Source organism: Clostridium sp. UBA7339, from assembly GCF_002470865.1.
Taxonomy (GTDB): Bacteria; Bacillota; Clostridia; order Clostridiales; family Clostridiaceae; genus Clostridium_J; species Clostridium_J sulfidigenes.
In genome coordinates, this window is the sequence record NZ_DKPI01000006.1 from 783,021 (window position 1) to 840,691 (window position 57,671).

Sequence of the window (57,671 nt, forward strand, 5' to 3'; positions counted from 1 at the left end):
TAAATTCCTCCTTAAATTTAACCAATATACTTTGAAATTTTATTTTATTATCTTAATTCACTTATTATTTTCTTAACAAGTAAATTAACAAGCTCTTCTGTGTCTGCAGATGAAAGTGAACTATTATTTCCATTAACTGAGTTGCTACTTCCACCTCTAAAATGTTCAATTTCTCTAACTCCATAAGCTACTTTTTTGATATTTACAAGGTGAAGTGGTCCTACATTATCAGATGTTGCACTTCCACCAATAGCTCCACAACCTAAAGTTAAAGCAGGTACTATATTTAGAGAAGCACCTATTCCTCCTAAAGTACTTGGAGTGTTTACTGGTATTCTTGATACCGGCATACTAAGAGCAAATCTTTTTACTAGTTCCTTGTCTTCACAGTGCATTGAGAATGTGTGACCAGCGCCTTCATTAATAAGTATTTCTCTACACTTAGCTTCTATATCATCTACACTCTTTTCAACATAGAATCCTAGAATTGGAGCTAGTTTTTCTCTTGAATATGGAACATTGTGTCCTACTTCTGTTTCTTCAGCAATAAGTACTCTTGCTGAAGAAGGTACGTTAGTTAAATTAGCAAGTTTTGCAATAGTTTCTACACTCTTACCAACTATTTGTGGATTCATACTTCCATTAGCTCTCATTATAAATTTACCAAGTTGTTTTGCTTCTTCTGGGCTTAAGAAATATGCTCCTTGATTTTTGAATTCAGTCACCACTCTATCTTTAATAGCTTCTTCTATAATCACTGATTGCTCAGAAGCACAGATTGTTCCATTATCAAAAGTTTTAGAATCCATTATTCTCTTAACTGCAACTTTAATATCAGCACTCTTATCAATAAATGCTGGACCATTTCCTGGACCAACTCCAAGGGCCGGTGTACCTGAAGAGTACGCTGCTCTAACCATTGCTGAACCACCAGTTGCAAGTATCATAGCTGTATCTTTATTTTTCATTAATTCATCTGTAGCTTGAAGGGTTGGAATTGTAATGCATCCAATAACTCCTTCTGGGCATCCAGCCTTTACAGCTGCTTCATTAATAATTCTAACTGTTTCTAATATACTTTTTTTAGCATTTGGATGTGGTGAAAATACTATTGCGTTTCCACATTTTAATGATATAAGAGCTTTATACATAGTTGTTGATGTTGGATTAGTTGAAGGAATTAATCCTGCAATTACTCCCATAGGTACTGCAACATCCATAACTCTTTTCTCTTCATCTTCTGCAACTATACCAATAGTTTTTAGATCCTTGATATAATCATAGATATATGTAGACCCAAAAATATTTTTAATTACTTTGTCCTGCCATATTCCAAATCCAGTTTCTTCAACTGCCATTTTAGCTAGCTTCTCTGCATTTGCTGCAGCAGCCTCAGCCATAGCCTTAACTATTCTATCAATCTCATCCTGAGATTTTTTAGCCAATTTTGCTTGAGCAGCTTTAGCTGTTTTAATTAGATTTCTAACCTCTTGTATAGACGCTAAATCTTTATCTGTAAGTTCCATTATTTTTCACCTGCTTTGTTATATTCTAGTATAGTTTTAATAAGCACATCCTTTTTGGCAAATTTAATTTGTTTATTTGTCATATTCGGAATTTTTAAAGTTCTAACTAATCTTCTTAACTCTTCTACTTTCATAGAGTTATAATCTATATGATCTTTGAAATCATTTTTTATAATTTCTTCTATTTTGTTTATTTGAGGCTCTATTTCCTTACTTTTTTCTTTGGTTTCTTTTTTAGCTTCTAATTTTTCTTCTGTAACTTTTTCTACAATTTCCGCTTCAGAAGTTTCCACTTTTTCCTTGACTAAAGCCTCTTCTTTTTTATTAACTGGAGTTTCTGTTTTTTCCTTATCTTTTGTATCACTTTTTTCACTGGATGATTCTATAGGTACCTCTTGTGGTTTTTTATGTCCTTCAAAGAATAAACCTTCAACTTGTGAATCTACTCTTGGTATCACATGAGCAGTTCTAAAAGTACCTAAACTTTCTACAGAAGCCTTGGCTGCATCAACTGCAGCCTTTACCGCTCCTACATCTCCAATAATTTTAATAGTAGTTATTCCACCTTTTATTTTCTCTAGTCCAATCAAAGTAACATTTGCAGCCTTTAGAGCAGAATCTGCAGCTTCTACTGCTGCAACGTATCCTCTTACTTCTACTAGACCTAATGCTTTACTCACTTACTAAACCTTCGCCTAAAAGTTTACTGGTTGTTGAGCAACTGATTTGACAGCTTCTGCAAAAGCGTCACATGCTGCCTTACATGCTGATTGACTACCTGTAAGTAATCCACCACCATAGTTTGTTTCAGTTGGAGGTCCAAAGAATTCTTTCATTTCAACATCTGCTGCCTTAAGAGCTGCATCTAATCCATAGATAGCTTCAAGTGGTGGAGCTACTAGATAAGCTATTGCTTCTCCTTCTTTAACTCCTGCTACTTTTGAAAGATAAGTTCCAGTTCTTGAAACACAGTGTGCATAGTAAGCTATAGAGTTATCATCATTAGCACTTACAAAATGTGATCCATTTTCCATGAAGTCTATAGTAGCATTTAAACCACTTCTTACTTCTGCTGGACTTGGTCCAGCTATTATTCCAATAACTTCACCAGCAAGTTTTGTAGATGCATTAGCAGCACCTGCATACATTGATCTTGCATATACTACATCAACTTCAGCAGCTTTTGTAGCTTCATCAAGGGCAGTGTAAGTTACGTCATCACTATCAGCAGTAATGATACCTAAACTTTTATGATGAGGTTGTAATTCTAATTTTTTAACTAGTTCTGGGCTTACATTTGAAATTATTTTAACGCTTAATACGGTTGGACGTAATGCTTCATTAATCACAATAAATTCCCCCTAAATTATATTTTTAAATTTATTCCTGATGCTTTTTTATCAAGCATTGTCTTTATAAGTTCAGCTATATGTGCTCCAGCTTCAACTGCTGTAGTACCACCTTTATGGATGTTTGATATAACTGTTCTGTTAGCCTCTGGCATATTAGCTGTTGGTCTATAAGCTATATAAGCACTCATTGATTCAGCAGTAACAAGACCTGGTCTTTCACCTACTAGCATACAAACAACCTCTGCTCCTGTTGCATCACCAATGGCATCCATAGCTCCAACTCTACAATGTTTAATGAATAATATATCTCCAATTTCAATTCCATACATTTTTAAACCTTGCTTAATTGAAGGAACTGAATCTTTTAGGTTAGCTTCAATAGCTGCAGAAGAAAGTCCATCTCCAACTACTACTAACACTTTTTGACCTGAGAACTTATCTTTTATAAACTTAGTAGTTTCTTCGTCAAATCTTCTTCCTAGGTCAGGACGAGTTATATATTGATCTTTATCAACACACATTGTATTTACTGGTATTAAATTATTCTCTTTTATAAAGTCTTCAGATACATAAGAGAATACAGAGTCTTGTGCAGCAGCATGGTCAGCTCTAACTCTTAATTGAGTTATAGTTTTGTATCTTGGACCTGATCTTCCAATACCTATTCTTGCTGGAGTTCTTTCCTTCATTTTTAGGTATCCTTCTCTATCATGAGGGTTTTCAACTAAAAGTTGTTTTTTAAGGTCAATTTCTGTGATATCTGGAATACATCCATTTTCATCTACTGAACCTATTACAGCACTCATTTTATTTGCTACTTGATTTACTATGTCAGTACTACCTGATTTTTCTACCATTTCTCCTAATAACTTTTCAACCATTAATTTTAATTCTTGTTCGTTCATCAGTAGTCCCCCCTTATCCTAAAAATATTGAAGCGTCGCCAGCTCTTCTGGTTAACTTGCCATTTTCTATAATTCCCATTTTTTCCATCCACTCTTCAAAAGGTTTAATAGGTTTTACTCCTAATAACTCTCTTAATGTAGCTGTCTCTTGATATCCAGTTGTTTGATAGTTAAGCATTACGTCATCACCATGAGGAATTCCCATGAAGTATGTACATCCTGCTGTAGCAAGTAATACCGCTAAGTTTTCTATATCATTTTGATCAGCTTTCATATGGTTTGTGTAACAAGCGTCACATCCCATTGGGAGTCCTGAAAGTTTACCCATAAAGTGGTCTTCAAGACCAGCTCTTATAACTTGTTTTGCATCATATAGGTACTCAGGTCCTATGAATCCAACAACTGTATTTACTAAGAATGGTTGGAATCTCTTAGCAAATCCATAGCATCTAGCTTCCATTGTTACTTGGTCAGCACCATGGTGTGCATCTGAAGAAAGTTCTGAACCTTGACCAGTTTCAAAATACATTACGTTTGGACCTGTAGCAGTTCCTTCTTTAAGTGCAAGTTGTCTTGCTTCTTCTATTGTTGCAGCAGTAAATCCAAATGCTTCATTTCCTTTTTCAGAACCAGCAATTGATTGGAATATAAGATCCGCTGGCGCACCTTTTCTAATTGCTTCCATTTGTGTAGTTACGTGCGCAAGTACACAAGTTTGAGTTGGTATTTGCCATTTTTCTTTAAATTCATTAAATCTCTTTAAGACTTTTGTTACGCTCTCTACAGAGTCATCAACTGGGTTTAATCCAAGCACTGCGTCTCCAATACCATAGCTTAATCCTTCCATTAAAGATGCAAGTATTCCATCTGGATCATCTGTTGGATGATTTGGTTGTAATCTAACAGATAATGTACCGGGTTCTCCTATAGTTGTATTACAATGTGCTGTAACTTTTATTTTCTTAGCTGCGTATACTAAATCCATATTAGACATTATTTTTGCAACAGCAGCCACTATTTCTGATGTTATTCCTCTTGAAACTCTTCTTATATCTGCTCCTGTAGTATTATCATCTAGTAGCCACTCTCTAAATTCTGCTACAGTCCAATTTTTAACTTCTGCATATATTTTTTCATTTACGTCATCTTGTATTATTCTAGTAACCTCATCTAATTCATAAGGTACTGCAGGATTATTTCTTAAATCAGACAATGTAAGGTTAGAAAGTACAACTTTTGCTGCAACCCTTTCCTCTGCTGACTGTGCAGCTATTCCTGCTAAGTTATCTCCTGATTTTTCTTCGTTTGCTTTTGCCATAACTTCCATTACTGAATTAAACTGGTATACCTTTCCGAATAATTTAGTTTTTAAAATCATGATAATCCTCCTCTCGGTTAATTAAATACTAATGTTTTTATAACTACAGGTAATACTTTACCTTCCGCTACGGGTTTTCCTATATCTATATAATCTCCATTTTCCACCTTGATACCATCTATACAAACTATGTCCTTATCAAGATGTAAAAGGGAGTAAATAGCCTGACCTAATACCTTTGCCATATCATTTTCAACAATTATAATAAGTGGAAGCTTTCTATCAATCAGTTCTTTCATCCCACCTACTAGTCCCTTTGCCATATCTTGTATTTCTGCAAAAGAAGGATTCTTCTTTCCATGTAGGGCTATGGCAATACTCTGAAGTTCATTTTCATATTTAAACCAGTTAATTTTTTCTGATATAGCTTTTTCTAAAACTTCAGAACCTCTATTCTCATCTTCTAAACTGAGCTTTAAAATTGGTAAATTTTTTATAGGGAAGTTGTCATGGGTATATGTAATTGTACTTCCACTAATATCCATAGTGTGAGAGCCAGCTCCCACTACTGTTGCTCTTATAGTTTCTATTGCTCTCGCCAATTTTAATTTTTTACATAAGTCTGAGTTTTTAATAGCTTCTCCAAGAAGTATTCCTATATCTCCATACTTAAAATAATCTTCTATAGGAGATTCATTATATACATAGTCAGCTACTCCGCCTGAAAAAGATATACACTTAATCTCCTCATTTAAGGCAATAGACTTATTAGTAACTATCATTTCAAAGATAGATGTTTGAGTCCTAATTCCTACGCTTTCCTCTAAAAGCTTTACCATTTCATCAATAACTGGAATCAACATTTCTTTAGTTGCTTTATAGCCAACTTTTATATCAAAATTATTTTGATTTATAATATTTTGTATTTTAGGTGCTATATATACTATATTATTTGTGTCTTTATCAAGTTTTATAAGTCTTCCACCTATATCTAGACATCCAGTTTCCTTCAAATCTCCTCTAGTAAACACAGCTAAATTTGTAGTTCCTCCACCAATATCTAGATTAACTACACTTGTAGAATGTTCACTGGAGTAAATGTGAGCTCCTGCACCTTTAGCTGCTATAATACTTTCAAGATCTGGACCTGCTGTAGCAACTACAAAGTCTCCTGCAAATCCACTTAAAGTATGCAGTACTTCGTTGGCATTTTCTTTTCTAGCAGTTTCACCTGTTATAATTACAGCTCCTGTTTGTATTTCATCCTTATTGATACCGGATTTTTTATATTCTAAAGATACTATATCCTTAACTTTCTCGGCATCAATTTCTGTCATAGATTTAAGTGGCGTAAAATAAACATCACTTCTATAAACTACTTCTTTATCAACTATTGATATTCTAGGTACTGAAAAACTTGAAGCAGTGTTTTCTATGATTAGTTTCGAAAATACAAGTTGAGTTGTACTAGTTCCAATATCAATTCCAACACTTAAAAGTTCTTCTCTCATTAAATCACCTCCAAATACAAATATAAAAAGGCTTAAAGCTATCAAATTAATCTTTCAAATAACTATGAAAATTAATTTTTTTAACTTTAAGCCTCTTTGCTTAAATCAAACTACTTCAATGTAGTTCTATTTTATTCAAGTTTTATAGGAAATCTAAATTTAATTCTAGTTCCCTCATCATTAGAAAATATATCTATATCACCTTTTAATTTATCAGATACGTAGTTTTTTACTATAGACATTCCTAAGCTAGAAGATTTATCTATGGAAGTATCAAAACCAACTCCATCGTCAGCTACTGATATTTCTCTAAACTCTTCCTGCTCAGTAACAATAATTTTTATAGTGCCACATTCCCTATGATTAAAAGCATGATCATAACAATTTTGTATTAATTCATTAATTATAAGAGATATTGCAGTAATTCTATCTGTATCAATATAAAAATCATCACCTGATACTTCTATGTTAATTTCCTTTTGAATGTTTAAAAAACATCTTTTAGCATTATCTACTATAGCATTTATAACCTTCATAATCTTTACCTCATCACTTATATCCTTAGATAGAAGTTCATGAGTTGCTGCAATAGCTAGAATCCTATTCACACTTTCTTGAAGACTTACCTTTGCTTCCTCACTATCACATCTTCTCCCTTGAATACGTAAAAGTGAAGCTACAGTTTGTAAGTTATTCTTTACTCTATGATGAATTTCTCTTATAGCAACAGATTTAGAGATTATTTCAGCTTCCTTATTCTTTATATCTGTTATATCTTGAACTATTTCAATAACTCTCAAGTCTTCTTCCTTAATCAGTATTCTTTTTATTCCATAATAAAAATTACCAACTTTTATTTCCTTTGTTATTACTTTATTATCTTCTGTAATCTCTAAGATTTTATTAATATTAGTAAATAGGGTATTATCTAAGGACAAGTCATCATAATGCATTCCTTCAAGCTCATTATATCCCCTACCTATGTAAATCATATCAGCTTTTCTATTTTTAATTCTTAATATTCCATTTTCATCATAAACTAAAATGGCAGATTCTAAGTTATCATTTATCAATCTATTGGAATTTATCAAGTTCATAAGCTGATGTGTCTTTTGTCTTTTGCTTTTGGAGCCATCATTAGGAATAGTAAAATCTTCTTTTATTTCATTACTTATATCATCCTCAACAATAATTACTCCTATTATTTTTTCCTTATTATAAATCGGGTATACCTTTTGCCTTACAAATCTATTTTCTTGTGTTAAAGCTCTTACTCCTTTAAAAACCTCACCGGTTTTTAGAGTTCTTATTACACCAGGCTCATTAATTCTTAAAGCTTTTTTCCCTACTACAGAATTAGTATAAATAGATTCTTTTTTTCTTCCTTCTGAAACCACTATAGCTTCTTCTGGATTTTTTGATGGCACATCTATAAAAGCATCACATTCCTCTAAATTAGCTATTAACTCAATAGAGCTAGAAACCTCTATGATTTTATTAACATCTTCATCAGTAAGATTAGTATAAATATTACATAATTCTTTTATCTTATTCATAAGCCACTATTAAAGTTTTTGCAATATCTATCATAGAGCATCTTCTATCCATACTTAATTTTCTAATGTATCTGTAAGCTTCTTCTTCATCGGAATTTAATTCTTTCATAAGTATACCTTTTGCTTTTTCTATTAATTTTCTTTCGTTTAACTTTGATGTAACTTTCTCCAGGTTATTTTCTAACTCTTCAAACTCTTCTACTTTAGCTAAGCACATTTCCACTGTTGGAATAAATGATTTTTCATCTAAAGGTTTCACCAGATATCCATATGCTCCTACACTTTTAGCCTTTTCTATAAATTCAGTATCATTAAAGGCTGTCAATAAAAGTATTCCACCTGCAAGATGCTCAAGTCTAATTCTTTTACTGGCTCCTATGCCATCAAGTATAGGCATCTGTATATCCATAATTACTAAATCAGGTTTATGCTCTTTACAAAGTTCTACAGCACTAAACCCATCTGAAGCCTCTGCTACTACATTGTAACCCTCCGCTTCTAAGATATCTCTGATATCCATTCTAATAATAGGCTCATCGTCGACTATTATGATTTTTTTACTCATATTTAATTATTCTCCTCTATATTATGAACTTAAATATTTAATTAATTCCTCTATGCCAGTTCCATCTAAAGTATTTACTTCAAATATTCTAGATACTCCAGCCTCATTTAAGATTTCCTTAGCATATTTTATTCTATCTTTGTTTTGAGCAATGTCTATCTTTGTCACTATCCCAATACATTCTTTAGCAAACATACTACAAAAACCTGGTGCTATGTACGATTCTTCTGAAGTACAATCATATACTAGTGCAATTACATCTGCATCTGCTGATGTTACTATCAAAGCTTTGTAGTAAGATCTATTTTCTAGATATTCTCCTGGAGTATCTATAGACTCATCATAAATTTCTACCGATTGAGTCTTCTTATATTCTAAATCTAAATCGTGAATCTTTTGACACAAAGTAGTCTTTCCACTTCCAGTCTTTCCTATAAATATTACTTTTTTCATGTTACCTCCTAGGTTCTAGTAATTTTTGTAGAGGTAAATTGTAATAATCCTTCAAGTACAGAAGTAACTTCCTTTAATGCTGATTCTACAGAACTAATATCTCCTGTTATAACAAGTGAACCACTAAATCTGTCTACAAACCCAAGATTAACTCCAGCAGCTTTTGTAGCTACATCAGCAGCAATTATAGAACCTTCACTTGGAGTTATAGTTAAAATACCAATAGCATCTCTAGTGCTTGCTACAAGACCTAGCTTTTTATAAAGCTCTTCTGTAGGATTTGCTATTATATGTGCAAGGGTTACTTGTTTTCCTGGAACAAACTCCTGTATGATCCTTTGCTTATCGTCACTCATATACTCACCTTACCTTTGCATTTAGAGACAACACTAAAATAATATTTTCATATAAATTATTAGTCTTAGTATTACCTGTGTTTTAACAACTATTCTTAAATAAATCTATAATTTTATAAAAATAATAAAGGCTCCTCGAAAACATAATATTTTCAAGAAGCCCCTTTGCTTAAAACCATTACACTACTTTGTGTATATTTCGATTATATATTCAAAATTTTATACTGTCAACCCATTTTTTGATGTTATTCTTTAATTTTTCCGATAATTTCAATAACATTAAGAGGAGTAGGTATTTTAGGGTTAGTTGCAGTACATGCATCTAATAATGCACTGTTTGCAATTTCTTCTTTAAGCTTTTCTAATTCTTCCATAGATACACCACAAGCTTTTAAAGTGGTAGGCATATTCATTTCCTTTTGTAATTTTTTAATTTCATTTACAATACTTCTAACTCCTGCTCTAGCATTACTACAAGGTAATCCTAATAATTTTGCTATGTTAGCATATTTAATAGCAGCTCTAGAAAACTCATTATTCTCATATCCTACTATGTCAGCATTAAAATCAACTATATAAGGTAATAATAAAGCATTAGTTCTTCCATGAGGTACATGGAATTTGCCGCCTAGAACATGGGCTATCCCATGATTTAATCCAAGAGAAGCTGAATTAAATGCAATTCCAGCAAGACATGATGCATTATGCATTTTTTCTCTAGCTTCTATATCTTCACCATTACTATATGCTCTTAAAAGATATTTAAATGATAGTATAAGTGCTTTTTCAGCTAAAGCATCTGAAAAATCAGAAGCATTTGTAGATACATAAGCTTCAAGAGCATGGGTTATTACATCCATACCTGTATCTGCAGTAATTGATCCAGGTACACTTTTCACTAGTTCTGGATCTAATATAGCCACATCTGGTAATAGATCATCTGAAACTAATGGATACTTTGTTCCCTTAGTTTTATCTGTTATTACTGAGAAAGATGTAACCTCTGAACCTGTACCGCTTGTAGTTGGGATAGCTATAAATTCCATATCTGTGACAGATGTAATTTTCTTCGCAAAATCCATTATTGCTTTAGCTGCATCTATTGAAGAACCTCCTCCTAGAGCAATCAACACTTCTGGCTTAACTTTCTGAAGCTCTTCTATACCTTGAACTATAAGCTCTATAGGTGGATCTGGAACTATATCACTAAATATAGTTATGTTAGCACTTTTTAATTTTTCTGTTATGTTATTAATCATTCCTGATTTCACCATGAAAGGATCTGTAACTACAAAAACTTTTTTATTTCCTACTTCCTCTAACCGTTCTAAAGCTCCTTGACCAAAATAAATCTGAGTTTTAATTTTAAAATTGTTCATCTTAAACTCCTTTCAAGACTATCTTATTTACAATATAGTCTTTAAAATTAATTAACTATTTATGCAGTAAGTTTATTAAAAGAAAATTCATTATTAAATTTACCCTAAAAACAACCACAAAAAGCTCCATAGGAATAATCCTATGGAGCTTCACTGCTCTTTAAGTACTTCATTGTACATATTTTCAATATACTATTTTAAAAAATAAAAGTCAATAAATATTCAATTAATTAAAATGTAAACTTATTAATTAATTGAATATTATATTTATACTATAATATTTATCTCTTAAACTACTATTTTCTACAGTATTTTTATTTATATTAATAAATATTAAAAAATTTTTCTGTTTTAAATATTTTTTATGATAAAATCCTCTAAATTTGCCGTTAAATATTACATTTTCTCGAGTCTATTATACGTTTACATATGACTATTTTTAAAATATAATATTTGTATAACATTATAACCCTTAATACTAGGAGGACGGAATGAAAAACTTTTTTTATAAAACTAATGTAAAAAATAATATTATTACTTTATATCCTAAAGAATCTAAATGTAATGTTTGGTATATTATTTCTATAAGTTTTCTCATTGTTTTTATGATATTTAATATATTCTTTTCAAATCTATTAGTCCTAGATGGTAAATTTCCTTTGCCATGGATTGTATTATTATGTATAACTGTAATTATAACCATCACTAATTTTAATGAATTTCACTCTTCTAATTTTATTATTATCAGTTATATTATAACCATTCCAATGATTTTAAATTATTTATTGTTTAAATTATACATATACATACCTAGTCATATAATTCTTATATTATCTTTAGGTATATCTATAATCTACAGAGTTACAAAAGAATTCCATAGTAAAAAATATCTAAAAATTATTATGGTGATTTTATCTATATGTACTTTCTTTTCAATTAATTATTACATATATTCTAAGAGAATTATAAAAGATTCTAACCTTAATACTACTGTAAAAAAAGCCATAGGTATGAATTCATATTCTTTAAATTCTTTGAATAAAACTGAACTTTCAAATGTAAATATACTTAAAATAAAAAATGTATCTAATCTAAAAGGCTTAGAATACATTGAAAATTTAAACACCTTGGATATTAATGATGATGGATTAATTTTAGATTATTTACCTATTACTAAGTTGTATAATTTAAAGACTTTAAGTATACACAGATGCAACTTAAATGTCTTAAGTGAAGTAGCCTTATTTGATAAAATAGATACTTTTAAACTTATATATCCTAAAACTGATTCTATAAATAGTCTGCCATTATTCCCAAAGGTAAAAAACTTAACCATTAGCTTTAGCAGTGATTTTCAGCTTTCAACTTTGAAAAATTTTCCTAATGTAGAGGAATTCTCTCTATGTTTAGAAGGTCCTTTAAATGTAGATGGAATAGAAGTTATAAATAATCTAAAAACCTTGAATCTATCCTACGCTTACATATCAGATTATTCTAAACTTTTTGATATACCTACACTGAAAACTATTAGTTTAAAAAATTGTTATATTGTAAATTTAGAGGATTTCATAAAACAGGCTGAATCTAAAGGTATTAAAGTCATTATGTAGTTTTACATAATGACTTTAATCAAACTGATCATCTCTTTAAAATACATACATATATTATCTATATAACTATTTTTACACTTTCTCCTTCATTGGTTTTTATATCTACAAGAACTAAGCCTTTATATTTTTTATTAAGATACTTAATTGCTTTTTTTAAGTTCTTCATTTCTTTATTGTTAATTGCTACCTTGGTTTTACTATTATTTTTTTTCCTATACATAGATTTTAATGCTAAAGGTAGTACAAATATTCCTAGCGAAATACAAACCCTTGGTATACATATATTTTTACTCTTATTTTCCCCTGGTTCTTTTATATTGATAATCATTTACTCAAATCCCCTTAATATATTATTTTAAGCTATTTCTATCAATATTTTATCTCCCTCATCTGTATCTACTTGTACAATTGGTCCTACAACACCTTTATCAATAGCTTCTAATATCATATCAATTTTGATATCATATTTGTCCATACTTTCAATTACATTACTACCAGCAGAAGCCATTATTTTTATAACCTCTAGTGGTATTGTAACTTTAACATTTTCTCCATCGTGAGATTTAATCCTTATATAAAGCATTCTAGTCCCGTTAGTTGATTTTGGTATTTTAAAGAATTCATCATCATCTTCGCCTTTTACTTTATCTCCATCGTTCTTTTCTAAGGTTTCTAGAAGTTTACTTGCTTGCTCCCCTGTAAGCTTTCCTTCCTCTACCATTTTTAAAATTCTTAACTTATCTTCCATGATTACTCCCCCTAATTTATATTTTATTTAAAAGTTCGATAGCTTCATCTGAAGTTATCTCACCATTTTCTAACTTTGTAATTACATGTTTTCTATCAATTTCATGCTGTTTTTTACTAGATAGCCCTAATACTTCATTTATTTCATCTAACTTACCCCTTACTGTTGGATAAGAAATTCCTAATGCCTTCTCTACATCTTTTATATTTCCTCTATATTGTAAAAAGGTTTCTACAAACCTTAATTGATCATGATTTAACTTCTCAAACTTTGAAAAAGTAAAATTATTTTCAATTACAGTATTACATTCATCACACTGTAGCCTTTTTATATTCAATTTTCCTGAACAAACAGGACATCTTGTTAATGCCTTATACATTCTTGCCACCTCCTAAATAAAATTATACGGCATATTCTTTTAATTGTAAATATATACATTGAAAATAATTAATATTATTATTCAAAAAATTAATTTTGAATAAGTATTATATTAATATAATTAATTTTAATATTAATATAATTAATTTTACTCGTTTATTGATAATATATAAAAATCTTATTATAAAATATTCATTACAAACCTTAGAATAAATATACAAAGATCTAATAACATAAATCTTTTTAAATTGGTAATCATAATTATTGATAAATTTAATATATTTATTAATGTATAATCAATAAATATTGTATACAAACTATAAATAATTTAAATATTCAGTAAATTGATTGAATAATCTTCAAAATAATGGTACAATAATAATTAAAATATATGAGAGTTAAAATTGAGAGGGAGTGAATTTTTATGATGGTAAAACTTACTGTAAGAAGTATTATGAATTTAGGACTATGGGGTAGACTTTGTGAATATAAAGGGTGGGATAAACTTATAGTTAGAGAAGGTTTAATCTCTCTTGATAGTGAAGTTGAATTTGATGATGAATTTTTAAAGAAAGATGTTGTACCAATAGAGAAATTAAATGTATTCTTATTTAATGTGGATACTGAAGATGCTAGATACTGTGGAACATTATTAGCAAGAGACTTAGAAGATGCAAAAATTAGAGTTGGTATGATCCACAATGTAACTAAGATTACAACTATTCAAGAAATCACTAAGGAACAGTTATATAATATGAAAAATAAACATATGGTTCTTGCAAGAATACCACTTTAGTCTATAAATGATACTAAAATAAGAAAAATCCCCAGTTAAATTGAGAATTATCAATTTAACTGGGGATTTTTCAAACTATAATTTAAATTTCTTTAAACTGCACATTATGTGCATAATGAAGTAGTAGATCTCTTTGTACTTCTATTATGGATGTATTAATATTTTCTCCATGAACCCTTAAAGTTACATCACTATGGTCTCCATATCTTTTTAGAAATTTATCCATATCTGAACGTTTAATACTAATTGGCAAAGTATCTCCATTACTTCTAAGTATCATTCCCACAGTTCTTCCTTCATTTCTAAATTTTCTTCCCTTAATTTTTAAATCTCTTAAACTAGCATCTATTATCATAGTAACCCCTCCATATTTACTTAAGTATAATTTTATATATTATATTTAAGTTTATGGAATAATATTACTTTAAATGTTAAATATTAATTTCAACTTCTACTGGACAATGGTCTGAACCTAATATCTCTGTATGTATCTTAGCTGAAATTAAATTTTCCTTTAATCTTTCTGAGGTACAGAAATAATCAATTCTCCATCCTGCATTTTTCTCTCTAGCTTTAAATCTATAAGACCACCAAGAATATGTTCCTTCTAAATCAGGATAGAAATTTCTAAAGGTATCTATAAATCCAGAATCTAATAATTCAGTGAATTTATTTCTTTCTTCATCAGTAAATCCTGCATTTCTTCTATTATTTTTAGGATTTTTAAGATCTATCTCCTTATGAGCTACATTTAAATCTCCACAGACTATCACTGGTTTATTTTCATCTAAATTTTTAAGATGTTTTCTAAATTCATCTTCCCAAACCATTCTATAATCAAGTCTTTCTAACTCCGACTTAGAGTTTGGAGTATATACTGTTACAAGATAAAACTTTTCAAACTCTAAAGTAATTACTCTACCTTCTTTATCATGTTCTTCTATTCCAATACCATAGGATACATTCATAGGTTCTATCTTTGTAAATATAGCAGTTCCTGAATATCCTTTTTTTTCAGCATAATTCCAGTATTGATGATATCCTTCTAAAGCAAGTTCTATCTGCCCACCTTGAACTTTACTTTCTTGAATACAAAACATATCTGCATCTACTTCTTTAAAGAAATCTAAAAATCCTTTTTGAACGCAAGCTCTAATGCCATTAACATTCCACGAAATCAACTTCATATATACTACCTCATTTCCAAAATAAATTTTAAGTTATAATAACTTATAACTTAAAACTTATTTTATTATTAGCTATAGCTTATCACTATAAGTTTAATGTGATTCTATTACCTTACTAATTATTGTAACATATAGTATATATTTATTTACACTACTATGGAGTAAATTGTCTACTAATTGATGCAACTATACTATTTTTCATATCCACTTTACATAGTAAAGCTCTTTCTGCAGAGATGTCCTTCTTATACTTATCTATATGCTTTTTAAAAGTATCATAATTAACTGTTTGAAAATCAATCTTATTATTATCTGGGTTTACTTCATAGGCTAATAAGTTCATAGCTACATCCTTAGATACTTCATAAACCGTTGTTTCAACTACAGAATTTCTAATATAATAGTCATCATAAACTATATAAGTTCCATCCTCTTCTTTTATAGCTTTATTATCCTTTTTAGCTTCTACTAAGGCATCTTCTCCAGTATAAAATTCTACTTCATCGAAGGATATATAAATAACATTATTATCTGTGTAAATATCTTTTACATATCCAATTCTACTATCATACATATTCTCTTTTATATTTAAGGTAGCATGAACATTTCTTCCATATTCCTTTGTCACCCCATTGTATGAATATTGTCCAGGTTGATTTAATATATCTATCTTTGATTTTTCCCAAAGAACATAATCCTTTATCTTATTGTTATCTACAATTACTTCTACCTCTTCTGGTAAAACAAATGAAAGGTCATCTTCATATATATCATAAGATAACTCAACTCCTTCCATTTTTACCCTTATACTAGTAAGAATCTTTTCCATATTTTCTGTATCAACCTTATTATCAATAGCTAATTTTATAATATAGTAAGCATCATCGTACCTCTTTTTCTTTATATACTCATCCTTTATATCTGTATATATCTGCTTATCATTCTTTCCTTTTGTTATTGCAGCTTCATAGGACTTTCTAGCCTCTGCATATTTTTTTTCTTCTAGAAACTTATTGCCCTCCTTTATATACTTTTCTATTTCATTTTCCTCAACTTGAATATCTTTGGCTACATTTTCAGATAAAACAATCTCTTTATCTTTATTTTTACATCCTCCCATTATAACTGTACCAGTGACCATAACAAAAGCTACAGAACACAATAGAAATTTATTTATTTTCATTTTCAAGCACCCCTTACTTAATAACTTTAATATAAGTATATGATGAAAATTTTAACAACTATAGTAAAGTTATTTCCAAGTTATTAACAAGGTTATTTTATACTTAATGGCATATCTACTCTTACAGTAACCTTTTCTCCATTTATAATATCTATAGAACCTCCATGATCTTTTATAATTTCACTGCATAGGTATAATCCGAGTCCTCTACTTTCAGATTCTGAATACTTATTAGATTTTATAAAAGCTTCAAAAATATGATCATATATTTCCTTAGGAATAACTCCTGACATACTCTCTACTTCTATAATATATTTCTTCCCTTCTATTTTCCCATTTATATAAAGATACTCTTGTGATTTAGAATATTTTATACCATTATCAATTAAATTTATAATAAGTTCCCTAATCCTGTTACACTGTGCTGATACTATACCACTTTCTAAATTTCTTATAATTTTCATAGAGTATTTTTTAGCTTTTATACTCATGTCATCACTTATCTCATCTATAAGTTTATCTATTCTAATATCCTTAAATTCTTCTGTAGTATAAGATAATCCCTTGGATATTTCTATTAACTCTATAATTAAGTGATGTAATCTTTCACTCTCTAGATATATTCTTTCTATAGCTCTTTTCTTAAAAGCCTCATCCTTTACCATCCCATCATTTATCATCTCTGCATATCCAGAAATAGCAGTTAACGGTGTCTTCATTTCATGAGTCACATTATCAAAAAAAGCTTTTCTACTTTTCTCTAATTTCTCTACCTTTTGTTTTTCTTCTTTTATTGTATTTATTTGTTCTTTTATTTTTTCTTTCATACTATTAAATTCTCTTGACAATATAGCTATTTCATCATTTCCATGAGCATCTATATAAAAACTATAGTCTCCTCGTCCAACTTTTTTTACGCCTTCTGTCAATGTTATTATAGGCTTAGTAACTTTAGTTATTATGAAAAAGCATAAGCTAAATATAAAGAATAATATAATACCTTCTACAACAGTTATAAATAAAAGCATCCTATTATTTTCACCATAAACCTCACTATAATCTTTTATAATACTAAGAACCCCTAGATTATCTTCATTCACAAAAATAGGATAGGACAGAATTCCATAGAGTTTTTTATCTTCATATTTAAGATTAACAATAGCAGTTCCAGATCCAGCATTTTTTTTTCCACTATTTAATATTTCCCTAAAAGATTCATCTACGTTCTCACTTAATATCTTGCCATCTGTATCACTTATTTCTACAGTGCATTGGAAATTAGATGATATATATCTATTTAAGTAATTGCTTTCTTTAACTAAGCTATCTTTTTCATACTCTAACTCTGTAGCTAGCAGTCTATATTTTATAGCTTCTCTAGTACTATACATAATTTCATTTAGTGAATTACCTATGGATGTCTCCATTCTAATAATTAATATATTCCTTATGGATAAATTCAATATTACTCCAAAAGTTATAATTATAGATAGTATAGAAAATATAAATTTTACTCTTATTTTCATATTATTACCTCATCACATATCCTACCCCAAATACTGTATCTATAAGATATCTCTCATTTTCATTATCTAATTTACTTCGAATTCTTCTTACATGAACATCTACAGTTCTAATATCTCCATCATAATCATATCCCCAAACTTTATTAAGAAGTTCTTCTCTTGAAAATACTCTATTCCTATTCTTCACTAAGAATTCAAACAAATCATATTCCTGTGGTTTCAATCTGACTTCTTCTTCATCCTTTAATACAATTCTACTATCTATATTTATTTTTATATGATTTGAAACTTCTAAAAATTCACTTTGGCTCTTCACTTTGTACTTTTCTACACATCTAAGAGCAGTTTTAACCCTTGCAAGGACTTCCTTTATATGAAATGGCTTAGTTATATAATCATCAGCTCCTAGCTCTAATCCTAAAATTTTATCTACTATATCATTTCTTGCAGTTAATATTACAATTGGAATTAAATACTTACTATTAATTTCTTTACATAACTCGAAGCCACTTTCATCTGGTAAATTTAAATCTAACAAAGCTAAATCAGGTTTATAATTTTTTACTAATTCTCTGCCTTCTTTAGCCGTAAATCCACATCTTACATTATATCCTTCACTTTTTAATGCAGTATATAATATATCACTTATAGATATTTCATCTTCTACTATTAAAATCTTTATACCCATATCTCTCTCCCAAATTAAAAATTATCCACTAATTATAATATACAGCTTCATATTATATATGGCAAATATATGAAGTAACTGTCTCAAATAAAAAATCCCCATCTATATTAGATAGGGATTAAAACTATATTCTTTCTACACTTTCTCTTATAACTAATTCAGATGTATACCTATACTCTGATTGTTCTCTTGGTTGTCGTAAAATTATAGATATTAACTCTTCAGTAGCTTTTCTAGCCATTTCTTTTATAGGTTGTTTAAACGTTGTAAGTGCTGGCGTTATAATTTCAGAAAAAACCAAATCATCAATACCTATAACAGATAAATCATATGGTATAGATATCTTAACCTTATTAGCAACTTTATAAACTCCATAAGCAATAACATCAGAACAAGCTACTATAGCTGTAACCTTACTTTTACAATTTAAAAGTTTTTCCGCTCCCTTAATACCAGTTTCTACATCATGCATAGAAGAGTGTGTCCATTCATCATCTATTTCTAAGCTATGATCTTTCATAGCTTGTCTATACCCTTCCATGCCATCTCCACAATTTGCTAACCAAGGTGTTCCATTAATACACCCTATATTTTTATGTCCTAATTCAATAAGATATTTAGTTGCTTCATAACCATCCCTATAACTATCTAGATATACATTGCAAACGTCTTCACTACTACTAATGCTACGATGAATAGCCACCATAGGATACTTAATTCTTAATAAATCTTCAAATTGCCAACTCTCCTTTATTAAACTAGGCGCAATTATAATGCCATCTACACAGTGCTCTCTCATTAGGTTAATATACTTATGTTCATTTTCTGCATCATTATATGTACTGCAAACTAATATGCTGTATCCATGCTCCTCTGCCGTTTCCTCAATACCCTTAATTATTCGTGAAAAATAAAAACTAGAAATATCCGGCAAAATAACCCCAATAAGCTTAGTTTCTCCATTAACCAAACTCCTAGCCATGGCATTCGGTTTATAGTCAAGCTCCTTAATTAAATTTAGTATTCTCTGTTTTGTCTCCTCTGTAGTTTTTGCTGTCTTTCCATTAATAACATTAGAAACCGTAGTTGCCGACACTTGGGCAATCTTCGCAATGTCCTTTATTGTAACCCCCATACAGATTCCTCCTACTTTATGTCATTTATTAAGCTATAAATATATTATATATGATACTCTATTAAACTACAATAGACCATATGCTCCCCCACATTTATCAAGTAAGCACATGGTCTATGTTAATTATTTTATCAACTTCTACTATTTCTTATATTCAATATGTCTAGCCTTAAAATTACAGGAACAAGATCTATTTATTGTAGTACTTGTCATATATCTTCTAACCTTAAGATAGAAAAATATAGTAGCACAAATAAGTATAATAAAACCGTATAAATAATTATATCTATATCCCAAGTTATTCAAAATAGTTCCACCAAGAAAATTCCCTATAGCTAATGAGAATCCATTAGCTAGCATCTTTAATGATGCAAATATATCTCGATGCTCTATGGCTATATTACTCATCATCAGACTATCTAAAGAGTAAATTATAAGACCAACAGATATACCTCTAATAACTAAGAAAAGTATAAACAATTCACTGCTAGAAACCACTGCTAACATAAAACAACTGATAATTGCAATTATAAATACAGTCAGGTTAAATTTCTTTACCCCCATCCGTTCTATAATCCCTGGCATTAAAATAAGCCCAAACATACTTAAAATAGTTAATGAAAAAGTTATATAAGATATTATATTATTTCCTAAACCAAAATAATTCTTTAATATTAAGTTATTATAAGGTGCTACACCACTAAATCCTATGGCGTTAATAAATAAAAGCATAGAAAAAAGTCTAATTTGCTTATCAGACTTTAAGCATTCTATTGTTTTCCTCATACTTTTCTTTACTTCTTCATTCTCTGCTACATTAGTTATATCCTTAGGTAGCAATAAGCATCTAATAGTTGAAGTCACTATTAGAATTATAGCTGCTAGTAGAAATAACTTTTTATACCCTATTCTCGCAAAATATTCTATTCCTGTTATATTTCCAGCTATTAGTGCTCCTACAGCTCCGGCTATTAAATTTACGGAATACTTATAGCTATAGGCACAACATTCCTTTTTACCTATAGTATATGAATACAACAATTGTAACTCTGTAACATTTATAAGACACGTACCTATATTTATAAGAATTTGACCAAACATAAGAATTATCATTGCTCTAAACCCCATATGAAACCCAACTCCTATGGCACAAATTAATAATCCTATACATAAAATTCTCTTTCTTCCAAGTATTTTAATAAATGGTCCTACAAAAAAGCCTGTCAAAGTAAATAGAGAGCCTAGAGAAAATATTGTTCCTATAGCTTCAGCTGATAAACCTATAAAATCATAATATAAAATTTGCAAAAAGAAAAACATTCCCATGCCCAGAGCACATAGAGCTTCACTCGCTACCATTATATGTATATTTCTAGGAAATGTCTTTATTATTTGTAACGTCTTTAATTTACCCATTTTATGTCCACCTTAAATAATCATTCTCTATTTAGGGTAAACAAAATTTCAATACTTATACAAAAAGAGAGCATTATTGCTCTCTTAAAATTAATTATATTCAACTTCTTTTAAGCATAATCCTTTAGCCTGAGCCATTGGTCCAGCTTGTGCTCTCTCTTTTGCCTCTAAAATTTTAGCAACATCACTTGGCTTTAACTGATTTTTCCCAACTTCTAAAAGAGTTCCAACTATTATTCTAACCATATTTAAAAGGAATCCATCTCCATTGACTTCTATTTTAATAATCTCATCATCCTTTGTTATATCAATATAATTTATAGTTCTAACAGTGGATTTATTATCTGATTTTAAGCTTGTGAAACTCTTAAAATCATGGGTACCAACCAAAATATCTGCAGCTGCCATCATAGCATTTAAATTTATTTCTTCTTCAATGTGGTATGTAAATTTTCTATTAAATACATTTCTATATTTTCCATTGTTTATAGTATACTCATAGGTTTTTGCCTTTGCATTATATCTAGAGTGAAATCTTTCGTGAACATCAGTTACTGATTTTACAACTATATCCTCTGGTAAAAATTCATAAAGATAGTTCAAAATATCTTCATTAGTAAGGGTAGATTTAGTATGAAAATTAGCTATATAGTTTTTAGCATGTACTCCTGTGTCTGTTCTACCACAACCTATAACTTGAATATCTTCATTAGTCATCTTACTTAATACATTTTCAATTTTATCTTGTATAGTAGCAACATTATCCTTTTGCTTTTGCCATCCTTTATATCTAGTTCCATCATATTCTATTACCATTTTTAAATTTCTCATAAAATCTCCTTTATTATCTCTACTAGTTAAATTCTCTATAGAATAAACAGAGTTCTAACTCTTAGCTCATTCCAATTAAGTATATACTCTTTACTAAAATAAAGCTATAAAATTATGTAGTTATATTATTTAACTGTCTTGCAATTTTTAATTATCCCTTGGTAGAGGTATTCTAAATGCTCTACATCCACATTTTCAGCCTTTAAACTATCAATTCTTTCTCTAGCCTTTTCTATAGCCTCTTTTGCTTCTGCATAATCCCTTTGTTTTATAGCATTACTGGTATATTGAAGCAAATAATCTACTTTTAATACAATTTTGGCTAAGTCTTCTCTATCATCATTTACTAAATCCAATAAAAGAGAATATATCTTAGGGGATGAGCTATTTCTATGAGTATTTAAAAAGTCATTATTTTTACTATTTTTCTTTGCCATAATATAATTTCTCCCTTCTTAATCCTAAAATTTTTATCTATTTTCAAACACAACTTTTCCTTTACATAGAGTCTTTACAATATTATACTTATTATCTAATATTACTATATCACAGTCCTTGCCTTTATCTAAACTACCCTTCCTATGAAGTATATTTAAATTTCTAGCTGGATTTGTACTTGCCATAGTGACAGCGTCTTCTAAGGTACATCCAGTGAATTTTATTATATTCTTTACAGCATCTATCATAGTTAAACAACTTCCAGCTAAGGTTGTATCTTTAAGTCTAGCTTCATTTCCAACTTTAATAACCTTTTGTCCACCAAGTTTGTACTCACCATCTTTTAACCCTTTAGCTTCCATAGAATCTGTTATTAATATTATTTTTTCCCTTCCCTTTATTTTATAAACAGCTTTTATAGTGTCTTTGTGAAGATGTATTCCATCACATATTATTTCTACACCTAATTCATCAAAAGTAAAACCAGCAGTAACTACTCCAGGTTCTCTATGATGATGAGAGCTTTGTCCATTGTGAAAATGTGTAACACTGGAAAGACCCTTTTCTACTGCTATTTCTATTTGAGAAAAAGTTCCATCACTATGCCCTACTGATGGAATAATGTTATTATTTGTAAGACATTTTATAAATTCGAACTTATTGTCTAATTCAGGAGCATAAGTAACCTTTTTAATGTTATTGTGAGAATGTTTTATAAGCTCCTTCATTATCTCACTATCTGGGGTTAAAATATAATTCTCAACCTGAGCTCCCTTATACTTTTTATTTATAAAGGGACCTTCCAAATGAAGTCCAATTATTTCTGCTCCATCTACTTCATTATTATCATTATGGTTTTTAACCTTTAAAGTATTATCAATAGCTTCTCTTATTTTTTTCAAACTTGCAGTCATGGTGGTTGGAAGAAAAGCTGTAACTCCTTCTCCTGGCAATTTATTAGTTAGATTTCTTAAACCTTCATAATCAGTGTCCATGACATCTATTCCGTATCCACCATGGGTATGCTCATCTATAAAGCCAGGTACTGCATAACATCCTTTTTCTATAACTAAAGACTCTCCATGGTCTGCAATTTTTCCATCTTTAATATATATTGTTGTATCTGTTAATACCTTTATCATTCCCACTGCCCCTTAAATCTTTATTTTTCATTAACAAAGCAATTATTAATATTCATATTAAATATATTTCCACTCTTACTATTTAAATGAAAAAACCTTGAAACCCGCATGAATAGAACAAATAGTTAAATAGTTTCCTATATAGCTATTTAGCTATTTGGCTATTTACCTATCTAAATAGTGAACTATGGAAATAGTACGATATTCTACATTTCATTATAAGATAATCTTACTAAAGGTTAAACATATTTTTATTACTATAGTAGAAAAACTTTTTGTATTTTTTATTAACTATAAACACATGCTATTCGTATATTAATTACTAAAGTCACTAATGATATTCTAAAAAGGAGGATTAAAATGAGTAAAAAATTTATATGTAATTTAAGTTTAGTCCTTGTAATTATAAGTTCTTTTATGTTTGTTGGATGTACTTCTAACACAGGGTCTACCTCAAACTCAACTACAGACAAGGATGAAAATAAAAGTGTATTTAATACTGTGAAAGAAATTGATGATGAAATAATTAAGGGAGCTTCTCAAAATGATCAGAGAAATCCTTCATCCTCAAAAGATGATTTAGCAGTTAAGCCGTCAGAGGTATATGAAAATATATCCAATGATAGCTCTAATAACCCATCTAATGAAGATCCTGCTCCAATAGCTTCAAAAATAGATACTACTAATCTTAGCAATGAAAAAATAGCATGGTGGTTTAAACCAAATAAACAACATGTGACACCAGAAGTAAATTTAAATTTAAAGTTTGATTTAAATAAATATGATGCTCATTACGTAGGAGATACTAGTAAAAAGGTACTTTATTTAACCTTTGATGAAGGTTATGAAAATGGATATACCCCTAAAATTTTAGATATACTAAAAGCAAATGATGTTAAGGCTATATTCTTTGTAACTTCACCTTATGTAAAAGATAATCCAGATATTATAAAAAGAATGGTAGAAGAAGGTCATATTGTTGGTAATCACACAAATCATCATCCTTCTATGCCAGATGTTACTAGATCAGAGGAGAAATTTAATAATGAATTTTCAGATGTAGAATCAAAGTTTAAAGAAATTACTGGTGAAAATATGCCACTTTATTTCAGACCACCAATGGGTGAATACTCCGAGAAATCTTTAGCTATGACAAAAAATCTAGGTTATAAAACATTATTTTGGAGTTTTGCATATCATGATTGGGATATAAACAAACAACCTGATCCAGTTAGAGCAAAAGATACTATAATGAACGGCTTACACAATGGCGCAATTCTTCTTGTTCATGCAGTTTCTAAGACCAACACAGAAATCCTTGATTCTATACTAAAAGAAGCCAAAGCACAAGGCTATGAATTTCAACTATTCCAGTAGATTATAAAATATATTACTTTAAAGATGCTCTTAAAATATTTTCAAAATGCATTCTTCCTAAAATATAATAAGCAAGAAAAGGAGTATTAATACATTTGTAAGCAGTATTAATGCTCTTTTCTTATAATTATCTTCAATCTTTTCTTTACAATGTCATTACTTAAATATATAATTATTGTATCGTTACAATAATTATATTTAGAATAATGAAAGGAGTATTAATAATGAACTCTATTTCAATAGAATTAGATAAATCATCTACAATACCTATGTACCTTCAAGTAGCTAATAAAATTGAAGCATTAATAAAATCTAACACTTTAAAAATTGGTGATAAGCTTCCCCCTATTCGTAAATTAGCTAATGAATTAGAAGTTAATAATGTAACTATAGTTAATGCATATAAACAACTTGAGATAAACGGATACGTTAACGCTATAAAGGGAAGTGGATATTATGTAGCAGAGCAAGATAATATCTATATGAGTTATGATATTTCATCCTCCCCATCCAATAGTAGAGGTATAAATTCTGAAAATCTAGATTCACATAATACCTATGTAGCTTCTCCTAACTACCAGGAAGACTTTAAGCTTATGTCTAATGGTCAAATTGCTATGTCTTCAACTACTATTAACTTTGCTAGTGCTACTCCTGATCCAGGTATCTTCCCTTTTGAAGCCTTTAAATCTGCTTTAAATGAAGTCCTAGATAGAGATAAAGGTTACGCATTTGGATACCAAGAAAGCAATGGTTATGAACCTCTTAGGTCTTCTTTATGTGATTATTTTCTTCAAGAGTATGGAATAAATGCTACTTCAGATAGCATTCAAATAGTTTCTGGTGCTCAACAGGGTATCGATATAATTGGTAAAGCTCTACTAAGTCCTGGTGATTATGTTATTACAGAAAATCCTACTTATACAGGAGCTGTTGCTGTATTTAAATCTAGAGGAGCTAATATCATCGGTGTACCCATGGAAGCTGATGGCATAAACTTAAAGTTATTAGAAGCAAATATTAAAATATATAAACCTAAATTAATATATGTAATGACTCAATTTCAAAATCCTACTACAGCCTCTTATTCTGAAGAAAAACTTAATCAGCTATTAGCTTTAGCTGATAAATACGATTTATATTTGGTGGAGGATGATTCTTTATCTGGACTTTCCTATGATAGTTCTTTTAAGAGCAAAACCCTTAAATCTATGGATAGTAAAAATAGGGTTATCTATATCAAAAGCTTCTCAAAGCTTTTAATGCCTGGACTTAGAATAGGATTTATAATTTCTCCTAAAGCTATAAAAGATGAACTTTTAGCAGCAAAACATACTACTGACATTTCTTCTTCTGGATTAATTCAAAGAGCACTGCAACTTTATTTTAAAAATGGTTACTGGGAAAAACATCTAAAATATATGATAGAGATGTATAAAATAAAATATGATGCCATGAAATCAGAACTAAAAAAGCTTAAAATATATGGCATAGATTTTATAGATCCTAAAGGTGGTCTTAACTTTTGGGTAAAACTTCCTAAGGGCGTTTCTGCTAGTGAGCTATATGTTCAATGTTCAAAAAAAGATGTATTAATTGTTCCTTGCAATGTATTCTATGTAAATAAAGATAAAAATATAGATAACACTTTAAGACTTAGTTATGCTGCCACTAATTTAGAAGAAATTCAAGTTGGCATGAGTATAATTGCTGACTGCCTATCAATGCTTATAAATAAAGGTAAAAGAACCTCTTATATAAGTCCTCTTATATAAGAAAAATAGGTTCTGTATGCAAATAGTAAACTATTTATACAGAACCTTTAATTTTATCCCAAAAGCTTTCCTTCTATATTTATATACTCATGTGCAGCCTTTAATCCTTCTTCTCTCGTATTAAACACCGCTTCTTCACCTAAGGATTTTACAAACTCCATTTTAGTAAGTGCTTTTTTAGGTTGTAGTTGTAGATTGGATATTATCAGTTTTATATTGTGCTTATTACAATGATTGTGTAACCTTTCTAGCGCTGAAATTGCACTGGCATCTAATGCTTGAGTATGCCTCATGTCTAATAATAATACTTCTGCTGCAGTCTCAATTTTACTTATCATCTTAATAAAATCTTGAACTACTCCAAAGAAGAAAGGTCCGTTTACTTCATATATTAAAATTTTATTATTATCAATCTGTATTACTTCTCCATCTTTATTTCTTTTGCTTTTTATTCCTTGAACTTTTTTAATATCTGTAGTTTCAGCTAATCTTCTTATCCATAAGAACATAGCTAGAATCATTCCTATCTCTATAGCTACTACTAAATCAAATACTATAGTAAATATAAAAGTTAAAAGTAAAATTATAATATCACTTTTTGGTGCTTTAAGAAGGGATTTAAAGGTTGACCACTCACCCATATTATAAGAAACTACAATTAATACTGCTGCCAAAGTTGTCATAGGTATCATTTTAGCTAAAGGCATAAATAATAGCATTATTAATAATAAGGTTATAGCATGTACCATTCCTGAAATTGGACTTCTACCACCATTTTTAACATTAGCTGCTGTTCTTGCAATGGCTCCTGTAGCTGGAATTCCTCCAAATAAAGCTGAACCTATATTTCCAATACCTTGAGCAATGAGCTCCATATTTGAATCATGACTATCATCTATCATTCCATCAGCTACAACTGCTGATAGTAATGATTCTATAGCTGCTAATATTGCAATAGTCATAGCTGGCTTAAATAAAACTTTTATTGTTTCTATTTCAAACATGGGAATTGAAGGCACTGGTATACTAGATGATATTTGTGCATATCTACTACCTATTGTTTCTACTGGTAAATTAAATAACTGAACTGCTAGAGTAGATACAATAAGTGCTATAACGGAACCCGGAATAGTTTTATTTACCTTTGGCCAAAACACCATTATCAGTATACATCCAATTCCAACTAAAAGTGCAGTAATATTTAAAGTGCCCATATTAGAAAAGTAGCTTTGCCACTTAGGTATAAACTCTGCTGGTACATTTTTAATATTAAGTCCTAAAAAATCTTTAACTTGTGTAGATAATAAAGTTATGGCTATCCCACTAGTAAAACCTACAGTTATAGTATGTGGAACATACTTTATAAGATCTCCTAATTTTAATACTCCCATTATAACAAGCATAATTCCAGCCATAAGGGTTGCTATTATAAGACCATTAATACCATACATTTGTACTATAGTATAAACTATAACTACAAAAGCTCCGGTGGGACCTCCTATTTGCACTCTACTTCCACCTAAAAAAGAAATTATAAATCCAGCAACTATAGCAGTGATGAGGCCTTTTTCCGGAGATACTCCAGAAGATATACCTAGTGCAATTGAAAGTGGTAATGCTATTATAGCTACTATAATTCCAGCCATAACATCCTTCATTACTTGCTCTTTAGTAATCTTTTTCTCTTTAATAAGAGTAAAAATCTTTGGTGACATCTTTTCTCCATCCTTTACTTTAGCTTTAGTCACTCAACAATATTCTATTTTAATACTTATTTCTACCACTAAGTACTAAAGTAGAGTATCGTGGCAACGAACATAGCCTCAGGGGAAGATTATCGTCCTCTGAAGCCTAATGCTTATGCTATTATTTATGGGTGCAAAATAAGCTTTACACCCATAGATATTTTATACCTTGCTATTTGAATTGTCAAATTTATATTCTATATGGAATAATTTACATTTTATAAATTGATAAGGTTCGATCTAAAATACCTGTTAAATATGCAAGTATAACTCCATAGTTAGTTATAGAAACCTTCTTATCTTTGCACTGATTTATTCTGTTAATAACAGTTTTTCTATTTATCATACATGCTCCACAATGAATTATCAAATCATATTTTTCAATGTCCTCTGGGAAATCATGACCAACTCTATATTCATAATTAAGATCAAATCCTACATGCTTATTTAAAAGCTTTGGAATCTTAACTTTTCCTATATCTTCATGAGACACATTATGAGAGCAGCTTTCTGATATAAGTATTCGTGAATTTTCATTAAGGTCTTTGATTTTATTAGCCCCCTCTACAAATACAGATAGGTCTCCTTTATGTCTTGCAAAGAGCATAGAGAAACTAGTTAATTTAATATTAGATGGAACTATTTTATCTACCTTCTTAAAAGCTTGGGAATCTGTTATTACTAAGTCTATATCCTTAATATCTACCAGAGCAGATTCCAATTCTGTATCTCTTACTACATAACTTTTTATTCCATAATCTAAACAATCTCTTATGCATTGAACCTGAGGTAATATTAACCTTCCTTTCGGTGCTTCTGAATCTATAGGTACTACAAGAACAGCCTTACTATTATAAGGTAATAAATCACCTATTATGGGAAGTTCCTCTTGATTCTCTTGTACCATAGCTATAATTTTTCCCTTTAAAGTTTCAATTCCTTCACCAGTTATGGAAGATACAAATACACCTTCAGAAAACTCATTTTTCAAATCTATTATTTTATTATTATTTAAAACATCTATCTTATTAATGACAAGGATATGTGGCACATTATACTTTTTAAAATTTAACTTTACTTCTTCGTAAGCTTTTATGTCTATATCATCAGAATCCATAACATATAGAGCTAAATCTGTCCTCTTAACTATTTCAAGAGTTTTCTCACTCCTTACAGCTCCAAGCTTGGTATCATCCCAAAGTCCTGCTGTATCAATAAATAGAACTGGACCAATTGGAATTAACTCCATTGCCTTTGAAACTGGGTCTGTAGTAGTTCCTCTTACATCTGAAACTATAGAAATTTCTTGTTTAAGAATTTTATTTAATAATGATGATTTTCCTACATTAGTTTTACCATATATAGCTATATGCGTTCTATTAGAATTAGGTGTAGTATTCATTCTCTCTCTCCTTCTAATCTATTGCTTACGTATCCAGTCTAAATTATCTCCTCTAGTAATATCTAACTGGAATCCTGCACTTTTTATTCTATTTTCAATACAATATCTACATTCTGCTGCTTCATCTCCAGTGCATATCTTTCCATCATAAAGAGAATATTTCTCTCTCACACTTCTTGGTGATAGGTTAGGCATAACAACATTTGCTCCAGCTTTAATTCCCATCTCCCTTCCCAAAGGATTAATACTACCTAGTGCTGTAGTAGCAGGTAATAAAATATTTGGGACTAAAAGTCTTACTAAAGCTAGCATAGTAATAGTTTTTTCTAAAGTTCCTGATTTACAATCCTTTAATACTGTGTCCTTATGGGGTATAAAAGGACCCAATCCACACATATGAGGAGATAGTTCTTTTATAAATCTTAAGTCATTAACTAAATCCTTATTTTCTTGTCCAGGTAACCCCACCATAAATCCTGCCCCTATTTGATATCCTATTTCCTTTAGGTTGTATAGGCATTGTCTTCTATTCTCAAAGGTAGCACCTGGATGAAATCTATCATAAAGTTCTTTTGTAGCAGTTTCGTGTCTTAATAAGTATCTATCTGCACCTGCATCATAAAGTTTCTTATAGGATTCATAACTTCTCTCTCCTAAAGAAATTGTTATAGCATTTTCAGGATATCTTTGTTTTATAGCTTTAATAACCTGTACTAATCTTTCATCTGTATAATATGGATCTTCCCCTCCTTGTAATACAAAAGTTTTATATCCTAGTTCATCTCCTAGGTCTGCACATTCTAATATCTCTTCTAGAGTAAGTCTATATCTATCAGCATTTTTATTTTCTGCTCTAATTCCACAATAAACACAATTCATGCTACAGTAATTAGTGAATTCAATGAGACCTCTTATATATACTTTATCTCCATATACTTTCATCCTAGTTTCATGAGCTTTTTCTATTAAATATTTTTTACTTTCTTCATCCAAATTATCTAATATGTACAATAACTCCTCTGAAGATAAATTATTAGTTAAAGCTAACTTATCTATTAAATCTCTTATCATAATTTTCCCCTTTACAATATAATTTTATAATATACTTAACCTAAAATAAAAGTCTAGCCATCTTAATATAGAAAGAAAGCTAGACCCATAATATATAACAATAACTATGGTTCTGGTTTTATAGTTTTCTTTCAGATTAGATTGTTTTATCTTTTCCGTTAGATTTTTAAACCTTTACATTTATTTTTATGAAAATTTAAATTTAGTATTCCATCTTTAGAATAATACTTTATTATAATAAATTCAAGCCATTTATTGCAGTGACTTGAATAAACCAATTATTTATTGATTATTATATAATCTATTATAATAAGTTTCGTCTATAGAAGGATTCTTTATAATAATTACTCCTTGAAAATAATCAGTAGTTACCCCTGGTTTTTTCCCTATAATTCCTCCAACTTCTTCCCCAGCTACATCTTCTTGTGAATATAAGATATCATCTGGAAATGGAAAATATATAGGAGTAAATTTTCTTTTATATGGACTTCTTGAGTTGTTTAAATCTATTACCATATCCTCTTTATCTAACTTTATTTCTTCGATGAGCGTATTTAAATCTTCTCTTGCTGCATTTATTTGCATATGTGTATTATCAAAATTAAATTTACCTTTTTGGTATATAACATTAATCCCTAAAACCTTATCCTTAAATTTCTTATCCTTTGCAATTTTTGCTCCTAAAAAATCTACATCTAAAATTTTATGTTGATAGCTATATATCTGGTATACATGGATATAACATCTTTTCATATTCATATCTTTATAGAAACTATTCAAATTATCATATAAATATTGAGAATACTTTTCATTTCCATTTGTATTATTTGAATCATCTTGATGATATGTTTTCATAATTTCTTGCAAATTTCTTATATTATCTAAAACAATTTTTATGTTATTTAAATCATCATTTAAAGCTTCTTTATATTCTTCTTCATTGGCATTAATATCACTATAAAAATTATCAATATGCTTTAAAATTATTTCATTTCTTTTTTCTAATTCCTCATCATTACTTATATTTGTTATAATCTCTTCACTTTTTAAGTTTTCCAAAATATTATTTATATTTTCTATCTGCTTATCTGTTAAATCAGGATTTCTACTAATTATCCTTTTAAAATATAAGTCAACAGATTGAACGGACTCATTTATTCCTATTCCCATTATATTTAATTTTTTATTATCGGGAAGTTGGCTATTTTTTAGGTATAATTTTTTTAGCATTTCCTGCTTTGAATCTCCAATAAATGCATATCCCATAGAACTATTATTATATGATTCTAATAAGGATTCATCTCCAGTCTGTAAGTATTCATTTATAATTGCAGCTTCTGCATACCCTACATCAACTAAAAAATATTTTAACTTCCATGTATCCATTAAGTAAGATATAAATTTATATTGAATTTGCGCATTCTCCTTTATTCCAATTTCTTCATTAGTCAAAACTATCTTTTTATCCTTTACACTATCATCAAAAATTTCTAATGCAGAATAATCCTCATAATTAGTGAAATCTATATTAGAAGAATTTTTGCCTATATAGCTTTTCTCATTAGCTGGCAATGATATGTACATTCCTCCTATTAAAAGGATAAATCCTATCACAAAGGCAAGGGTAATAATAATTTCTTTTTTTATTTTATAATTCAATATGTCTCCCCCTTTTTATCGTAAAATTCATATCCATAATATATCTAAATTATACTTAATATTGAATTATATGTAAACCTAATTATACTTTGCTTATATGTTGTTATAGATTTTTCAATATCTTTAATCATGGGGAAAATTTCTTGTAGAAATAAGACTCAACTTACCATATCTAATGATAAATTGAGTCTTAATAACTATCTTGTTAAGTAAGCATATAATAATTTTATTGTTCCTTCTAAAGCTGTGTAGTGAGTTCTTTCCATTCCATGGGAAGCATGAACTCCAGGTCCTATTAGTGCACCTTTAATATTATTTCCACCACTAAGTGCTGCTCCAACATCTGAACCATACATTGGATAAATGTCTACAGCATATTTTATTTCGTTGCTTTTAGCAAGATTTACTAGGTCTGTAGTCATATTAAAATCATATGGCCCATTAGAATCCTTAGCACAGATAGAAACATCATATTCTGTACAAGATAAATCTTCTCCAATACATCCCATATCTACAGCTATCATTTCTGTTATATCTGATGGTATATAAGCTGAACCATGTCCAACTTCTTCATAAACAGATATAAATACTTTAGTAGTATAGGTAGGAACTATCTTTTCGCTACTTAATATATGAAGAAGATTCATTAAACATGCAACGCTACCTTTATCATCTATAAATCTAGATTTCAAAAATCCACTTTCTGTTATAGTAGTTTTAGGATCTATAAATATAAAATCTCCAGGGCATATTCCTAGTTTTTCTACATCTTCTTTAGATTTTACAACTTCATCAAGTCTTACTTCCATATTCTTTGGATCACGAGCTTTAGATTTTGCATCTTCAAATACGTGAGCTGCTGGACTTGTACTTAGGAATGTTCCATTATATATTTTTCCTTCTCTAGTTCTAACCTTACAATATTCAGCATCTAAAGTAGGAACTATTGGTCCTCCAATTAAAGTAAACTTTAAAGTACCTTCGCTAGAAATAGATCTTACCATAGCTCCTAATGTATCTACATGTGCAGATAACCCTATTACTTTATCACTACTTTTTCCTGGAACAGTTATAACTCCACAGCCTTTAACAGTCTTTTCAAAAGCATAACCTAGTTCTTCTGTCATTGATTGGATTTTGTCCATAACGTCATAACAAAATCCACTTGGGCTATCAATAAGCAATATTTCTTTTGCTGTATTTAGAACCTTTTCTTTGTTTACTGTTATCATTTTTCGCCCTCCCGATAATATAAATTTTATATTCCTATTATTCTTTAATCTTAGATATAAAAGTAATTAATTTTTAAAATATCTAAATAATTATAATAGTCATATAATTTAGTCTCTCTAAATATTATAATATTCATCTATAAATTATTAAAGGGTTTATAATAATATTTTTTATAAAGTTTTCTATTCAATAAATCCCTTTTCTTTCATATTTTCAGCATTATTAAATAAAGCCATACCAGTTTTCATCTTTCTAAAATTAAAGCTATTATAGAATCCTTCTTTTCCCATAGCAGCATATAAAATCACATTGCATCCTGGCAATGACTCAAGTATAGTGCTTACAATTAACTTTCCTATTCCTTTACCTTGATACTGTGGCAATATGGCTACATCATAAATTGCACCTTGATAAACTCCATCTGATAATGCTCTTCCAAATCCAATAAGATTATCATTATCATATACAAATATAGCAATATAGCTGTTTTCAAAGGCTTTCTTATGGGTTGCTTCATCAAAATACCCCATACCTCCCAGCTTTAATATTTCTGGAATCAAGCTCCAATCTACATTATCACAGTTTTTTTCTATTTTTATATTCATAATATCGCTCCCAATTATGTTCTTTCATGTTAATTATTCATTCTTATATTTATCAATTTTTAAGGTTTTATATAAGCATAGCATTATTCTTGTTTCTTTACAATTTCTTCTTCTTTGCTGCTCATATTTAAGCCGTTGATGTATTTGTCTGGTCATGGTAAAATGATAAAAAATACAACCATGCAAATATTTACTAAAAGGTAGTTGATGAGATTTACGCTTATAAATTGAATTTATATGATAGGTGGTGATTATTTTGAGCAAAGAGTTTGAGATACAAGGCTGCGTAGAAGTGCCAATGAATCTATCTGAAGATGAATTTTTCAATAAATTTATTGGTTTTATTGAATCCAACAACTGGTCATTTGGTGGAGGTATCAATGAAATCATTGATGGATTTTATATTAATGCTGATGGCACAAAAGGAAAATATGTACTTGAGGATATGTCCGAAAACTTGTATGATAACCTAGCAAATGAGTTGTTTCAGTATCATTCCTTAGCTGCATTGTTATATTTGATAAATGCAGGGCGTGAGCTTGAGTTTTCATACAAGGAGATAAAATGCTTTATTTCAAAAAACGGCTCTGCCAAGACGGTTTCTTTGTGGATATCCGAGGATGAGCAGGCATTTGATAGCATAGAATCCCTAATTGAAAATGCTGTGTTCTGCAATCAACAGTTTATGCATATATTCCATGACACTACATTAGAAACTCTTTTTTAGGAGGATGGCTTATGATAATGAAAGACACACCATTTGTAATTTCTTGGTCAAATCTCTGCTGGATTGATGATTCTGAAGACGCTCCAAAAGATTTATGCCTACACGGAGATGTTACAGTCACAATCGGAGATACACGGTTAAATTACTCATGCTGTACAAGTGCTTCTGCACTACAGATGCTTAGAACCTTAACACATGATCATGCGATTACTCCTTATGAACAGATGCTTCCTTGTTGTGGTAACAGTTTATTTGCATCTGACACTTTGAGTGAAGTAACAATAATTGGATGCGATAATGGTATTGATTATTCTGTTACGCACAAGACAGATGTGGTTGTTATCCAAACGGAAGAAGGAACCACCTACACGGTTTCATTGCTAAAATATCGAAATGAGGTTTTACGATTTTCTAGGGCTGTTGAGAAGTTTTATAACCAGTGTTCACCTAAAATTTTACCAGACGAACCTTATGAAAGAGATGGATATTTTGCCTTTTGGAGCGAATGGTCACATCATACGTATGAAGCAATTGGAATGTTTAGAAACCAATTGTTAAACCAATCATTATTAACTACCCACTTCTGTAAAGAATTTCCATTAGAGTGTGATAATCCCTATGATGATGCTCTAAATGCAAGAACGGAATATATTGATACTTGCTCTCAGCTTGCCATAAAGCTCTATATACAGAAACATTTTACTAATAATTTAGCCGTTATTTATGAAGATAAATACAATCGTGCGGTAAAGAACGAAAAAGAATTTGTTGAGTCATGCCTTGCAGCGGCCGAAAACCAAACCATTCCCTTTCATTGGACTGACGAAGAAGAAACCTTTCATGGTATAAGATATATATGGAAAACCAATAAAATTGATATTGAAACACTTTTTCGTAAAATAATTACCTCTGATTTAGGGGATAACACAGAGCTTGATTGTTCTGTTTACATCATAGACCTTGAAACAGGAACTGTGTTTTTCTTATATGACGACAGAGGTATTGATATTTTTGAGGAATTAACTCAGTACACTTAAAGTCTCTATTACATTAAAAATATAATCTGTGCTCCCCAAATTATATAAGAATAATCATATTCTTCTTATTGGGTTTACACAGATTATTTTATACTTTCTTATAATGTTCCATAATTATCTTTATCTAAAATAACTAAAGCTCTAGTTAATTCTTCCACATGTTCCTTTTCATCTCTAGTTATTTCATTTATTATTTTAACTAAAGTACTGTTATCTAAGTTTCTAACAAATTGTTCATAAAGCAAAATAGCCTCTAACTCTCCCTTTATTCCCTCTCTAATAGTTACAAGTAGATTAACATCCTTATCATATTTATTAGTGTAGTCTTTATACTTTTCCTTAGATGATATATTTACATGTTCCCTAGCTTCTTCTTCTAAAGCAGCTTGCTCTGGATCAATACATCTTAGAGCATTTAAAAACATTGCATAATGTCTCTTTTCATCTTCCATAATATGATGAAATAGTTCCTTAAGTTCTTTATTTTCTGTAATTGTTATAAAATGACTATAATCATTTATTGCTACAACTTCTGCAACAAGCCCTTCTCTTAAAAATCCTTCTGCACTTTTGGCAATACCTTGTGGTTGTCTTTCAGTAGTATAACTCATAATAGCCCCCTTAATTATTTATCTATGTTATATATATTATAAATAATTTTATCTTATGAATGCTTCTTCTACATTTAGACGTATTGCTTCTATATCTAAAGGGATTTCATATACACATTTTTAGATAACTCATTAAGTCTATCCTCATCTAATATATATATTTTTTTATTATCACATTTTATAATTGATTTTGATTCAAGCTCTTTAAATGTTCTCACTAAATGCCTATAAGTTGTTCCTAAAAATTCAGCAATCTCTTTAAATGATGAGTTTAAAAGAATATAATTTCTATCATCTTCTAAATGCTCAACTAGGTAGCTAGCTAGCCTATTTACAAGAGGATATACAAAGTTATATGAACTATTATTAATGGTTTCATGAAGTTTTTCACTTAAAGAACCTACTAAATGATGTAAAAAGTTCACATTATCAATATAATTTGCTCTAAGTATAGTTGATGGTATGGCAATTAAAAAAGTATTTTCTATAGCTTCAACATTACATTGTATGGGCTTATTTTTTAAAAACTCTAAATCTCCTATAGTATTAAAGTCTTTATAAAACTTTAATAGCATTGATTTACCATTTTCAAAAAGATATGATATTTTAATTTTCCCATCTACAAGCAAATAGTAATATTCAAGTTCATCCTCCGCTTCTAATATAATTTCATCTTTTTCATAAAAATGGAGTTGAGCATAGTTTACTATATCCTCATCAAATAGATTTTCTATATTATACTTAGTAAAATACTTGTTTAAGAGTTGCTGATTCAATATTTTTTTCATAAATTCTCCTTATCATGACATATATCCTATAGATATATACATCAATATGGTAACTTATGCAATAGAGGATGTAAAGTATAGATGGAGGTTTATTATGAATTACGAAGTTATAATTTTTGATGCAGATGAAACTTTATTTGATTTTAAAAAATCTGAGAGATACGCTCTTAAAAATACTATGATTGAGTTTGGCATAGATTATGATGAAAATTATCATTTAAAAGTATATAAGGATATAAATACAATTATATGGAAAGAGTTTGAAGATGGACTTATCATTCAGAGTGATTTGAATATTGAAAGATTTAGAAGACTATTATATAAATTAAATGCTAAATTTGATGAAGTTAATTTTGCAAAATCATATGTAAAACATTTATCCAGTGCATCATTTTTATATGATGATAGTATAGCTCTTATAGAAAGTCTACATAAAAATTATAGGCTTATTATAATCACTAACGGTCTTAAGGATGTACAAGATAATAGAATAAGAAAATCTGTCATAGGAGGATACTTTGATGATATAGTAGTATCTGATGAAATTGAAGTATCTAAGCCAGATCCTAGAATATTTGAACATACTTTAAAAAATATAAATCATACTGATAAAACCAAAGTATTAATGGTAGGCGATAGCTTAACTTCAGATATACAAGGGGGAATAAATTTTGGTATAGATACCTGCTGGTTTAATTCTAATAAGATTATAAACAAAAGTGCTATAAACCCTACATATGAGATTTCCAATCTTATGGAGCTTAAGAGTATAGTTGAAAAATAGATAATATTAATTCATAACTAGCAATATAAAGTTTATATATTTATCTTAACAATGGATGTAAAAGTGGATTCACCAAGAATCCACTTTTACATATGCAAACTATTTTTTCTTTAATTTTAATCTTAGCTTCTAATACTCATTATCATGCACTCTTATGTTTATACTATCTGCTACAATATTCTGCTAATATTGATTGTACTTCATAAATGTTACAACTACTGCTAAAGGTCTTTTCTATAGGCATGCTCATCCCTGAAACAAATATTTTAAGTTCTGCATCTAAATCAAAATGTCCTGATGTTTCCACTTTGAAATTAGTAATTGCTCTATATGGTATTGAATGATACTCTACCTTTTTACCAGTAACCCCTTGCTTATCAATAATAATTAATCTTTTATTTGTAAATATAATCATATCTCTTACTAACTTGTATGCTTTTTCTATTTGTTCATTAGAACCTAATAATTTCATATAGTCTTCCTTGATTTTATTGATATCCACCTCTGACGCATTTCCTATTACACTACTAAATAATCCCATTACCATCACTCCCTTTATAAAATTAATTTAATTATACCCTAAATAACAAATATTAGTAAATATTTTTATATAGTTTATCTTACCTTAAATGTGTTTTTTGTGTCCCTATATTTCCTTTGTATATACTGTAATTAAATTCTATCGCCTAATTTAAATAATCTTATACAAAAAATAAGCTTAAAAGCTCTTGTTTACTTACATTTCCAAAATAATTCTTTATATTAATATTATCTATTACTCTATGAATTTCTTCAGTATTATGCTTTTTACCTATAAGAGCTTTTTCAATATCTTCAATATTTCCTTCTCCAAAGAAATCTCCAAAAATTCTTATGTGCTTCATTATACCCTTTTCAACATCAATACTTAATTCTATAGTACCAGCAGATAATTTTTTCTCATTATAAAAATTATATTTGGGCGACTGTCCAAAATTCCACTGCCAAGTTTCATATTTAGTTTTAACTAGATTTTTAATCTCTTCAATTTCCTCATTATCTAAAGTAGTTATAACCTTATCTTTTTCTTCTCTACCGATATACTCGAATATTTTATTTTTAAAATCTATAACACTAAAGGATTCCTGTAAATGTTCACTAATATTTGTAATTCTACTAGATACAGATTTAACTGCTTTATCTGAAAATTTTATGGGTTTAGAAATTAAAGCATCACTTAAGTTAACTATGTCAGAAGAAAATAATAAAGTCCCATGATGCATTACTCTATTTTTATATTTACATTGAGCATTTCCAGAAAACTTTTTACCATCTATTAAAAGATCATTTCTCCCTGAAAACTCTGCCTTTACTCCTAATTCATTTAATACACCTATGATTGGAATAACAAAGGTCTTAAAATCATTGAATTTTTTTCCATCATCCTCAACTATAAATGTAAAGTTTAAATTCCCAAGGTCATGAAAAACAGCTCCACCTCCACTTTGTCTCCTTACAACTTTTATATCATGCTTTTTAATGTATTCCTCATTAATCTCTGATAAAGTATTTTGATTTTTTCCAACTACTATACAAGGTTCATCTCTCCAAAGTACAAAATATTCACCATTCTTTTCTCTTAATAAATACTCCTCTAGAGCTAAATTGAAATAAGGATCTGTGCAATTATTATCAATATATCTCATTTTTTCTCCTTTTTATTTTGAATATAATATAATGCATATTTTAAAAATAGTAGTTACCTATTTATACTGTGTATGGCTTCTTTATTTAATCCTAAGACAGCTTCATGTAGTGCCTCACCTAACGTTGGATGACTATGAACCACTTCTTTCAGCTCTGACACCGTCATTTCCTTTTCAACCATGATAGTGCCTTCTAGTATTAAATCTGACCCATGGGGTCCAAGAATGTGCACACCTAAAATCACATTGTTTTCATCACTTATAACTTTTACCAAACCTTCACCTTCACCTAAAGCTAAAGCTTTTCCATTGGCACCAAACATAAATTTATTTTTTTTATAGTTTATTCCCTTTTCTTTAGCTTCTTCTTCTGTAATTCCTACTACTGCTATTTCAGGGAAAGTAAAAATACAAGAAGGAATCACTGCTTTATGACAAGGTTTATTTAATAATATATGTTCCACAGTTTCCACCCCTTGGTGAGAAGCTGCATGAGCAAGAAGTGAAATCCCATTAACATCTCCAACAGCATATACACCCTTTAAAGAAGTTTCATAATTTTCGTCAACCACTATGCCTTTTTTATATGTGTTTATTCCTAACCTATCTACATCAATACCTTCAAAATTAGGTTTTCTTCCCTTTGCAAGAAGTACTTTTTCCCCTCTTACTTCAAAGTCACCTTTCTTACCCTGACATTGTATAATTATTTCTTCAGTCTCTCTAAAACTTATAACTTTAGTTGAAGTAAGAATCTCTATTCCAGACTTTTTTGCCATAGCTGAATATCTCTTTGAAATATCTTTATCTATATCGTATAGTATAGAATTTCTCGCAACTATCACTGTAACTTTACTTCCCATAGTATTAAAAATGCTGGCAAACTCCATTCCAATTACTCCACCACCTATAACTACTAAGGATTTTGGTATATGATTAAAATCTAAAAGTTCAGTGCTTGTTATAATATTTTTACTATCATATATTCCTTCAATGGATGGGATTTCAGCTTGAGATCCAGTAGCTATAATTATATTTTTTCCTTTAATAGTTATTTCTTCTTCACTGCATACTGTTACAGTATTTTTATCAATTAATGTAGCTTTACCCCTTATAAGTTCTACATTATTTCCCTTTAAAAGAGCTTCTATTCCAGTTACTAAGGTTTTTATAATGCTTCCTTTTCTTTCTTGAATTTTATCTACATCTATTTCAAAATTATTTGCTTTAATACCAAAGTCTTCAATATGACTTAAGTTATTAAAAAGTTCTGCAGTTCTATATATGGTTTTAGTTGGAATACACCCATAATTTAAACATGTCCCACCTAAATTTTCTTTTTCTATAAGGCACACTTTTGCTCCTAATTGCGCTGCTCTAATGGCAGCCACATAACCACCAGGTCCTCCGCCTATTACAATTATATCTTTCATAACTACACTCCTCGTATTAATATGTTCTGTATGAATTACTATATTAACTTTATATGCAAGCTTATTTTAGTTAAAACTTTAACAAATATTTATAAAAAGGCATTAATATAATCTTTGACATTATTATATTAATGCCTATAAATTTTAATTCTTAAAAAGTTACTTACTCCACTTTAAGATTGGTGTTCTTGCTGCTTTAACTTGATCTAACCTTCTTACTAAAGCATTTTGAGGAGCTTCATGTAAAACTTCTGGATTCTCCTTAGCTTCTATAGCTATTATCTTCATAACTTCAACAAACTCATTGATGGACTCTAAGCTTTCACTTTCAGTTGGTTCTATCATAAGAGCATCTTCAACTATTAGAGGAAAATAAACTGTTGGTGGATGTACACCATAGTCAATCAATCTTTTAGCTACATCTAAAGTTGATATATGATTTGGGTTATCTTTTAAACCAGCAAAGATAACTTCATGCTTACATACCTCATCTATAGCTACCTTATAATAATCTTTCAAAGCTTCTTTTATATAATTTGCATTTAATACAGCATTCTCTGAAGCAGCTTTCAGTCCTTCACTTCCCATAGTTAGTATATAGGTATAGGCTCTAACTAACACTCCAAAATTCCCATAAAAACTTCTTACTTTTCCAATAGAATCAGGTCTATCATAATCAAATACAAACTTCTCTTCTTCCTTTTTTATAATTGGAACCGGAAGAAACTTAGAAAGTTTACCACATACGCCTACTGGACCTGCTCCTGGACCACCACCACCATGTGGTGTTGAAAATGTTTTATGAAGATTTAAATGACACACATCAAATCCCATATCACCAGGACGAGCTTTTCCCATAATAGCATTTAAGTTTGCTCCATCATAGTATAAAAGTCCGCCTGCTTCATGAACCAACTTACTTATATCCTCTATATTTTTCTCAAACAAACCTAAAGTATTTGGATTTGTAAGCATCAGTCCCGCTATTTCATCATTTAAAACTTTTTTTAGTTCTTCTATTGAAACCAATCCATCCTTATCAGATTTAATTTCAACTATTTCAAAACCTGCCACTTTTGCACTTGCAGGATTTGTACCATGAGCTGAGTCAGGAACTATTATTTTTTTACGTTTAAAATCATTTCTACTTTCATGATATGCTTTTATTAATAAAAGTCCTGTGAATTCACCATGAGCTCCAGCAGCGGGTTGCAATGTAAAATCATCCATACCTGTAATTTCACATAACTTTAAGGAAAGGTCGTGGATAAGTTCTAATGCACCTTGTACATTTTCTGCTGATTCTTTAGGATGAATTTTACTAAAACCAGAAAACATAGCCACATCTTCATTAATTTTAGGATTATATTTCATAGTACAAGAACCTAGAGGATAGAACCCCTTATCTACACAATAGTTTTTATTAGAAAGAGCAGTGTAATGTCTAACTACATCAACTTCACTTACTTGTGGAAGATATGCATCCTCTTCTCTTAACATATTTTTAGGTATAACAGACTCTATATTTATATCCTCCACATCTATTTGTGGAAGCGTATAACCTACTTTACCCTCACATGATAGTTCAAAGATAACTTTATTATAACTTTTCATTATATCTCCTCCATCACTTTAACTAATTTGTCTATTTCATCCTTCGATCTTTTTTCTGTTACACAAAGTAACATAGAATTCTTATATTGAGGGTAATCTTCTTCTAAAATATATCCACCTAAAATATTATTATCTAGTAATTTGTTATTTATTTCACATAAGCAAGTATCAGATTTCACTGCAAACTCTTTAAAAAATGGTTTATTGAATAGTGGCTTATATTTACCACTCTCTATTAATTGATTAAAAGCATAGTGAGACTTTTTGATGCATTGAGCTCCTATTTCTTTTATACCTTCTTTTCCTATTGTAGCCATATATACAGCAGCACCTATTGCCATCAATGTTTGATCAGAACATATATTAGAGGTAGCTTTTTCTCTTCTTATATGTTGTTCTCTTGCTTGAAGTGTTAATACATATCCTTTGTTACCATGACTGTCGTCAGTTTCTCCAACAATTCTACCTGGCATTTTTCTCATAAGCTTTTTAGTAGTATTTAGAAATCCTAGACCCGGTCCTCCAAAGTTAATATTAGCACCAAGACTTTGACCATCCCCTATAGCTATATCTGCCCCTAGTTCACCAGGGCTTTTTAAAACACCTAAAGATAATGGATCCACACTCATAATAAGTAAAGATTTATTTAAATGGATATCCTTCTCTAATTCCTCTACCTCTTCTATAATTCCAAAGAAGTTTGGACTTTGTATAATAACTCCTGCTACATCTTTATTTAATAATGATTTTACCTTCTCAATATCTGTAACTCCATTACTTTCATCAACTTCTAATAAATCGTACCCTTTATATTTTAGATAAGTTTTTAAAACTTGTCTTGTGTCCGGATGTACTGTTTTAGAAACTATTATGGTATTTCGCTTTGTATTTTCTATAGCCATTACAGAAGCTTCTACTGCTGCTGTAGCCCCATCATACATAGATGAGTTTGAAACTTCCATACCTGTTAAGTTACAAATCATAGTTTGATACTCAAAAACTGCTTGTAAAGTTCCTTGGCTAATTTCAGGTTGATATGGAGTATAAGCTGTATAAAATTCTGTTCTTCCAGTTAAATGTTTACATATAGAAGGAACATAATGATCATACATGCCTGCACCTAAAAAACAAATAAAATCTTCTATAGATTTATTTTTATTAGCTAAGTTAGTCATTATTTTCTCAACTTCTAACTCAGATAAACCTTTATCAATGTTTAATTCTCTATTTAATTTTAAATTATCCGGAATATCTTTAAATAAATCCTCTATTGATTTTACAGAAATAAAATCAAGCATTTGTTTTTTTTCTCTTTCTGTAATAGGAATATAAGGGAACATATTATTCACCTTCTTTACATAGGTCTTTACATAATTCTTCATACTCTTCAGCTTTTAATAAATCTTTTAAATCATCTTTATTTGATAATTCTACACAAATCATCCAAGCGTCATATGCATTTTCATTTACTAGAATAGGATTATCAGTTAACTCTTCATTAACTTGTAGTACATTACCACTTGCAGGCATGAAAATATCTTCAGCAGCTTTAACAGATTCAATTGTTGAAAAAGCTTCTCCCTTAGAAAACTCATCATCTTCTGATGGTAAATCTACAAAAACTATATCACCTAATAATTTTTGTGCACAATCTGTAACTCCTATATAAGCTTTATCTTCCTCTACTCTTATCCATTCATGATTCTTTGTATACAATAAATTTTCCAATACTAACATGATTAATCCCCCTTATTTTTGAGTTTTTTTACTATAAAACTTTTTATTGACAACCATTGCCTTTAATTCTTTATTTCTAACTTTTATAAAAATTTCTGTACCTAATGCTGCGTACTTAGCATCAATTAACGCAAATCCTATTGTTTTGTTTAAGGTAGGAGACATATATCCAGTGGTTACATGTCCTATTTCTTCATTATCCTTAATTACTATATAGCCATGTCTTCCTATACCTCTATCTATCAATTCATATCCTACTAATTTTCTGGTTACTCCATTTTCCTTTTGTTTTATCAAAACATTTTTACCAATAAAATTTTCTTTATTAAGTTTCACAAAAAATCCAAAACCCATTTCTAATGGAGTTATAGTTTCATCCATTTCATTCCCATACAATGGAAGGGTAGCTTCAAATCTTAGTGTATCTCTAGCGCCAAGTCCAATAGGTTCAACACCTTCATTTTCTCCAGCTTTAAGTATTTCTCTCCATAAGACTACTACATCCTCAGGTTTTGCATATATTTCAAAGCCATCTTCACCAGTGTATCCTGTTCTTGAAATTAAAACTTTTTTATTACATATGTCTATATCATCTTTAAACTGGAAAAATCCTATATCTGATAAATTAAGTTGTGTTAATTTTTGTAATACTTCTTGAGCTTTTGGCCCTTGAAGTGCCAATTGAGCAACACTATCAGAAATATCTTCAATGGTTACCTCAAAATTATCTTTGTTATCTAACATCCATTTAAAGTCTTTTTCTTTATTGCTTGCATTTACAACTAAATAATAATAATCTTCTGAAAATTTATACACTAGTAAGTCATCTACAACACCACCATTTGGATAACACATGAAACTGTATATGACATCTCCATTTTTTAGTGTTTTCACATCATTTGTTAAAAGATAGTTAACAAATTTTTCAGCATCCTTTCCCTTTACTAGCACTTCACCCATATGAGAAACATCAAACAAACCTGCTCTTTCTCTTACGGTTTCATGTTCATGTAGAATTCCCTTAAATTGAGTAGGTAATTCATACCCAGCAAACTCTACAATTTTTCCACCATTCTTCTCATATTCTCCTCTTAAAGGAGTAACTTTTAAATTGTCCAATTAACTCCCTCCTTAAATTAAAAATAATGTATATAAGTCTATTATAACGCTAATTTATTTATATGCAATATTTTACTCAAAATACAATATTTAAGAATAAAATAATTCATAACTATATTAATCCTCATATAAATTTCAAAACTAAAGTGGCTATAAGTTCTATAGCCACTTTGTACAAAATCTACGATCCAACATTTTTTTCTAATAAATATTCTATATTATTTCCACTTAAAACTAATATATCACCTTGATTAATTAGTGTAGAGCCTTTTGGAACTATTATTTCACTATCTCTTTTTATCATTACAATAAGTATCTCCTCTGGAATATCCGCTTCCATTATAGTCTTTTCTTTCCAACTACTGTTCGAGTCAACATTATACTCTATTAATGTTGTAGACCTATCTTCTTGATAGTCGGTAAATGTTTTTAATACTGTTTTTGTATCATCTACTAAATCTAACTTTCTAGCTACTTTAGGGATTAATGTGCCTTGAATAGCTACTGATAATAAAGCTATAAAAAATATTATATGAAATATATCATTTTCTAATGGTATCCCTGATGTTATTGCATATATTGCAAAAACAATTGAAGCTGCCCCTCTTAATCCTACCCAAGAAACAAACAACTGTTGTTTAAATGGTATCTTAAACCAACTTAAAACGCTAAAGGTTGCGATTGGACGTGCAATTATTATCATAAATATTGATATTAATATAGAGCTCCCTATAACACTTGGTAATTCAGAAGGAAATGCTAATAAACCTAATACAAAAAATAGCATAATTTGCATTATCCACGATACTCCATCAAAGAAATGAACTAAGCTTCTCTTGTGTGGAATTTTGCTATTTCCAATGATAATACCAGCTATATAAACACTTAAATATCCATTACCGCCTACCCATTCACTTAATGCATAAGATAAAATGGCAATTGCCGTTATGAATATTGTATAAAATCCATCTACTTCAAAATTTGCATTTCTCATTATATAGACCGTTAGCTTAGATAATATCACCCCAATTAATATACCAAAAATAATTTGTCCAATTACTGTAGGTACTATTGAGCTGATACCCCCATTATTCATTAATGTTAAAACTATTAATGTTAGCATATATGCAATAGGGTCATTACTTCCACTTTCAACCTCTAGTATAGATGCAATTTCTCCTTTTAAGTTTAATTTCTGTGAACGTAATATAGAAAATACTGATGCTGCATCTGTAGACCCAACTATGGAGCCTATTAGCAACCCTTCTAAAAGACTTGTTTTAAGGACAAAATAACAGAATAATCCTGTCAATCCTGATGTGATTATTACCCCAAATGTAGACATTAAAATGGATTCTCTTGCAACAGGTTTAGCTTCTTTCCAATTGGTACCAAACCCACCATAGAACATTATAAATACCAACCCAAAGGAACATAATTCTCTTGTAAGCTCATAATTATCAAAATATATTCCTACTACACCATCTGAGCCAAATAACATTCCTAAAATGATGAATATAAGTAACATTGGTACACCAAACTTATATAATACTTTACTGGATGTTATGCAAATTAGTAATACTAATCCACATATAATCATTAACTCAAGCATATTACCTCCTTAATTTATATTATTTATTATAATTAATTTTTTTAATTTTAGATATTCTCATATATATATTATACAATAAAATTGAATTCAATACATAAAAATTCCTCCCTAATCAAATTATATTTGTGTAAAGTCTATTAAATTTAACAAAAATTTTAATGAATTTTCATTATGATATAAAAAATAGTAGCTCACCATAAATAGGTTAGCTACTATTTTTATACTATTTTTATACTATTTTTATACTATTTAGATTTTATTTCAATCCATCTTTCATCATAAAGCTTAATGTTGTCACCAAGGTCTATGAATGATTCACATTTATCAAGAAGAGTCTTATCTGGATAAGCTACTGGATTAGATTTAACATCTTGTGAAAGCATTTCAAGAGCTGCTTTATTTGGTGTAGAATATCCTATATAATCTATGTTTTGGACAGCATTTCCCGGCTCTAACATAAAGTTTATAAATTTCTCTGCATAATCTTTATTTTCTGCATCTGTTGGTATGCATAATGCGTCTACCCACTTATTGGTACCCGTTTTAGGGATTCCATAAGCTAGATTTTCATTTTGTTCCATAAGAGTTATTGCATCTCCAGAATAAACTATTCCCATAGCAGCTTCTTCTCCTAAAAGTCTATCTTTACCTTCATCATTAACATAAGCACGAACTAAAGGTCTTTGAGCTATTAATTCAGCCTTAGCTTTATCTAGTTCTTTTTCATTTATGCTATTTTGAGAATATCCTAACTTCATTAAGGCAATAGCCATAGTATCTCTAACTGAATCAAGCATTAGGATTTCTCCAGAGTATTTCTCATTCCATAAAATGTCCCAACTATCTACAGGATCACTTACCATATTTTTGTTATAAAGAATACCAAAAGTTCCCCAGAAATAAGGTACACTATATTCATCATTTTCATCATAGCTAGGCTTTTTAAAGCTTTCATCTATATTTTTATAGTTAGGAATATTAGAATAATCTATCTTCTGGATTAATTTCTCATCCTTCATCTTTTCAATCATATAATCTGATGGAACTATTAAATCATATTTTGATCCACCACTCTTTATCTTTTGATACATGATTTCATTGGTATCGTAGGTTTCATATACTACCTTTATACCAGTTTCTTCTTCAAACTTTTCTATTAGAGATTCATCTATATAATCCCCAACGTTATAAATATTTAAAACATCACTAGAGGATTTTGTCCCACAACCTGTAAGCATAGCTGTCACCATTACCCCTGTACATACTAGAGCTATAATTTTTTTTAATTTTTTCATCTTATTACTCCTTCCCTACCATTGCTTGCTTTCTGTTAGATAATAATAATAGTATTAATACTGTTATAAACATTAATGTAGTCAGTGCATTAATCTCTGGTTTAATACCTCTCTTTGCCATAGAATAAACCTCGATTGATAAGTTAGTTACTCCATTTCCAGTGTTAAAAAAGCTTATAATAAAGTCATCTATAGACATAGTAAAAGCAATTAAAAATCCTGAAATTATACCTGGTTTTATCTGTGGAAGTATTACCTTTCTAAGGGTATACATAGGTTTTGCGCCTAAATCCATAGCAGCTTCTTCTACATTGTCTGGAAGTTGTTTTAACTTTGGCAATACAGATAAAACTACATATGGTATATTAAAAGTTATGTGTGCAAGTAACATAGTTAAAAATCCTAACTTCATATTAAAAAATATAAAAAGTATCATAAGACCTATTGCTGTTACTATATCAGGATTTAATACAGGTAGATAGTTTATATTGAGAAGCATTGCCTTTTTAGGCCCCCTCATTCTATCTATCCCTATAGCACTTATTGTTCCTATGACTGTAGCTATTGCTGATGCCAATATTGCTACTACTACAGTGGTTATTAAAGCTGAAATTATTCTATCATTATGAAACAATTGCTGATACCACTTAAAAGTAAACCCTTGCCATCTTGCCATGGATTTTGAATCATTAAAAGAAAATAGTGCTAGGGCAAAAATAGGAGCATATAAAAATATAAATATTAAAATCAAATATATATTTGAAAATATTTTTTTTGCTTTTACCATAATACTCTACCTCCTCCTTTTTCATCATCATCTGAAAACTTAGAGGTTAATCCCATAGCTAATAAAATTAATATCATCATAAGAATAGATATTGCAGAACCAAAGTTCCAATCTCCAACAGAAGTAAACTGCTGCTCAATTAAATTTCCTATGAGCATGTGCTTTCCACCACCTAAAAGTTGCGAGATTACAAAGGTAGATACCGCTGGCATAAATACCATAGTTATTCCTGAGATAACTCCTGGTATACTTAAAGGAAAAATTATCTTCATAAAAGCTGTAATTTTTCCGGCTCCCAAATCATAAGCAGCATTAACTAAATCTTGATCCATCTTTAATAGCGATGTATATATTGGTAGTACCATAAATGGAAGAAAGTTATACACCATTCCAAGAAGCACTGCACCATTTGTATATAGTATATCTACTGAGTTTAACCCAATGATATTAAGTAAGTTATTAAGCAAACCATTCTTTCCTAGAATTGCAAGCCATGCATAGGTTCTAAGCAAGAAATTCATCCACATTGGAAGAATAAATAACATTATAAGCATTCCACGTTTATTCTCTGGTTTTCTTGATATCATATACGCAATGGGATATCCCATTACTAAACATAAAATTGTTGATTGTAAGGCTAAGCTAATAGATCTAGTAAATACCTTTATATATAAAGGATCCATTAATCTTTTAAAATTATTTATAGAGAATTGGTAGCTTCCGCTCACTTTTTCTGTAAAGCTAAAAAATACTATTAGAAGAAGAGGTACTATTATAAACAAGGAACTCCACAATACATAAGGATAAGCTAAATATGATTTCTTTTTCATTCTACGCTTCTCCTGACTTTTTCATTATGTGAATGTCTTCTGGATAAATATCCATTCCGATTTCTGTACCTATAGAAAAGTTTTTAGTATTATGAAGAATAAAGTTCATACTCTCTTCCTCTACTTCTAATTCATAGTGAACTCCTTTAAATACAGAAGATTTTACTATCCCTTTTAAGTTTCCTTCTTCTTTATTTACTATTTTTATATCCTCTGGTCTTATTACCACATCTATATATTCATCTTTATCAAAGCCTTTATCAACACATTCAAATATACGTCCACAGAATTTAACCTTAAAGTCTTCTAACATTATTCCGTCTGTAATATTACTTTCTCCTATAAACCTAGCTACAAACTTATTCTCAGGTTCATTATATATATCTTCCGGAGTACCCATTTGTTGAATCACTCCCTTGTTCATTACTACCACAGTATCAGACATAGTTAGTGCTTCTTCTTGATCGTGGGTTACAAATACAAAAGTAATTCCCAATTGTTTTTGTATTCTTTTAAGCTCTATTTGCATTTCTTTTCTAAGCTTTAAGTCAAGAGCACCTAAAGGCTCATCAAGAAGTAATACCTTTGGCTCATTAACAATAGCTCTTGCTATAGCTACTCTTTGTTGCTGACCACCGCTTAGAGATTCAATTTTTCTTTTTTCAAAGCCCTTAAGATCTACTAATTTTAAAACTTCATTTACTTTTTTATCAATTTCGCTTTTAGAAAGTTTTTTTATTTTTAATCCAAAAGCTATGTTTTCATATACATTCATGTGAGGAAATAGTGCATATTTTTGAAACACTGTATTAATTTGTCTTTCATATGGAGGTAAGTCATTGATTTTCTTATCTTCAAATATAACTTCACCTTCATCGCAAGTTTCAAAACCTGCTAAAATTTTTAATGTAGTAGTTTTACCACAGCCACTTGGACCAAGTAATGTTATAAACTCATTCTTTTTTATCCCTAAAGTTATATTGTCTAAAACTTTGTTGTCTTCAAAGGTTTTAGATATACCTTTAATTTCAATTATATTATCACCCAACATAAACACCTCTTTTATAACATAATGCTAATTATACTTTTGTGTCACCTTATTAAATTTGTCTACTTAAAATGACGGTGGTGTACTTACCCATATTACTGTTGCCTCAGTTTTTCCTGTATTTGAAATATAATGATTAGACTTTGGCTTAAAATAAAAGCTTTCTCCCTTACGTATTTTATATACCTTATCTCCTAAATGCAGGTTCACAATACCATGAAGCACAAGTCCAAATTCCTCTCCCTCATGAGGAGTTTCTTCTTTGTATTTTCCATTTGGTTCTAATGTGAGCATTATAGGCTCCATCTGATTTTTTTGAGCATCTGGTACGAGCCACTTTAATCTATACTTTAGATCTTCATCCTCAGTTTCAAACATATCATCATTTGTAAACTTAACTCTTTCATTAATTTTCTCACTAAAGAATTCATTTAAATTTGTGCCTAGTATCTGAAGAATATCCATAAGTGTTGCAATAGATGGAGATGTGAGATCATTCTCAATTTGAGATATGAACCCCTTGGATAATTCACATCTGTTTGCAAGTTCTTCTTGTGTTAACTGTTTTTCGATTCTAAGACTTTTTATCTTCTCTCCAATTTGCACGATTCCACCTCAATCTTATGTATTATACTAAACCTTAAGTTTACATTTACTAAACAAACAATATTATTCTATATTTTTTTTATTAATAAATCAATAGATTTATTAAATTTTTTTTATATTTTCATGATTTTTTTTTCATAATGAACCTTTGAATATACCTTATGTTTATGAAAATATGTTTATATTAATATTCTTCATGTTTAGTAATACTAAGTATATTCCATAATAAAAACTTCCTAGTATTAATTGTACTAACCTTCTACCAAATACTAGAAAGACAATTTACTTTAACTATTTTAAAAAAATACTTTATAATCACAATAAATGCTATATATTTTTCATTGTAAAATAATGTAATTATTAACATTTTCCACAACTCTATCCACAATATAATTAACACTAAGTGGATAAATCTTAGATTATCAACCTTTTTTCTGAAAATTTACTTTATTTTATCCACAATTTATAAATTTTAAAAAAATAATAAACAACTAAGTAATTAACACCTTAGTTGTTTATTTTTCATTTGATTCTACTAGTTCTCACTTAATTCTTCCAAAAGCCTATCAAATTCTCTTATTTCAACCCAATCATAAAGATTAATGTTTTCCTTTGAATGATATACTCTGAAATCTTCTATGGATACTTTAACTTCATTTTCTCCATCAGTCGTGAACCATAGGTATTTTTCATTACAAGAATTCAATTCTTTTATTTCGCTAAAAGGGTTAATATCATCCTCATAATAAAATCTAACTCCACTTTCAGCAAGACTTGTATAGATGTCTATTATCCTATTATTAAGCTCATCCATAAGTTTCCCTTCCTCCTAGGTTACAAATGTTTAATTAGTATTATAACCTACTTTAGCTAGAAATCTTCATTTTATTTTCTAGAGCATTCATAGCCATTATATATCCATATTCTCCAAAACCACATATCTGACCTATACATGCTGGAGCAGTAACTGATTTTTGTCTAAAATCTTCTCTATCATAAATCTGTGATAAATGAACTTCCACAGTATCTATGTTTACACTTTTTATAGCATCATAGATTGCATAACTATAATGGGTAAAGGCACCTGGATTAATTATTATTCCATCATATTTTTCATAGTATGCCCTTTGGATGAAGTTAATAATTTCTCCCTCTATATTGCTTTGTAACATCTCTATGTCATGTCCTAAGGATTTAGAGCATTCCTTTATGTAATTTTCAATCTTCTCAAAGCTTTTTGAGCCATATATATGTTTTTCCCTTATGCCCAAAAAATTCAGGTTAGGTCCATTTATAACCATAATTTTCATAGCAATCACCTCTTATAATTAACTAAACTCTCTATTTAAAATTTCATATATATCTTTAATTACTTGGTCATCAATAGAATTCTTTTGCCATATTTCCTGTGCTTTTACGCCTTGTCCTATGAGCATAGATAATCCCCCTACAACTTTTTTTCCTAACTCTTTTCCCTTTAATAAAAATTTTGTTTCTGATGGATTATATACTATATCTACAACTGTTTGAAAATTATTTATGATAGTATCATTAACAGGAGTGGCATCTTCATTAGGAAACATACCTACTGGAGTTGTATTAATTATCATATCTCCTTGAATTTCTTTTAACTGCTCATAACTTATTAGTTGAACTTTTTCATGATTTATTCCCTTATTTTTTTCTGGTGTCCTACTTACTATATAAACATTTTTAGCTCCATTGTCTAATAAATAACACACAGCAGCCTTTGTAGCTCCACCATTTCCCAAAATTACAGCTATTGAGTCTTGTATCTTAACATTATATACCTTTAACATATATCCAAAGCCATAGTAATCTGTGTTATAACCATATAGTTTATTATCCTCTAGTGATATTGTATTAACAGCACCTATCCTTTGTGCTTCTGGTGATATCTCATCTAAATACTTAATAATTTCTTCCTTGTAAGGAATAGTTACACTGGCTCCTTTAATTTTTAAAAGTTTAAGTGCATCTATGAATTTTTCTAAATTTCCTTTAGGTATTTCAAATAGTTTATATGCACCTTCTACTTCCATAGCCTGAAATATTATCTTATGTATTCTTGGTGATAAGCTATGTCCTAATTTCTCACCTAGTATGCCGTAAAACTCCATAACATTACTCCTTTATATATGATTAATTTAAATAACTTTACTTATGCTTTTTTATAATGCTCTCTTGCAAACTTCTACTTAACTCCATTATGCTTAAGAAAAATCTTCTTGCTAATAAATCATAGTTCTTATTTTTTAAATTGTCTACATTTTTTTTAATAACCTTTGATTCTCTCTCCTCATCATATATCGGTAAATCATTTTCTTTTTTACAATTAGCTACTCTTATAGCAACATCCATTCTTCTCTCAAATAGATTTATAAGTTCTTTATCAATCTCATCGATTTCTTTTCTACATTGCTCTAATTCATTCACTGCAATTCACCCTTTTCTAAATTATCTATATACATTAATTAAATTTTACTAATATATAATAACACTTATTTATATATTATTTCCACTAAAAATAAATAGACTCCTATAGGAATCTATCTTTTTATCTATATATTTTTACTTTACATAATATTTATTAAAGTTTTTTTATTCCAAGTTTTCTCTTTATTCTTCTTGTATTTCTAGCTATCCAACTTTCCTTATTTTTTTCTTCAAATTCTTGTAATTCACTGTCCATAGCCTGTCTTTCTAATTCTTCGATTAATTGATATCTTGCCATTTCAAAAATAGGTTCTAAAAGATTTTTTGTATCATAGTAACCTCTTTGAATTCTCTTGTTTTTAGACTCTTCATCTAGATTTAATAATCCATCTAATATTTTTGTTTCTATATCTGAAGGAATTAGTTCTATGATTTTTGCATCTGGAAAATCTTCTCTTTTTATTTTAGCTTCTTTAGATAATAGTACAGCTATTATTATATCACACCCTTCTTCATATACTGGTTTTATAGGAGTATTATCTACTAGTCCCCCATCTAAATATGTCTTTCCACCAATTTCTTCACTTTCATATATCATAGGAAGACAAGCCGTTGCTAATAATATACTTCTAGCCTTTTCTTCTTCATAGTCATTTATTTTAAAATATTTAGCAGAGAACTCTGGCATTTCAGTACATGATACATAACATATTTTATTTGACTTTTTTAATTTATCAATATTTATATATTTCTCTATAATATCCTTAGCTCCATCCCTAGGAATATCACCCTGCTCTAATTTCTTTGTCATATATTTTTTTACTAAATTCATGTTTCTACTACCAATAGCGAGGGTTACGCCTTTCCTTATTAAGACTTTACTATTTACTGGTAACAACTTCTCTATAGTAACCTCTTGCCACATTTTCTTAGCTTCTTCAAAATCATCTTGAGCAAATAAAGCTGCATTTATAGCACCTATAGAAGTACCTGAAACTACTTTTATGTATTTATCTATATTTAACTCTTTTATAGCTTTCCATACTCCTATCTCATAAGCTCCTTTTCCGCCTCCACCAGATAATACTAATCCTACTCTCATTCCCCTTCATCCCCCATTAAAATATTATCTTGATTTTAAAATATTTATTAGCGACTTTTTATTATTATATCATTTTAAGAAAGTTTTTTACTTCATTTTCATATTTCTCTTGGTTAGTGGCATAACAAGTATTATGCTTAGCTCTTGGAATTATACATAAGCTTTTTATTCCCTTTTTAATTTCATACATTTCCATAGACATATAACATGGTATTAATTCATCTTCATCTCCATGAATGAACATAATTGGTACTTTGCTTTCCTTTACCATATCAATTGGACTTATTTCTCCTAAAGAAAAGCCACATACTTTTTTTATTTTATGATTAGCGAGATTATAGAAAGGGAAAAATGGAATTTTGTATTTATTTAACTTTCTTTTTATAACCTCTATTGCATTTGCGTAAGCTGATTCCGATATTATAAAATCTATTTTATTCTTTCCTAAAACTGAATACATAAGACCAGTAGCAGCTCCCATAGAATGTCCATGTACACCTATAAAGCATTTCTCCCCAACTTTTTGTCTTATACAGCTTACCCATAAATCTAAATCTTCACACTCATATCTTCCATAGGTAGCATAAGTTCCTTCACTATTACCATGACCTCTTTGATCTACTAAAAGAATATTAAATCCTTCTTTTATAAAAAACTTTATATATTGGCAAGACCTGTAGTGGCCAACCAAGTATCCATGCAATAATATTATTATTTTTTTTGAAGGTAAATTACAGTTTAGATAATATCCTTTTAACTTATATCCATCTTTACTTTGTACAATTAGCTCTTCCAATTTTAACTTTTCATACTCATCAAGAGAATATAATCCCATGGTGTAAAGACTATTAAAGGTTTCTATCTTATCACGCTTTTTACCAAGAGTAGCATAATAAAATAAACAATTTATAGTTTTGATAGATATTATAAAAAGTACTGTCATTACAATTAATATATTAACTATTATCATAATTTGCTCCTATTATCATCTTATAATGTTTTAAAATAAAAAAACTTGTATTTAAAATACAAGTTTTTATTTTATATATTTTAGTAATCCCCTACTTTTTATAATTAATGCACCTTTAATTTCTTTTATAATGTCACATTATTTAATACTAAAGTCATAGACCTAAATCATTTTTTCTCTAGTAAAAACTAATTTAGTATTGCTACTTAATTCTTTATTATAGCAATAACCTTCTTCTTTAAAATTCTTTAAATCTTCTATATTATCTATATTATTTTTAACAATATAAGTTACCATAAGCCCCCTAGCCCTCTTAGTATATGTTCCTATAATCTTATATTTTCCCTCTATGTTTTCTTTAAATTCAACATCATAGACATTAATAGTATCTAGCTTACTTTTATCTATGGATTTAGAGTACTCTAGAGAGGCCAAATTCAAAATTGTCTTATCTTCTTTAAGATTTAAATCATGAACTATATTTTGAGTAATCTTTTTTGTCCAAAATTTATATAAATTCTCTTCAGGTATACCTCTTAACTTTGTAGCCATTTCTAGCCGAT

The 57,671-nt window shown here is 29.4% G+C and carries 59 protein-coding genes (1 of these 59 only partly in view); 7 read left to right on the forward strand and 52 right to left on the reverse strand.

Going from position 1 to position 57,671, the window contains the following annotated elements; translation table 11 throughout:
• Positions 1-47: 47 nt before the first annotated feature.
• The 11 genes from B2S02_RS07125 to B2S02_RS07175 all read right to left on the reverse strand — a co-directional run bounded on the left by B2S02_RS07125 (position 48) and on the right by B2S02_RS07175 (position 10,921).
• Positions 48-1,526, reverse strand: a complete 1,479-nt coding sequence (locus B2S02_RS07125; RefSeq protein WP_346920478.1) for an acetaldehyde dehydrogenase (acetylating) — start codon at positions 1,524-1,526, stop codon at positions 48-50.
• Positions 1,526-2,206, reverse strand: coding sequence for a BMC domain-containing protein (locus B2S02_RS07130; protein WP_346847401.1), 681 nt, complete (start codon positions 2,204-2,206; stop codon positions 1,526-1,528). The genes B2S02_RS07125 and B2S02_RS07130 overlap by 1 nt, the downstream gene beginning before the upstream one ends.
• Before the next feature lie 15 nt (positions 2,207-2,221).
• Complete coding sequence (eutL, locus tag B2S02_RS07135; RefSeq protein ID WP_035130583.1) at positions 2,222-2,875, reverse strand: ethanolamine utilization microcompartment protein EutL; 654 nt, start codon at positions 2,873-2,875, stop codon at positions 2,222-2,224.
• A gap of 17 nt (positions 2,876-2,892) precedes the next feature.
• On the reverse strand, positions 2,893-3,783 hold the full coding sequence (gene eutC / locus B2S02_RS07140; protein ID WP_346877288.1) for an ethanolamine ammonia-lyase subunit EutC: 891 nt from the start codon (positions 3,781-3,783) through the stop codon (positions 2,893-2,895).
• Between the two features lie 13 nt (positions 3,784-3,796).
• On the reverse strand, positions 3,797-5,161 hold the full coding sequence (locus tag B2S02_RS07145) for an ethanolamine ammonia-lyase subunit EutB (protein ID WP_346847399.1): 1,365 nt from the start codon (positions 5,159-5,161) through the stop codon (positions 3,797-3,799).
• Between the two features lie 17 nt (positions 5,162-5,178).
• Positions 5,179-6,612 carry an ethanolamine ammonia-lyase reactivating factor EutA gene (eutA, locus tag B2S02_RS07150; RefSeq protein WP_346847398.1) on the reverse strand — a complete coding sequence of 478 codons (1,434 nt, stop codon included), beginning with the start codon at positions 6,610-6,612 and terminating at the stop codon, positions 5,179-5,181.
• Positions 6,613-6,743: 131 nt separating this feature from the next.
• Entirely contained in the window at positions 6,744-8,168 is a 1,425-nt protein-coding gene (locus B2S02_RS07155; protein WP_035130573.1) for a sensor histidine kinase, read from the reverse strand.
• Positions 8,161-8,733, reverse strand: coding sequence for an ANTAR domain-containing response regulator (locus B2S02_RS07160; RefSeq protein WP_035130570.1), 573 nt, complete (start codon positions 8,731-8,733; stop codon positions 8,161-8,163). The genes B2S02_RS07155 and B2S02_RS07160 overlap by 8 nt, the downstream gene beginning before the upstream one ends.
• A gap of 21 nt (positions 8,734-8,754) precedes the next feature.
• Complete coding sequence (locus B2S02_RS07165; RefSeq protein WP_035130567.1) at positions 8,755-9,186, reverse strand: EutP/PduV family microcompartment system protein; 432 nt, start codon at positions 9,184-9,186, stop codon at positions 8,755-8,757.
• Positions 9,187-9,194: 8 nt separating this feature from the next.
• Positions 9,195-9,542 carry an ethanolamine utilization microcompartment protein EutS gene (eutS, locus tag B2S02_RS07170; protein ID WP_035130564.1) on the reverse strand — a complete coding sequence of 116 codons (348 nt, stop codon included), beginning with the start codon at positions 9,540-9,542 and terminating at the stop codon, positions 9,195-9,197.
• Between the two features lie 245 nt (positions 9,543-9,787).
• Positions 9,788-10,921, reverse strand: coding sequence for a 1-propanol dehydrogenase PduQ (locus B2S02_RS07175; protein WP_346847397.1), 1,134 nt, complete (start codon positions 10,919-10,921; stop codon positions 9,788-9,790).
• Between the two features lie 491 nt (positions 10,922-11,412).
• Between B2S02_RS07175 and B2S02_RS07180 the strand changes: the two genes are divergently transcribed.
• Complete coding sequence (locus tag B2S02_RS07180; protein WP_346920479.1) at positions 11,413-12,531, forward strand: hypothetical protein; 1,119 nt, start codon at positions 11,413-11,415, stop codon at positions 12,529-12,531.
• Positions 12,532-12,589: 58 nt separating this feature from the next.
• Here B2S02_RS07180 and B2S02_RS07185 read toward each other — a convergent pair whose 3' ends face one another.
• Genes B2S02_RS07185 through B2S02_RS07195 form a run of 3 tightly spaced genes read right to left on the reverse strand, consistent with a single transcriptional unit; the run spans position 12,590 to position 13,658 of the window.
• The gene (locus tag B2S02_RS07185; RefSeq protein ID WP_346847395.1) at positions 12,590-12,859 is read right to left on the reverse strand and encodes a hypothetical protein; all 270 of its coding nucleotides are present in this window, start codon (positions 12,857-12,859) and stop codon (positions 12,590-12,592) included.
• Between the two features lie 27 nt (positions 12,860-12,886).
• Positions 12,887-13,279, reverse strand: a complete 393-nt coding sequence (locus tag B2S02_RS07190) for an SHOCT-like domain-containing protein (RefSeq protein WP_035130552.1) — start codon at positions 13,277-13,279, stop codon at positions 12,887-12,889.
• A 16-nt stretch (positions 13,280-13,295) separates the two neighbouring features.
• Entirely contained in the window at positions 13,296-13,658 is a 363-nt protein-coding gene (locus B2S02_RS07195) for a DUF2089 domain-containing protein (RefSeq protein WP_035130549.1), read from the reverse strand.
• 423 nt (positions 13,659-14,081) lie between these two features.
• Here B2S02_RS07195 and B2S02_RS07200 point away from each other — a divergent pair, with 423 nt between their 5' ends.
• Positions 14,082-14,453 (forward strand): hypothetical protein, encoded by a 372-nt coding sequence (locus B2S02_RS07200; RefSeq protein WP_035130245.1) that lies wholly within the window; start codon positions 14,082-14,084, stop codon positions 14,451-14,453.
• 82 nt (positions 14,454-14,535) lie between these two features.
• Here the strand turns inward: B2S02_RS07200 and B2S02_RS07205 are convergent, their stop codons facing one another.
• The 10 genes from B2S02_RS07205 to nagA form a co-directional block, all read right to left on the reverse strand.
• Positions 14,536-14,808, reverse strand: coding sequence for a hypothetical protein (locus B2S02_RS07205; RefSeq protein WP_346847394.1), 273 nt, complete (start codon positions 14,806-14,808; stop codon positions 14,536-14,538).
• A 76-nt stretch (positions 14,809-14,884) separates the two neighbouring features.
• A complete protein-coding gene (locus tag B2S02_RS07210) occupies positions 14,885-15,640 on the reverse strand; it encodes an exodeoxyribonuclease III (protein ID WP_346847393.1) in 756 nt (251 codons plus the stop codon).
• A 154-nt stretch (positions 15,641-15,794) separates the two neighbouring features.
• Positions 15,795-16,823: a hypothetical protein gene (locus tag B2S02_RS07215; RefSeq protein ID WP_346920480.1), complete on the reverse strand. Its 1,029-nt coding sequence runs from the start codon at positions 16,821-16,823 to the stop codon at positions 15,795-15,797.
• 92 nt (positions 16,824-16,915) lie between these two features.
• Positions 16,916-18,349: a HAMP domain-containing sensor histidine kinase gene (locus tag B2S02_RS07220; protein ID WP_346920481.1), complete on the reverse strand. Its 1,434-nt coding sequence runs from the start codon at positions 18,347-18,349 to the stop codon at positions 16,916-16,918.
• A 4-nt stretch (positions 18,350-18,353) separates the two neighbouring features.
• Positions 18,354-19,037, reverse strand: coding sequence for a response regulator transcription factor (locus B2S02_RS07225; protein ID WP_346847390.1), 684 nt, complete (start codon positions 19,035-19,037; stop codon positions 18,354-18,356).
• A gap of 124 nt (positions 19,038-19,161) precedes the next feature.
• Positions 19,162-20,172: a substrate-binding domain-containing protein gene (locus tag B2S02_RS07230; RefSeq protein WP_346847389.1), complete on the reverse strand. Its 1,011-nt coding sequence runs from the start codon at positions 20,170-20,172 to the stop codon at positions 19,162-19,164.
• A gap of 141 nt (positions 20,173-20,313) precedes the next feature.
• Entirely contained in the window at positions 20,314-21,588 is a 1,275-nt protein-coding gene (locus B2S02_RS07235) for an MFS transporter (protein ID WP_346847388.1), read from the reverse strand.
• Positions 21,589-21,678: 90 nt separating this feature from the next.
• The gene (gene truA, locus B2S02_RS07240; RefSeq protein ID WP_346847387.1) at positions 21,679-22,419 is read right to left on the reverse strand and encodes a tRNA pseudouridine(38-40) synthase TruA; all 741 of its coding nucleotides are present in this window, start codon (positions 22,417-22,419) and stop codon (positions 21,679-21,681) included.
• Positions 22,420-22,544: 125 nt separating this feature from the next.
• Positions 22,545-22,856: a hypothetical protein gene (locus B2S02_RS07245; protein ID WP_346891844.1), complete on the reverse strand. Its 312-nt coding sequence runs from the start codon at positions 22,854-22,856 to the stop codon at positions 22,545-22,547.
• 33 nt (positions 22,857-22,889) lie between these two features.
• Entirely contained in the window at positions 22,890-23,999 is a 1,110-nt protein-coding gene (nagA, locus tag B2S02_RS07250; protein WP_346847386.1) for an N-acetylglucosamine-6-phosphate deacetylase, read from the reverse strand.
• Positions 24,000-24,359: 360 nt separating this feature from the next.
• Between nagA and pdaA the strand changes: the two genes are divergently transcribed.
• Entirely contained in the window at positions 24,360-25,376 is a 1,017-nt protein-coding gene (pdaA, locus tag B2S02_RS07255) for a delta-lactam-biosynthetic de-N-acetylase (protein ID WP_346920482.1), read from the forward strand.
• 224 nt (positions 25,377-25,600) lie between these two features.
• A complete protein-coding gene (locus tag B2S02_RS07260; RefSeq protein WP_346847384.1) occupies positions 25,601-27,151 on the forward strand; it encodes a PLP-dependent aminotransferase family protein in 1,551 nt (516 codons plus the stop codon).
• 53 nt (positions 27,152-27,204) lie between these two features.
• On the opposite strand, the gene B2S02_RS07265 is transcribed toward B2S02_RS07260, so the two are convergent.
• The 6 genes from B2S02_RS07265 to B2S02_RS07290 form a co-directional block, all read right to left on the reverse strand.
• Positions 27,205-28,866, reverse strand: coding sequence for a SulP family inorganic anion transporter (locus tag B2S02_RS07265; protein WP_346847433.1), 1,662 nt, complete (start codon positions 28,864-28,866; stop codon positions 27,205-27,207).
• Between the two features lie 241 nt (positions 28,867-29,107).
• Positions 29,108-30,298: a [FeFe] hydrogenase H-cluster maturation GTPase HydF gene (gene hydF / locus B2S02_RS07270; protein ID WP_346920483.1), complete on the reverse strand. Its 1,191-nt coding sequence runs from the start codon at positions 30,296-30,298 to the stop codon at positions 29,108-29,110.
• Between the two features lie 18 nt (positions 30,299-30,316).
• The gene (hydE, locus tag B2S02_RS07275; RefSeq protein WP_346847382.1) at positions 30,317-31,369 is read right to left on the reverse strand and encodes a [FeFe] hydrogenase H-cluster radical SAM maturase HydE; all 1,053 of its coding nucleotides are present in this window, start codon (positions 31,367-31,369) and stop codon (positions 30,317-30,319) included.
• A gap of 282 nt (positions 31,370-31,651) precedes the next feature.
• Complete coding sequence (locus B2S02_RS07280) at positions 31,652-33,028, reverse strand: hypothetical protein (protein WP_346877278.1); 1,377 nt, start codon at positions 33,026-33,028, stop codon at positions 31,652-31,654.
• 197 nt (positions 33,029-33,225) lie between these two features.
• Positions 33,226-34,260 (reverse strand): M42 family metallopeptidase, encoded by a 1,035-nt coding sequence (locus tag B2S02_RS07285; protein ID WP_346847380.1) that lies wholly within the window; start codon positions 34,258-34,260, stop codon positions 33,226-33,228.
• Between the two features lie 183 nt (positions 34,261-34,443).
• Positions 34,444-34,866, reverse strand: coding sequence for a GNAT family N-acetyltransferase (locus tag B2S02_RS07290; RefSeq protein ID WP_346847379.1), 423 nt, complete (start codon positions 34,864-34,866; stop codon positions 34,444-34,446).
• Positions 34,867-35,122: 256 nt separating this feature from the next.
• On the opposite strand from B2S02_RS07290, the gene B2S02_RS07295 reads away from it, so the two are divergent.
• The gene (locus B2S02_RS07295) at positions 35,123-35,593 is read left to right on the forward strand and encodes a hypothetical protein (protein WP_346877276.1); all 471 of its coding nucleotides are present in this window, start codon (positions 35,123-35,125) and stop codon (positions 35,591-35,593) included.
• Between the two features lie 11 nt (positions 35,594-35,604).
• The gene (locus tag B2S02_RS07300) at positions 35,605-36,630 is read left to right on the forward strand and encodes a DUF3885 domain-containing protein (RefSeq protein ID WP_346847377.1); all 1,026 of its coding nucleotides are present in this window, start codon (positions 35,605-35,607) and stop codon (positions 36,628-36,630) included.
• Between the two features lie 98 nt (positions 36,631-36,728).
• Here the strand turns inward: B2S02_RS07300 and B2S02_RS07305 are convergent, their stop codons facing one another.
• Entirely contained in the window at positions 36,729-37,241 is a 513-nt protein-coding gene (locus B2S02_RS07305; RefSeq protein ID WP_346879492.1) for a ferritin-like domain-containing protein, read from the reverse strand.
• A gap of 95 nt (positions 37,242-37,336) precedes the next feature.
• The gene (locus B2S02_RS07310) at positions 37,337-38,029 is read right to left on the reverse strand and encodes a Crp/Fnr family transcriptional regulator (protein ID WP_346891842.1); all 693 of its coding nucleotides are present in this window, start codon (positions 38,027-38,029) and stop codon (positions 37,337-37,339) included.
• Between the two features lie 94 nt (positions 38,030-38,123).
• Between B2S02_RS07310 and B2S02_RS07315 the strand changes: the two genes are divergently transcribed.
• On the forward strand, positions 38,124-38,813 hold the full coding sequence (locus tag B2S02_RS07315) for a YjjG family noncanonical pyrimidine nucleotidase (protein ID WP_346847374.1): 690 nt from the start codon (positions 38,124-38,126) through the stop codon (positions 38,811-38,813).
• Positions 38,814-38,976: 163 nt separating this feature from the next.
• Here B2S02_RS07315 and B2S02_RS07320 read toward each other — a convergent pair whose 3' ends face one another.
• The 20 genes from B2S02_RS07320 to yaaA all read right to left on the reverse strand — a co-directional run.
• Positions 38,977-39,354 (reverse strand): PH domain-containing protein, encoded by a 378-nt coding sequence (locus B2S02_RS07320; protein WP_346847373.1) that lies wholly within the window; start codon positions 39,352-39,354, stop codon positions 38,977-38,979.
• A 160-nt stretch (positions 39,355-39,514) separates the two neighbouring features.
• Positions 39,515-40,498, reverse strand: a complete 984-nt coding sequence (locus B2S02_RS07325; RefSeq protein ID WP_346847372.1) for a lipoate--protein ligase — start codon at positions 40,496-40,498, stop codon at positions 39,515-39,517.
• A 53-nt stretch (positions 40,499-40,551) separates the two neighbouring features.
• Positions 40,552-41,931 carry a dihydrolipoyl dehydrogenase gene (lpdA, locus tag B2S02_RS07330; protein ID WP_346877268.1) on the reverse strand — a complete coding sequence of 460 codons (1,380 nt, stop codon included), beginning with the start codon at positions 41,929-41,931 and terminating at the stop codon, positions 40,552-40,554.
• A 159-nt stretch (positions 41,932-42,090) separates the two neighbouring features.
• Positions 42,091-43,545 (reverse strand): aminomethyl-transferring glycine dehydrogenase subunit GcvPB, encoded by a 1,455-nt coding sequence (gene gcvPB / locus B2S02_RS07335; RefSeq protein WP_346877267.1) that lies wholly within the window; start codon positions 43,543-43,545, stop codon positions 42,091-42,093.
• A complete protein-coding gene (gene gcvPA / locus B2S02_RS07340) occupies positions 43,545-44,885 on the reverse strand; it encodes an aminomethyl-transferring glycine dehydrogenase subunit GcvPA (RefSeq protein ID WP_346847369.1) in 1,341 nt (446 codons plus the stop codon). Before gcvPA ends, gcvPB begins: the two co-directional genes overlap by 1 nt.
• A 1-nt stretch (position 44,886) precedes the next feature.
• Positions 44,887-45,282, reverse strand: coding sequence for a glycine cleavage system protein GcvH (gene gcvH / locus B2S02_RS07345; RefSeq protein ID WP_035130183.1), 396 nt, complete (start codon positions 45,280-45,282; stop codon positions 44,887-44,889).
• 12 nt (positions 45,283-45,294) lie between these two features.
• Positions 45,295-46,401: a glycine cleavage system aminomethyltransferase GcvT gene (gene gcvT / locus B2S02_RS07350; protein ID WP_346847368.1), complete on the reverse strand. Its 1,107-nt coding sequence runs from the start codon at positions 46,399-46,401 to the stop codon at positions 45,295-45,297.
• 181 nt (positions 46,402-46,582) lie between these two features.
• Positions 46,583-48,013, reverse strand: a complete 1,431-nt coding sequence (locus B2S02_RS07355) for a potassium/proton antiporter (RefSeq protein ID WP_346847367.1) — start codon at positions 48,011-48,013, stop codon at positions 46,583-46,585.
• 245 nt (positions 48,014-48,258) lie between these two features.
• A complete protein-coding gene (locus B2S02_RS07360; protein WP_346847366.1) occupies positions 48,259-49,308 on the reverse strand; it encodes an ABC transporter substrate-binding protein in 1,050 nt (349 codons plus the stop codon).
• A 4-nt stretch (positions 49,309-49,312) separates the two neighbouring features.
• Positions 49,313-50,095, reverse strand: a complete 783-nt coding sequence (locus tag B2S02_RS07365; RefSeq protein WP_346847365.1) for an ABC transporter permease — start codon at positions 50,093-50,095, stop codon at positions 49,313-49,315.
• On the reverse strand, positions 50,089-50,925 hold the full coding sequence (locus B2S02_RS07370; RefSeq protein ID WP_035130173.1) for an ABC transporter permease: 837 nt from the start codon (positions 50,923-50,925) through the stop codon (positions 50,089-50,091). The genes B2S02_RS07365 and B2S02_RS07370 overlap by 7 nt, the downstream gene beginning before the upstream one ends.
• Before the next feature lies 1 nt (position 50,926).
• Positions 50,927-51,976: a spermidine/putrescine ABC transporter ATP-binding protein gene (gene potA / locus B2S02_RS07375; protein WP_346877266.1), complete on the reverse strand. Its 1,050-nt coding sequence runs from the start codon at positions 51,974-51,976 to the stop codon at positions 50,927-50,929.
• Positions 51,977-52,039: 63 nt separating this feature from the next.
• The gene (locus B2S02_RS07380) at positions 52,040-52,579 is read right to left on the reverse strand and encodes a helix-turn-helix domain-containing protein (RefSeq protein WP_035130168.1); all 540 of its coding nucleotides are present in this window, start codon (positions 52,577-52,579) and stop codon (positions 52,040-52,042) included.
• 535 nt (positions 52,580-53,114) lie between these two features.
• Positions 53,115-53,393 (reverse strand): hypothetical protein, encoded by a 279-nt coding sequence (locus B2S02_RS07385; RefSeq protein ID WP_346847363.1) that lies wholly within the window; start codon positions 53,391-53,393, stop codon positions 53,115-53,117.
• Positions 53,394-53,445: 52 nt separating this feature from the next.
• Complete coding sequence (gene aroQ / locus B2S02_RS07390; RefSeq protein WP_150846162.1) at positions 53,446-53,889, reverse strand: type II 3-dehydroquinate dehydratase; 444 nt, start codon at positions 53,887-53,889, stop codon at positions 53,446-53,448.
• Positions 53,890-53,907: 18 nt separating this feature from the next.
• Entirely contained in the window at positions 53,908-54,720 is an 813-nt protein-coding gene (aroE, locus tag B2S02_RS07395) for a shikimate dehydrogenase (RefSeq protein ID WP_346847362.1), read from the reverse strand.
• 37 nt (positions 54,721-54,757) lie between these two features.
• The gene (locus B2S02_RS07400) at positions 54,758-55,036 is read right to left on the reverse strand and encodes a chorismate mutase (protein ID WP_346847361.1); all 279 of its coding nucleotides are present in this window, start codon (positions 55,034-55,036) and stop codon (positions 54,758-54,760) included.
• 154 nt (positions 55,037-55,190) lie between these two features.
• The gene (locus B2S02_RS07405; RefSeq protein WP_346847360.1) at positions 55,191-56,138 is read right to left on the reverse strand and encodes a patatin-like phospholipase family protein; all 948 of its coding nucleotides are present in this window, start codon (positions 56,136-56,138) and stop codon (positions 55,191-55,193) included.
• 64 nt (positions 56,139-56,202) lie between these two features.
• Positions 56,203-57,108, reverse strand: coding sequence for an alpha/beta hydrolase (locus B2S02_RS07410; RefSeq protein ID WP_346920484.1), 906 nt, complete (start codon positions 57,106-57,108; stop codon positions 56,203-56,205).
• 162 nt (positions 57,109-57,270) lie between these two features.
• A protein-coding gene (gene yaaA, locus B2S02_RS07415; protein WP_346847358.1) for a peroxide stress protein YaaA crosses the window boundary here: on the reverse strand, positions 57,271-57,671 show its 3' portion. 373 nt of this gene lie beyond the right edge of the window; the window shows 401 of its 774 coding nt (coding positions 374-774); its start codon lies beyond the right edge, outside the window; it ends in the stop codon at positions 57,271-57,273.

Excerpts from the sequence above, each read along its gene's own strand:
- lpdA (WP_346877268.1), bottom strand. The coding sequence starts at position 41,931 with ATGAAAGATATAATTGTAATAGGCGGAGGACCTGGTGGTTATGTGGCT.
- B2S02_RS07205 (WP_346847394.1), bottom strand. The coding sequence starts at position 14,808 with ATGATAATAGATGCTAGTTTAAGAGATTTAAAAATTAAGGGAAGAAAA.
- B2S02_RS07145 (WP_346847399.1), bottom strand. The coding sequence starts at position 5,161 with ATGATTTTAAAAACTAAATTATTCGGAAAGGTATACCAGTTTAATTCA.
- B2S02_RS07385 (WP_346847363.1), bottom strand. The coding sequence starts at position 53,393 with ATGGATGAGCTTAATAATAGGATAATAGACATCTATACAAGTCTTGCT.
- B2S02_RS07290 (WP_346847379.1), bottom strand. The coding sequence starts at position 34,866 with ATGAATATAAAAATAGAAAAAAACTGTGATAATGTAGATTGGAGCTTG.
- B2S02_RS07200 (WP_035130245.1), top strand. The coding sequence starts at position 14,082 with ATGATGGTAAAACTTACTGTAAGAAGTATTATGAATTTAGGACTATGG.
- gcvH (WP_035130183.1), bottom strand. The coding sequence starts at position 45,282 with ATGTTAGTATTGGAAAATTTATTGTATACAAAGAATCATGAATGGATA.
- eutS (WP_035130564.1), bottom strand. The coding sequence starts at position 9,542 with ATGAGTGACGATAAGCAAAGGATCATACAGGAGTTTGTTCCAGGAAAA.
- B2S02_RS07210 (WP_346847393.1), bottom strand. The coding sequence starts at position 15,640 with ATGAAGTTGATTTCGTGGAATGTTAATGGCATTAGAGCTTGCGTTCAA.
- B2S02_RS07190 (WP_035130552.1), bottom strand. The coding sequence starts at position 13,279 with ATGGAAGATAAGTTAAGAATTTTAAAAATGGTAGAGGAAGGAAAGCTT.
- B2S02_RS07175 (WP_346847397.1), bottom strand. The coding sequence starts at position 10,921 with ATGAACAATTTTAAAATTAAAACTCAGATTTATTTTGGTCAAGGAGCT.
- B2S02_RS07160 (WP_035130570.1), bottom strand. The coding sequence starts at position 8,733 with ATGAGTAAAAAAATCATAATAGTCGACGATGAGCCTATTATTAGAATG.
- B2S02_RS07305 (WP_346879492.1), bottom strand. The coding sequence starts at position 37,241 with ATGAGTTATACTACTGAAAGACAACCACAAGGTATTGCCAAAAGTGCA.
- B2S02_RS07245 (WP_346891844.1), bottom strand. The coding sequence starts at position 22,856 with ATGGCAAAGAAAAATAGTAAAAATAATGACTTTTTAAATACTCATAGA.
- B2S02_RS07230 (WP_346847389.1), bottom strand. The coding sequence starts at position 20,172 with ATGGGGGTTACAATAAAGGACATTGCGAAGATTGCCCAAGTGTCGGCA.
- B2S02_RS07185 (WP_346847395.1), bottom strand. The coding sequence starts at position 12,859 with ATGATTATCAATATAAAAGAACCAGGGGAAAATAAGAGTAAAAATATA.
- B2S02_RS07405 (WP_346847360.1), bottom strand. The coding sequence starts at position 56,138 with ATGAGAGTAGGATTAGTATTATCTGGTGGAGGCGGAAAAGGAGCTTAT.
- B2S02_RS07165 (WP_035130567.1), bottom strand. The coding sequence starts at position 9,186 with ATGAAAAAAGTAATATTTATAGGAAAGACTGGAAGTGGAAAGACTACT.
- pdaA (WP_346920482.1), top strand. The coding sequence starts at position 24,360 with ATGAGTAAAAAATTTATATGTAATTTAAGTTTAGTCCTTGTAATTATA.
- B2S02_RS07180 (WP_346920479.1), top strand. The coding sequence starts at position 11,413 with ATGAAAAACTTTTTTTATAAAACTAATGTAAAAAATAATATTATTACT.
- B2S02_RS07365 (WP_346847365.1), bottom strand. The coding sequence starts at position 50,095 with ATGGTAAAAGCAAAAAAAATATTTTCAAATATATATTTGATTTTAATA.
- B2S02_RS07285 (WP_346847380.1), bottom strand. The coding sequence starts at position 34,260 with ATGATAACAGTAAACAAAGAAAAGGTTCTAAATACAGCAAAAGAAATA.
- B2S02_RS07325 (WP_346847372.1), bottom strand. The coding sequence starts at position 40,498 with ATGAGATATATTGATAATAATTGCACAGATCCTTATTTCAATTTAGCT.
- truA (WP_346847387.1), bottom strand. The coding sequence starts at position 22,419 with ATGAGAAATTTAAAAATGGTAATAGAATATGATGGAACTAGATATAAA.
- B2S02_RS07310 (WP_346891842.1), bottom strand. The coding sequence starts at position 38,029 with ATGAAAAAAATATTGAATCAGCAACTCTTAAACAAGTATTTTACTAAG.
- hydE (WP_346847382.1), bottom strand. The coding sequence starts at position 31,369 with ATGATAAGAGATTTAATAGATAAGTTAGCTTTAACTAATAATTTATCT.
- B2S02_RS07320 (WP_346847373.1), bottom strand. The coding sequence starts at position 39,354 with ATGGGATTATTTAGTAGTGTAATAGGAAATGCGTCAGAGGTGGATATC.
- B2S02_RS07265 (WP_346847433.1), bottom strand. The coding sequence starts at position 28,866 with ATGTCACCAAAGATTTTTACTCTTATTAAAGAGAAAAAGATTACTAAA.
- B2S02_RS07215 (WP_346920480.1), bottom strand. The coding sequence starts at position 16,823 with ATGAAAATAAATAAATTTCTATTGTGTTCTGTAGCTTTTGTTATGGTC.
- nagA (WP_346847386.1), bottom strand. The coding sequence starts at position 23,999 with ATGATAAAGGTATTAACAGATACAACAATATATATTAAAGATGGAAAA.
- B2S02_RS07315 (WP_346847374.1), top strand. The coding sequence starts at position 38,124 with ATGAATTACGAAGTTATAATTTTTGATGCAGATGAAACTTTATTTGAT.
- B2S02_RS07225 (WP_346847390.1), bottom strand. The coding sequence starts at position 19,037 with ATGGGTATAAAGATTTTAATAGTAGAAGATGAAATATCTATAAGTGAT.
- potA (WP_346877266.1), bottom strand. The coding sequence starts at position 51,976 with ATGTTGGGTGATAATATAATTGAAATTAAAGGTATATCTAAAACCTTT.
- B2S02_RS07125 (WP_346920478.1), bottom strand. The coding sequence starts at position 1,526 with ATGGAACTTACAGATAAAGATTTAGCGTCTATACAAGAGGTTAGAAAT.
- B2S02_RS07410 (WP_346920484.1), bottom strand. The coding sequence starts at position 57,108 with ATGATAATAGTTAATATATTAATTGTAATGACAGTACTTTTTATAATA.
- eutA (WP_346847398.1), bottom strand. The coding sequence starts at position 6,612 with ATGAGAGAAGAACTTTTAAGTGTTGGAATTGATATTGGAACTAGTACA.
- B2S02_RS07370 (WP_035130173.1), bottom strand. The coding sequence starts at position 50,925 with ATGAAAAAGAAATCATATTTAGCTTATCCTTATGTATTGTGGAGTTCC.
- aroQ (WP_150846162.1), bottom strand. The coding sequence starts at position 53,889 with ATGAAAATTATGGTTATAAATGGACCTAACCTGAATTTTTTGGGCATA.
- hydF (WP_346920483.1), bottom strand. The coding sequence starts at position 30,298 with ATGAATACTACACCTAATTCTAATAGAACGCATATAGCTATATATGGT.
- B2S02_RS07260 (WP_346847384.1), top strand. The coding sequence starts at position 25,601 with ATGAACTCTATTTCAATAGAATTAGATAAATCATCTACAATACCTATG.
- B2S02_RS07355 (WP_346847367.1), bottom strand. The coding sequence starts at position 48,013 with ATGCTTGAGTTAATGATTATATGTGGATTAGTATTACTAATTTGCATA.
- gcvPB (WP_346877267.1), bottom strand. The coding sequence starts at position 43,545 with ATGAAAAGTTATAATAAAGTTATCTTTGAACTATCATGTGAGGGTAAA.
- B2S02_RS07235 (WP_346847388.1), bottom strand. The coding sequence starts at position 21,588 with ATGGGTAAATTAAAGACGTTACAAATAATAAAGACATTTCCTAGAAAT.
- B2S02_RS07195 (WP_035130549.1), bottom strand. The coding sequence starts at position 13,658 with ATGTATAAGGCATTAACAAGATGTCCTGTTTGTTCAGGAAAATTGAAT.
- gcvPA (WP_346847369.1), bottom strand. The coding sequence starts at position 44,885 with ATGTTCCCTTATATTCCTATTACAGAAAGAGAAAAAAAACAAATGCTT.
- eutC (WP_346877288.1), bottom strand. The coding sequence starts at position 3,783 with ATGAACGAACAAGAATTAAAATTAATGGTTGAAAAGTTATTAGGAGAA.
- B2S02_RS07220 (WP_346920481.1), bottom strand. The coding sequence starts at position 18,349 with ATGAAAATAAGAGTAAAATTTATATTTTCTATACTATCTATAATTATA.
- B2S02_RS07360 (WP_346847366.1), bottom strand. The coding sequence starts at position 49,308 with ATGAAAAAATTAAAAAAAATTATAGCTCTAGTATGTACAGGGGTAATG.
- aroE (WP_346847362.1), bottom strand. The coding sequence starts at position 54,720 with ATGGAGTTTTACGGCATACTAGGTGAGAAATTAGGACATAGCTTATCA.
- B2S02_RS07300 (WP_346847377.1), top strand. The coding sequence starts at position 35,605 with ATGATAATGAAAGACACACCATTTGTAATTTCTTGGTCAAATCTCTGC.
- B2S02_RS07155 (WP_035130573.1), bottom strand. The coding sequence starts at position 8,168 with ATGAATAAGATAAAAGAATTATGTAATATTTATACTAATCTTACTGAT.